The sequence below is a fragment of the Neopoerus faecalis genome (genome assembly GCF_029218125.1).
In the GTDB taxonomy this organism is placed as follows: Bacteria; Bacillota; Clostridia; order Oscillospirales; family Oscillospiraceae; genus Oscillibacter; species Oscillibacter faecalis_A.
In genome coordinates this window covers 223,973-275,665 of record NZ_JARFXX010000002.1, presented here as the reverse complement: position 1 = coordinate 275,665, position 51,693 = coordinate 223,973, and the positions used below count along the sequence as shown (strand labels likewise).

The window sequence follows — 51,693 nt, the reverse complement described above, 5'->3', positions numbered from 1 at the left end:
CCACCAGCCCCAGCGGCACCTGCTTTTTGTAAATGGTCATGCCGTTGGCATGGTGAAATTCCGACAGGATGCGCCCCACATGGTCCGGCAGCGCGGCTGCCGCCCGGATGCCCGCCGCCATGGCGGCAATGCGGCCCTCGTCCAGCCGCAGACGGTCCAGCATCACATCGGAAATATGTCCCCGGGCGTCCGCCATGTCCGCCCGATTCTGCTCTAAGATCGCAGCGCTGTCCGCCTCAAGGCACGCCGCCATTTCGGTGAGGATTCGGTTCCGGGCGTCTGTGTCCGTATCCCGGAGGCTTCCCCACGCCGCCTTTGTTTTTTCAATCAGCTCCAGCGTTGTCATGTATTTGCCCTCCCTGTCAAAAAGCGGGTGCCTACCGGCTTACCCGCCGCAATATCGTACAGCAGCTCCGGGGCCTGCCCGTTGGCGATGACCATTTCACAGCCCGCCGCCGTGGCAATCTGCGCCGCGTGGAGCTTGGTGGCCATGCCGCCGGTCCCCAGCGCGGAGCCGGCCCCGCCGCCAAGGCGCAGAATATCCTCCGTCAGCTCCGGCACCACGGAAATGAGCTTGGCGTCCGGGTTTTTATGGGGGTCGCTGTCATACAGTCCGTCAATGTCCGACAGCAGAATCAGCAGCTCCGCCCGGACAGTGGCCGCCACCGTGGCGGAGAGGGTGTCGTTGTCCCCGATGACGATTTCATCCGTGGAGATGGTATCGTTTTCATTGATGACCGGCAGCGCCCCCAAATCCAGCAGCCGTTCCAGTGTATTATGGAAATTTTCCTTGCGGACACCGCCCTCGGCGATGTCCGGCGCGGTGATGAGCAACTGGGCCACCGTATGATTGTATTCGGTGAACAGCTTGTCATAGAAATACATCAGCTCGCACTGGCCGATGGCAGCCGCCGCCTGCTTCGTAGGCATATCCGCCGGACGCCCCGGCAGGTTCAGCTTGCCGACGCCCATGGCAATAGCGCCGGAGGAAACTAAAATCACCTCATGGCCCGCGTTTTTCAGATCGCTTAAAACCTTGCACAGCCGCTCCATCCGCTGAATGTTCTGCCGCCCCGTGGGGTGGGCCAGCGTGGAGGTGCCGACCTTGACTACGATTCGCATTGCATTTTCCTCTTTTCGTATTTGGCGCGGCTCAGTGTCCGCCGCCGCGCAGCATCTCCAGCGCGTGGCCCAGCGTGTCCAGCACCGCCGCTAAATTTTCCCTTGCCGCCTTTTCCGACCCCGGCAGATTGATGATGAGGCAGCTCCCCCGCGTCCCCGCCGCGGCCCGGGACAGCATGGCCCGGGGCGTGATGGCAAGGCTTGCATACAGCATGGTCTGCGGGATGGCCGGAATTTCCCGGTGCACCACCGCCCGGGTGGCCTCCGGGGTCACATCCCGGGACGAAAGGCCGGTGCCGCCGGTGGTAAGCACCAAATCGCATCCCAGCTCATCGGCGCAGCGGCACAGCTCCCGGCTGATGGTCAGCTTATCGTCCGGCACAACAGCCGTGTGGAGAACCCGATACCCGGCCCCCTCCAGCATGGCCCGCACCGCAGGGCCGCTGGTGTCCGTCCGTGTCCCGGCGCTGCACCCGTCGCTGACGGTGATAACTGCCGCCTGATATTCCATTCCGGCACCTCCCTTTTGATTTGGTTTGATTTTATACCCCGGACATTCATCCGTCAAGGGCGGAAAAATCCCCCGGACGCCAAAAGCGCCGGGGGATTTGATTGCCTTTTCGGGAATTATGCCATGGCCTTGGCAGATTCCTCCAGCTTGGCAATGAGCTCCTTGTACTTAGTGACCTTCTCCCGCTCCGCGTTTACCACGTTTTCGGGGGCGTGGGCCACAAACTTCTCGTTGGAGAGCTTGCCCTCGGTGATACGCAGGCCGTTTTTCGCCTTTTCAAGCTCCTTGGCAATGCGCTCCCGCTCCGCCGCAAGGTCCACCAGCTCGCTGAGGGGCAGGTAGGCGGTGGCGTCATGGGTCACCACGCTGACAAGGCCGGTCACATCCGCCGGCGCGGACTCCGGGAACGCCACCTCGCTGGCATAGGCAAGGCGCTGGATAAAATGGAGGCCCTGCCGGTACGCCTCCGGCTGGCCGGTGACGATTCGCAGCTCCGCCTTCTTGGAGGGGGGCACGTTCATCTCGGCCCGACGGGCGCGAATAGCCCGGATGAGGTCCATGACGGCCTCCATGGCGTTTTCCTCTGCCGGGAAATTCAGGGCCTCAGTATACTCCGGCCACTGGGCCATCATCAGAATGTCAGAGGCACCGTCACACTTGGGAAGCGCCTGATAGATCTCCTCCGTGATGAAGGGCATGAAGGGGTGCAGCAGCTTCAAAAGCGTCACCAGCACATAGCACAGCACATTCTGCGCTGTGAGCTTGGCGGCCTCGTCCGTGCCGTTCAGGCGGGTCTTGGTCAGCTCGATATACCAGTCGCAGTAGGTGTCCCAGATGAAGTCATAGACCTTGGCGGAGGCCACGCCGATCTCATAGCTGTCCAGATTCTCGGTGACCTCCTTCACAAGCCGGTTCAGCTTGCTGAGGACCCACTTGTCCTCCCGCTCCAGCTTGTCGGCATCGGGCAGGGCGTAATGGTCGATGGTCAGGTTCATCATCACGAAGCGGCTGGCGTTCCAGATCTTATTGGCAAAGTTCCGCATGGCCTCGCACTTTTCGGTGTAGAACCGGGTATCGTTGCCGGGGGAGTTGCCGGTGATGAGGTTGAATCGCAGAGCGTCCGCGCCGTATTTCTCCGCCATTTCCAGGGGGTCGATGCCGTTGCCGAGGGACTTGGACATCTTGCGGCCCTTATCATCCCGGACAAGGCCGTGAATCAAAACGGTGTGGAAGGGAATTTTCTTCATCTGCTCGCAGCCGGAGAAGATCATCCGGGCCACCCAGAAGAAGATGATGTCATAGCCCGTCACCATGACGGAGGTGGGGTACCAGTAGTTCAGGTCAGCGGTCTGCTCCGGCCAGCCCAGCGTGGAGAAAGGCCACAGGGCGGAGGAGAACCACGTATCCAGCACATCCTCCTCACGGGTCAGATGGGTGCTGCCGCACTTTTCACAGACCGTGGGGTCCTCCCGCTTCACGTTGATGTGGCCGCAGTCATCGCAGGTCCACGCGGGAATCTGGTGGCCCCACCAGAGCTGGCGGGAAATGCACCAGTCATGGCAGTTTTCCATCCAGTTGGTGTAGGTCTTGGAGAAGCGCTCGGGGACAAACTTTACCTCGCCCTCGTTCACCACCCGCAGGGCCTCCTTGGCCAAAGGCTCCATCTTCACGAACCACTGGGCGGAGATCAGAGGCTCCACATCGTTATGGCAGCGGTAGCAGGTGCCCACGTTATGGTTGTAAGGCTCTACCTTCACCAGATAGCCCTGCTCCTCCAGATCCTTCACGATGGCCTTGCGGCACTCGTAACGGTCCATACCATTGTAGGGGCCGCCGTTTTCGTTGATTCTACCATCGTCGGCAATGACCCGGATGACCTCCAGATTGTGCCGCAGGCCCACCTCAAAGTCATTGGGGTCATGGGCAGGGGTCATCTTCACGGCGCCGGTGCCAAAGCCGATCTCGCAGTATTCATCGCCCACAATGGGAATCTCCCGGTTCATGATGGGCAGAATGCACTTTTTGCCGATGAGGTGCTTGAACTTCTCGTCATTGGGGTTCACAGCCACGCCGGTATCGCCCATCATGGTCTCGGGACGGGTAGTAGCCACCACAATGTCGCCGGAGCCGTCTGCCAAAGGATAGCGGATATACCACAGGTGGCCGGGCTTGTCCACATACTCCACCTCGGCGTCAGAGAGAGCCGTGACGCAATGGGGGCACCAGTTGATGATGCGGCTGCCCTTATAGATGAGACCCTTGTCATAGAGCTCGCAGAACGTCTCCCGCACGGCCTTGGAGCAGCCCTCGTCCATAGTAAAGCGGGCGCGGCTCCAGTCGCAGGATACGCCCATCTTCTTCTGCTGCTGGACGATGCGGTTGCCGTATTCCTCCTTCCACTTCCAGACCCGCTCCAGGAACTTCTCCCGGCCCAGGTCATAGCGGGTCTTGCCCTCCTTGACGCGCAGCTCTTCTTCCACCTTGATCTGGGTGGCGATGCCGGCGTGGTCGGTGCCGGGGAGCCACAGCGCGGCGTAGCCCTGCATCCGCTTGAAGCGGGTCAGGATATCCTGTAAGGTGCAGTCCAGCGCGTGACCCATGTGAAGCTGGCCGGTGACGTTGGGGGGCGGCATGACGATGGAGAAGGGCTTCTTCTCCGGGTCCTCCACGCCCTTGAAGCAGTCATGGTCCTCCCACATCTGATAAATGCGGGACTCCACCTGCTGGGGCTCATACACCTTCGGCAGTTCTTTGTTCATGTTGATTCTCCTTTATTTCACGGTATTTCCGACTTTCAAATAAAAAAGCCCTGAGCCAAAAAGGCTCAGGGCGAACAAACAGTCCGTGGTACCACCTGAATTTCACGCATTTCCGCGTGACACTCGACCTTTTAACGGGATGTCTCCGTCCGGGCTTACTCTCCTGTTCGGTCCGGCCGCTCCGCGGCGACTTCACTGCCGGTTCAGGGGGGCTTGCACCCAACCGCCCTCTCTCTTGACTGTCCCTGGCCGCTACTGCTCCGCATCCTTGCGTTTGATTGTCGGCATTATACCACCGAACCAGGGCAAAGTCAATATCAAGGCTCAGGACAGCCGCAGAATTTCCTTCTTCAGCCGCTGGATAATGCGCTTTTCCAGCCGGGAAATGTAGCTCTGGGAAATTCCCATCTGGTCGGCCACCTCCTTCTGCGTCTGCTCCCGCCGCCCGCCGAGGCCGAAGCGCAGCGTGATGATCTCCCGCTCCCGGGGAGTGAGGGTGTCCAGCGCCGCCGCCAGCAGGCTCAGATCCACATCGTCCTCAATGGGACGCATCACGGTGTCCGCCTCCGTCCCCAGCACATCGGAGAGCAGCAGCTCGTTTCCGTCATAGTCCGTGTTCAGCGGCTCGTCAAAGGAGACCTCCGCCCTGCGGCCCGCGTTCTTCCGAAGATACATCAGAATTTCATTTTCAATGCACCGGGAGGCGTAGGTAGCCAGCTTGATATTCTTATCCGTGCGGTAGGTACCTACCGCCTTGATGAGCCCGATGGTACCGATGGAAATGAGGTCCTCGATATTCACGCCGGTATTTTCAAACCGGCGGGCGATGTACACCACCAGCCGCAGATTATGTTCAATGACCTCCTGCCGGGCGTCCTCGTCGCTCAGCCGCGCCAGCAGCTCCGCCTCCCGCTCCCGGGTCAGGGGCGGGGGCAGCGTATCGCTGCCGCCGATATAGTGGACGTCCTGTTTCGGCAGCAGACCCAGACGGTCCAGCAGTCTCCGAAGCCACATGAGCATGGCGTTTTCTCCCTTCTCCACCCCATAGGGCGGTATATCCGTCCCCCAGCTCCGCGTCCGTCAGGGCGATTCGCACGCCGGGGCGGCGCTGTCCGTCAATGTCCGCCCAGTCGCACTGCACGGTGAGCAGCAGGCCCCCGCCCGCCGCTGTCCGCACCGGCAGAAGCTGCGGGCAAAGCGCCGGTTCCAGCCGCCGCAGCAGCGGCAGCGCCTCTGCTGCCGGGAGCCGCTCCAGCTCTCTTGGAAGCTGGGGAAGGCAGCGCCGCTCCACCGTCAGAATCGGGGTGCCGGTGCTGTCCCGCAGGCCGCTGCCGGTATCCCGCAGCGCCGTGAAGGACGCGGTCTTTCCCAAAAGCATCACCGTGACCGCCAGCCGTTCACCCCGGAGGCCGTGGGACGCCGCCGCCCGGAACAGCACCGTCAGCACAAGGTACACCCCCGCCGCCGACACCAGCAGCGTTCTGCTGTCCACATTCGTATAGAACACACCCCGGGCATTGGGGATGTTCTGTCCTGCCAGCAGTCCCAGCGCCAGAACGCTTCCCGCCAGCGCGCAGGCGATGGCGAAGGTCAACAGTGTCAGCCGCCAGAAATGCCGCTCCCCGCCGAAGGCCGCCAGTGCCAGCAGTACCCCCGCCGCCGCCTTCACCGGCGCGGCGGTCAAAAATGCACCTCCCGGTAAAAACACAGCGGCGGCATACGCACCGCCTAAAAGCCCACAGAGAATGTATCGTCCCCGCCGGAGCGTCAGCCCCGCCAGCCGGGCGGCAGAGAGGACCAGCAGATAGTCAAGCAGCGCGTTGAACAAAAATACGCTGTCCAAATACACCACCGTCATGCCGCTCCCCCCTCTCTCATGGTCATTATAGCCCGCCTCCGCCGGGAAATACGTCGCAAAAGGAAACGGCGGACAGCAAAAGCTGTCCGCCGTGAGACTGTCGATAAAGTGGTAAATCCTCCGCAACGGTAAGGAAGGGTGTGCGCGGGAAACCCAAGAAGGGTGTCCTGCGCCATTGAAATCCTTAGTTTTCAGAACTTTTATGAAGTTCTGAAAACTTGTTCAGCGGGGAGAAAAGACTTTTTCGACACGCTGACGGCGGACAGCAAAAGCTGTCCGCCGTAGTTAGTTCTTTATTCAGTTATTCCGCCCGTGCGGCCTCGGTAATGAGCCGGATGCAGAGGTCATAGCCCAGCGTGCCGCTGTCCAGCACAAGGTCATAGTTCCGGCTGTCACCCCACTTTTTGCCGGTGTAGTGGGCGTAATAGGTGTGGCGGCTCTCGTCCCGCCGTGCGATGATTTTCTGAATTTCCGCCGGGTCGGTGCAGCCGGTGAGCTCCCGCACCCGCGCTGCCCGGTGGGCCGCGTCCGCCCGGATGAACACATTCATGCTTTTGATGTCCGCTTTCCGCAGAATCTCATCGGCGCAACGGCCTAAAATCACGCACGGCCCCTCCTTGGCAAGATGCAAAATTACCGTGCTCTGCACCTCATGGATGGCGTCCTGCGTATCGGAAAACGAGGCGTCAGAAACAGAGCAGAGACTCTTGAGGAAAAAGCCCGTCCGGGTCACATCCTCCTCATCGTGCTCCACCATGTCCAGATCATAGCCGCTGGCCTTCACCGTCTGTTTGACGATATCCCGGTCATAGAAGGGGATTCCCAGTTCCTCCGCTACACGCCGGCCGATGGAGTGTCCGCCCGCGCCGTATTCCCGGCTGATGGTAATGATTCTGTTCATGGTACACGCTCCTTATCTCCGCCGAGGTCCGGCGGCTTTTCTACGGTCATTTTAGCATACTTCAGCAAGAGAAGCAACGGTATTTCGTCGAGCTATTTACTACCCTCTTATAGCAGCAGTGCGCTCAGGCCGGTGGCGGCCAGGCCGAAAATCAGCACGCCCACTAAGATCAGGGCAATGATGCGGGTCTTTTTCGGGGTCATTTCGCAGTTCCTCCTTCGCCGCGCTCCGCGGCCGGTATGATTTTTTTAATGCTTTTCTCCACGCGGGACCGCGGCAGCATCAGCTCGTGGCCGCAGCCGAGGCACCTCAGCTTAATATCCATTCCCACCCGGGTCAGCTCCCATTGCTTCGAGCCGCAAGGGTGAGTCTTTTTCAGCTCCACAATGTCCTTAATATGCAGATCCATACGATTCCTCCTGTCACAGTGCCTGCAAAGCTGCATAGGCTAAAGCATCAAATGGTAAAGGATGATTTACTATGCCGGAAAACAAGCTCTATCCTCCCGAGGGGCTGTCAGCCCCCGTTCCTCTCACGCTGTCCGCCCTTCGGGACGCTCAAAGCAGCGGCGCTGTTTTAGAGGCCGCGGCGCTGCGGTGCGACGCGGCGCTGTGCCTCCACTTCCAATTTGGGAGCGTCACTGCCCGGATGCCCCGGGAGGAAGTCACCGCCCCATGGATCACCGGCGCGGGGAGGGATATTGCCGTGCTCTCCCGTGTGGGAAAGCCGGTGTGTTTCACCGTGACGGACCTCTCCGCCGACGCCAAGGGCGCGCCGGTGGCGCTGCTGTCCCGCAAGCAGGCGCAGGAGGACGCCATCACGGCACTTGAGGCACTGCTGCGCCCCGGCTCCGTTGTCACCGGCCGAATTGTTGGCATGGAGCCCTTCGGCGCCTTTGTGGACATTGGCCGGGGCATTGTGGCGCTGCTGCCTACGGCGTACATCTCCGCCGCCCGCATCCGCCATCCCCGGGAGCGGTTCCAGATAGGGCAGAAAATCCTCGCCGTGGTCAAGAGCCTTGACCGCGCGTCCCACCGAATCACCCTGACCCACCGGGAGCTGCTGGGGACATGGCTGGAAAACGCCAGTCTGTTTGCGCCGGGGGACACCGTGCAGGGCATCGTCCGCGGCATACAGGACTACGGTGCCTTTATTGAGCTGACTCCCAACCTCTCCGGCCTGACGGACCGGCGGGACGATCTTCACGAGGGGGACGCGGTCTCGGTGAACATTCGCTCCCTCCGCCCGGAACGGATGAAGGTAAAGCTGCAGGTCATCGAGCGGCTGCCGCCCCTTCCGGTGCCGGAGCCGCTGCGGTACTGGATCACCGACGGCGTGCTGGAGCGCTGGGTCTATTCCCCGGCAAATTTTGAGGGGGAGGCCGCAGAGACCGTGTTTACCCAGGTCCCTTGATTTTGTCCCAGTATGCTTTGGCGGCCTGTTCGTTCTTGTTGTCGCCGTAGTCATAATAATGGGCGTTTTTGATGGCGTCGGGCAGGTATTGCTGCCGCACCCAATGGTGGCCATAGTTATGGGGGTACCTATACCCCTGCTCCCGCTCCAGACCGGCGGAGTCGGCGTGGACGTTCTGCAATTCCCGGGGCACATCGCCGCTGCGGCCAGCCCTGACGTCCGCCCACGCCGCCATAATACCGGCGGAAACGCTGTTGGATTTCGGCGCGGTGGCAATGAGCACCGCCGCCTGCGCCAAGGGGAGCTGCGCCTCCGGCAGTCCCAACTGCATGGCCGTATCCACACAGGACTTCACAATGGAAATGGCCTGCGGGTAGGCCAGTCCCACATCCTCGCTGGCGGCGCACAGCAGCCGCCGGCAGGGGGTGATGAGGTCCCCGGCCTCTAAAAAACGGGATAGATAGTGCAGCGCCGCGTCCGGGTCGCTGCCCCGGAGGGACTTGTGGAGGGCGGAGGCGGCGTCATACATGGCGTCGCCGCCCCGGTCATAGCGCATGGCGCTGCGCTGGGCCAGCGCTTCCGCGTCCGCCTCTGTCAGCAGCAGCCCTCCGTCTACCGACACCGCCGCCTCGCACAATAGCTCCACGGCATTGATGGATTTCCGCACATCGCCGCCGCAGCCCTGCGCGATGCGCTCCGGCACACCGTCCTCCCACCGCAGCGGCAGCGCCGTGCGGCCTCTCATGATCTCCAGCGCCCGGAGCACGGCGGGGCGAATCTCCTCCGCCGGGACAGGCTTGAACTCAAACACGCTGCTGCGGGAAAGCAGCGCGTTATATACGTAGAAAAATGGGTTTTCCGTGGTGGAGGCAATCAGGGTCAGCGACCCGTTCTCCATAAATTCCAGAAGACTTTGCTGCTGCTTTTTGTTGAAATACTGAATCTCGTCCAGATACAGCAAAATACCGCCGGGAGCCAGCAGCGTCCCCACATCGGCGATGATGTCCTTGACGTCCTGCAAGGAGGCCGTTGTGGCATTGAGCCGGTAGAGGGTCTTGTTGGTCCTTTCCGCGATGATATTGGCCACGGTGGTCTTGCCGGTGCCGGAGGGGCCGTAGAACACCATGTTGGCATCCGTTCCGGCATCAATGAGCCGCCGCAGCACCCCGCCGGGGGCCAGAAGATGACGCTGGCCCACCACCTCGTCCAGCGATTTCGGGCGAATCTCGTCCGCCAAGGGCCGGTGCATGGCATTCCCTCCTCTCCGAATTACTGATAGATGATTATATCACAGCCTGCCGGAAATTGCTATGGCATTTTTTCTGGTATTTTCCCGGAATTTGTGATAAGATGAAAAAAACACGTACAGGAGGCAGGTCATGCGGTATAAGGCGTCTACCCTGCGAATCATAGAAAAGCTGAAGGAGCTGTACCCGGAAGGGCTGTGCTCTTTGCAATATGAAAAGGATTACGAGCTGCTGTTTGCCGTGCGCCTCTCCGCCCAGTGCACGGACGCCCGGGTGAATTTGGTGACTCCGGCGCTGTTCGCCCGCTTCCCAACGCTAAAATCTTTCGCGGAGGCGGACCCTAAGGAGGTGGGAGAATATATCCACTCCTGCGGGTTCTATAACGGCAAGGCCCGGGATCTGGTCTCCTGCGCCCAGCAGCTTATCGAGCGCTTCGACGGCAGGGTGCCGGACAATATGGAGGACCTCACCTCCCTGTCCGGCGTGGGCCGCAAGACCGCCAATCTGATTTTGGGGGACGTTTACGGACAGCCCTCCTACGTCTGCGACACTCACTGCATCCGCATCACCGGGCGGCTGGGAATCACGGACGGCTCCAAGGACCCGGTAAAAGTGGAGCAGCAGCTCCGCCGGGCCATTCCCCCGGCGGAATCCGGGTCATTTTGTCACCGGATGGTGCTCTTCGGCCGGGATGTATGCACCGCCCGGTCCCCCAAATGCGAAGGCTGTCCCCTGAGATCCGACTGCGCCGCCGGGAAAAAGCGGAAATAATCTTATTCCCCATGTGCCTGTGAAGTTCACAGGCACATTTTTTATGCGCCTATCATATATTGGTCTGAGACTGAGATCATGGGAGGACACAGCCATGGATGAAAACACCAAGCGGATGATGGAACGGCTGAAGGCCGATCCCGCCGCCCTCCGGCGGCTTATGCAGTCCCGGGACGGACAGACGCTGATGCAGACCCTGACCCGGCCGGACAACGGCGCCGGTCTCCAGCGGGCGGTGCAGGCTGCCATGCGGGGAGACACCAACGTAATGGCGGAGCTGGTAGGCCGGGTAGCCCAAAGCCCGGAGGGCGCGGCGCTGATGGAACGCATCAGCCGGAGCGTAGAGCTGTAGGAAAGGAGGTCCGGCCCCGTGGCGGAGTTTGACGATAAGCTCAACAGCCTCCTCTCCAACCCGGAGGCCATGGACCAGATCATGAAAATGGCCCAATCCCTCATGGGCGGCGAGGGGCAGACCAGCGGCGGCACACCGCCGCCCAATACACCGCCCCTGCAGCAGCCCTATCAGGCGGCGCCCCAGCAGCCTTCGCCGGAGCAGAATACCCCTGCCGGAGCATGGAGCGCACCCCGGAGCGGCGGCCCTCCCCCACCCGAAAATTTCTTCAGTGCGGCGCCGGGGCAAAATCCGGGGCAGAATAGTGGAAACGGCGGCTGGGGTGCGCCGCCCAACGCGGCCCCGCCCCCCGGTGGGCCGGACCTCAGCTTTCTTTCCGGCCTTGGGAGCATCGACCCGAAAACCATTGCTTCCCTTTTGCCGATTCTCCGAGAGTTAGGCGGCGACCGGGATAGCAACGCCCGCCGCCTGCTGTTCGCCCTGCGGCCTTATCTGAAGCCGGAGCGGCAGGAAAAGGTGGAACGGGCCTTACAGTTGGCCCGCCTGTTCCGGGTGGGAAAAAAGTTTCTGCTGAAGGGGGAGGACCATGTATAACCGCTATATCCGTCAGGATGATGGAAGCTATACACGGGTCACGGAGCCGGAGGCCCCTGCCCGGGGGCCGGGGCCTCCCCCGCCGCAGGGCGGTGCACCGCCCAATACGCCGCCCAATAAAGAACAGGAACGGCCTCGCCCCGATGGACCGCAGCCATCCGCCCCCGGCGGGCAACTCCCCTTCACCTTTCCGCCCTTTTCCGGCGGCACGGAGGGTATCGCCGGGTATCTGCGGCGGGTGCTGGACCAGCTTCATCTGGACCGTGTGGACGCCGGAGACCTGCTCTTGCTGGGCCTGCTGTACTTTCTGTTCCGTGAAAAGGCGGACGAGGAGCTTCTGGTAGCGCTGGGCCTGCTGCTGATTTTGTAAATACAACGAATGTCCGGGAGGGCTGCCGCCCTCCCGGTTATTTATCCGCTTTCCCCTGCTCTAAATAGCGTTCCTCCGCCTCCTGCTGTGCACAAATCAAAAGCGCCTTTGCCTGTCCGAAGTTCATGGCCTCCAGCGCACTTACGGCATCTGACACGCGGTTGAACAAATGCAAGTACATGGTCTTGTAGTCCGTCATAAGAGTGCCTCCTAAAAAAGAACATATTTTAGATATATTTTATATCTATACGAAGCATTATAAGCCAAAGTGAGCCTAATGTAAATATAAAACATATCTACTAAGAGGTGCTTTTATGGCCATCAAAAGTCTTTCCATTCGCATTGATGAGGAACTGCTGCACAAACTGCATATCGTGGCGGATTATGAGGGCCGCTCCGCCAACAGTCAAATCCTGATTTTGATTCGAAATGCCGTGGCAGACTACGAAGCAAAAAACGGAAAAATCGAATGGCAGTGATTCCGGTAAATACACATTCAATAAAGCAGCAAAGCCGCCCAATGGGCGGCTTTGCTGCTTTCGTATTTCAGAAAATCAATCGTTGGTATAGTTATCGAAATAGCCCTGAATGTAGACGATGGGGGTGCCCTTATCGCCGGAGCCGGAGGTCAGATCGCACAAAGAGCCGATGAGGTCCGTCAGGCGGCGGGGGGTTGTGCCCTCGGAGACCATGTTGCCCACCAGAGAACTTCCGTCCTTAGCGGCGATGCGGCCCTTGATGGCCTGGCGCAGCTCCTCGCCGTTGAGGGCGGCGAAGTCATTGTCTGCCAGATACTTCAGCTTCAGTTCGTTGGGCGTGCCCTCCAGCCCCGCGGTATAAGCGGGAGACACCACGGGGTCCGCCAGCTCCCAGATCTTGCCCACAGGGTCCTTGAAGGCTCCGTCGCCGTAAACCATGACCTCCACGTGCTTGCCGGTGGCGTCATAGAGCTTCTTGGCAATGGCCTCCACAAGCCCCTGACAATCCCGAGGGAACAGCTTCACCGTATCCTCGGTAGCCTTATTGGTGCCAAGAAGGCCGTATTTCTCATTATAGCCGCTGCCATTGACAGGCGCGGTGAGAAGCTCGTCCAGAGAATAGACCTTCTCCGCACCGGCGGCCAGCAGGCGGCGCTTGGTGCGCTTGCGGGTATGGATGTCGCAGTTGATGATGTTCTTCGTATAGGGCAGGATGGCCTTGGCGTCATTGGCAAACACCACCTCCACCTCGGCGCCGCAGTCCCGAATCAGGTCCATGTAATAGGCCACATAGTCCACACCAGTGAAGGGGTGCACGGTGTAGCCGAACAGCTCCCTGTACTGCTCCAGCGTCAGCACATCCCGGTAGGGGTCCACGCCCTTCTCGTCCATGAGGTCCGGGTCAATAAGATGGTTGCCTACCTCATCGGAGGGGTAGCTGAGCATAAGGACGATCTTCTTTGCGCCCTTGGCAATGCCCCGCAGGCAGATGGCAAAGCGGTTGCGGCTGAGGATGGGGAAAATGACACCCACGGTCTCACCGCCCAGCTTGGCGCGGACGTCGGCGGCAATATCATCGGTAGAGGCATAGTTGCCCTGTGCGCGGGCCACAATGGCCTCGGTCATGGCTACAACATCCCGGTCGCGGATGGTAAAGCCATCCTCCGGCTGTGCGGCAGCCTCCAGAACGGACTGGGTGACGATCTCCACCAGATCATCGCCGCTGCGGATAATAGGCGCCCGAACACCCCGGGAAACAGTACCGACCATACGGCTCATAGCATTCTCCATTCCGCCGCCTGCGGCGGCAAATTATTTGTTGAATTCTGCCGGGGCCGCAGCCCACAGCTGTTTTATTATACCAGATAGGTGCACCTTTGTAAAATCAGAAAAGCAACTTTTAACTATTAAAATTGCTAATATCGAACTTTATTTTCCCGCCGCCGGGGCGTCCAGAAATACGGTGCGTCCGTCCAGCCGATTGCCCTCCACAGTCAGTATGCCGTAGGTGGGCCGCAGACCGGTGCCGATGCTGCCGGGGTTCAGGAACAGCGTCCGGCCCCGCCGGTCCACCAGCGGCTTATGGGTGTGTCCGAACAAAAAAGCGTCCAGCCGGTCCTGCTCCGCCTTCAGTCCCGCCGCCAGCAGCGACGTTTTCACACCGTAGGTATGGCCGTGGCAGAGCAGCACCCGGCAGTCCCCTAAAATCGCCAATTTTTCCAGCGGCTCCTCCGGGCGGCAGTCGCAGTTGCCGGGAACGTGCTCCATGAGGATGTCCGGATACCGCTCCGCAAGGCGTTCCGCATCCCGCCAGCAGTCCCCCAAATGTAAAATTCCGTCGGGCCGTTCCCGCTCCACCGCCGTTTCCATGTTGGCAATGTTTCCGTGGGAATCCGACAATACCAGATAACGCACAGCGCTCTCCCTCCCTTTTGCCTCAGTATACCGCGTTTCCCTCTGCTCCGCAAGGCGGCGTTGCGAAAATGCCGCCACTGTGATATACTGGTTCTATCAAGCACAAGGAGCGCAAGGCATGGGACATTTTGACTTTCTGAACATGGCTTTTTTCACAAAGGCCGCCATTTATCCCGGCAGTGTCGGCACGTTCCGCTACCGCTTCAAGCGGGACGGATGGACGGACGGGGACGGTATGCTCACAGTCTGGGTATACGAAAACACCAGCTTTGAGCTGGCCAAGGATGTGGAATCCCAGACGTTTCCGTGGACGGAGGAGGGGGTGGAGGCCGTGAAGGCATGGCTGGAGCAAAAGCTAACGGAGCGGGGTACCCAGCCCTATTTCATCCCCTATCCCGCCCAAAAAGCGGGGCAGAATTGAGCGCGCAAAGGAAAAAGCAGCCGTGTCCCACATGAGACACGGCTCAGCGTGTCGAAAAAGTCTTTTCGCCCCGCTGAACAAGTTTTCAGAACTTTAAAAAAGTTCTGAAAACTGTTGATCTCAATGGCGCAGGACACCCTTCTTGGGTTTCCCGCGCACACTCTTCCTTACCGTTGCTGAAAATTTACCACTTTAACAACAGTCTCAGCCGTGTCCCCTACGGGACACGGCTGCTTTAATCATCCCGCAAGCGCGGCATTATGCCGCTTCCAGTCCGCAGACCTTGACGCCTGCCAGCGCCATGGCGAAGGTGAACCAGAAAATGCACAGCACCCGGGGGTAGTTCCAGAGGAAGTCCGCAAGGCCGCAGACCATGGCGCCGCACATGGCGGAGGCGGCGGCCACCGCCACCGTCCGACCCACGGAGGGACCGCTGTGCCGCGCAGCGCGAGCGGCATTTTTGATATTCCAGAGCATAGAGCCCACAAAGCTGCACACGCCCAAAAGACCCGTTTGAATCCAGACCTCCAGATAGAAGTTGTGGGCGTGGACAAAGGGGGCCTTGTCATGATAGAGGTTGAACTCCCGGATGTACTCCTGCGTGGCGGCGGTGCCGAGGCCCGCGCCGGTCAGGGGCGAGCGCTTAATGACCTCAATGGCCGCCCGGTAAAGGGACACCCGGCTGGAGGTGGAGGAATCCGCCGTATTGGTAATGGTGAGGATGCGGTTCAGCACCGTGGTGGGCAGGAAGGGCACTGCCAGCACACACAGGGCGATAAAGGCGGGAATCAGCTTCGGCTTCCACAAAAATACGAACACCGCCATGGAGCAGGCAAGACCCACCCACGCCGCACGGGAATACGTCATAGCCATGGCCATGCCTCCCACGCAAAAAATACCGGCGGCGATGACCTTCCACTGCCAGTGCTTCGCCGTAATGACCAGCGCCAGCACCAGCGGCAGCAGCAGCAGCAATACCTGCGCGAAGGTATTAGGGTTATCGAAAATGGAGTAGACCCGCCCCGGCATTCCGGCGTTGACCTTCAGATCCACATAGGAGGGGTTCACCTTCACGCCCTGAAGCCGCTGGACGATGCCGTAGGCTCCGGTACCGCCTACGCAGACCGCCGCCCCGGCGCACAGGCGCTTCAGGTCCTCCCCATTCCGCACAGCGCTGACGGTGATGAGCGTCAGCAGCGCGGCGGACACATGGTAGATCAAAAACCGGGCGGACAGCCCCGGCGCATAGGAGAAGGTCACGGCCAGCGTCACCGCAGCCAGCATCAGCGCCGGATAGAAGCCGATCCGGGCCACATCCAGACGGCGGCCCGTCCGCATAGCCCCGGCGTAAAACAGCAGCAGCAGCAAAACGCCTGTCAAAAAGCTATAGGCGTTGTTCCAGCGCTCGTAGGGAATACACCACAGCGCTGCGATGCACCAGAACTGAGCGATAGAGGCGTTGTCCCCCATGTCAAAGGCAAGGCGGGCAAAAAAGCTGTCCTCAAATGTCAAATTCCACGCCTTGTACCATGCGTGGAGCAGCGTTCCCGGGAGATTGACAAGAACGCTCAGAAGCCTGCACAGCAGGCTCTCCCGCCACGCCCGGGCCACCGCGCCCTCCCGGCACAAGGGCCGCAGCACGCGGCTATCCTCAATCTGCTCGCTGCACCAGCGGCCAACTGCCGCTAAAATGCGGTGCAGGGCGCTGTCCTCATAAACATTACAGAGCCAGACCCACACCCGGTAGGTCAGGCTGGTTTGCCAAAGTGTCATACGTTCTCCTTACATACGGTTTTTCAAGCGGTACAGGACTGTCAGCGTACCGAAGCGGCCGCTGCCGATGAGATCGGCCACGATCTGCTTGTTGCGGCCCAAGCCCTTGGGACAAAGCTCCCGGATGGCTCTTGCAAATTCCGGCTGAGCACAAAGGGCCTCCACCGTTTTCTGTTTCTCCCTTGCGGATTTGGGGTTGCTTTTCGCGTACTCGTTCCCCACGGCGATGAGCAACCCTGCCCATACCGTGTCGGCCCGCCACTGAGGCCGGGCGGCGGAGAGTCCGTACCGCTCCACGACCTCCGCCTTCCGCTCCAAAAACCGGGCAAAAACCTGCGGATAATCCGGCATATAGCGGTGAGTGGCGGAGGCGGGGTTTTCAAGATACCGGTACAGCGGCGTTTCCGTTACGGCCAGACGCCGGGCATTGGCAAAATACTCCATCAAAAACAGCTCGTCCTCCAGATACGCCCCCTCAAAGGTGATGGCGTTTTCCCGGAGGATAGCGGCGTCAAATAGGAAGCGCCAGATGAAGCCGTTGAACACCGGCGGCCTGAGCCGTTCGCCGGTCAGGGGCCAGAGGATATGCTCCCGGAGGCCGGTCTGCTCGTAAATGCCGGCGGGCAGCAGCTGCTCTGTCCGCTCCTCCCCCGTCGGGGACACATTCAGGTGAGCGCAGCCTGCGCTGTCCGCCCCGGCCTTTTCCCGGAGATACCACAGTGTTTCCAGCGCGGCGGGCACAAGGGCGTCATCCGCGTCCAAAAATGCGATGCACTGCCCCCGTGCCTGCTCCAGCCCCAGATTGCGGGCGCTGGACACGCCACCGTTGGGCTTGTGAAAGACCCGGACGCGGGCATCCCCCGCCGCATAGGCGTCACACAGGGCCGGAGAACCGTCCCGGCTCCCATCGTCCACCAGCAGCAGCTCCCAATCGGAAAATGTCTGTCCCAGAACGCTCTCCACGCACTGCGGCAGCAGCCGCTCCGCCTGATACACCGGCACGATCACAGAAATGGCAGGCATAGGCCGCCTCCTTTCATGAATACGGAGTGATTATAGCATATCCCGCCGAAGCGGTCAATGGACCCGCGTCACTTAGCCCCGCCACGGACCGCAAAAGAAGCGGGAGGCATGTCACCTCCCGCTCAAGATTGCTCTTTTCAGTTCAGGGCTGCCTTCAGGGCGTCCACTCGGTCGGTCTTCTCCCAAGCCACGCTTAAGTCCTCGCGGCCCATGTGGCCGTAGGCCGCCAGTTGGCGGTAAATGGGCTTGCGGAGATTCAGATCGCGGATGATAGCAGTGGGGCGCAGGTCAAAGACCTTCTTCACAGCCTCCTCCAGCTTATCGTCGCCCACGGTGCCGGTGCCGAAGGTATCTACCAGCACGCTGACGGGCTGGGCTACACCGATGGCATAGGCCAGCTGCACCTGGCACTTCCGGGCAAGACCGGCAGCCACGATGTTCTTGGCTACCCAGCGAGCGGCGTAGGCCGCGGAGCGGTCCACCTTGGTGGGGTCCTTGCCGGAGAAGCAGCCGCCGCCGTGGGGAGCGCTGCCGCCGTAGGTATCCACAATGATCTTCCGGCCGGTGAGGCCACTGTCGCCCTGTGGGCCGCCGATGACGAACCGTCCGGTGGGGTTCACGTAGAATTTCGTCTTCTCATCCATCAGCTCGGCGGGGACGGTGGGCTTAATGACCATTTCGATCATGTCCTTGCGAATCTGCTCCAGCGTCACCTCGGGGCTGTGCTGGGTGGAGAGCACCACGGTGTCCACGCGGACGGGCTTGTCGCCATCGTACTCCACCGTGATCTGCGTCTTTCCATCGGGCCGCAGATAGTTCACAAGTCCGGTCTTGCGGACCTCGGTGAGCTTGCGGGCCATTTTGTGTGCAAGGGAAATGGGCAGGGGCATCAGCTCCGGGGTCTCGTCGCAGGCGTAGCCGAACATCATGCCCTGATCGCCGGCGCCGTTGTCCAGACCGTCATCTGCCTCGCCCTCCTTGACCTCCAGGCACTTGTCCACGCCCAGCGCGATATCGCCGGACTGCTCATCAATGTTGGTGATGATGCCGCAGGTGTCGCAGTCAAAGCCGTACTTGGCCCGGTCATAGCCGATGTCCCGAATGACCTCACGGGCGATCTTGGCGATGTCCACATAGCAGCTGGTGGTGATCTCGCCCATGATGTGCACAAGGCCGGTAGAGGCCGTGGTCTCGCAGGCCACGCGGCCGTTGGGGTCCTGCGCCAGAATGGCGTCCAGCACGGCATCGGAAATCTGGTCGCAGATCTTGTCGGGATGGCCCTCCGTCACGGATTCGGAGGTGAAAAGATAGTGTCTTGCCATAGTTGTCCTTCTCCTTTTTTTGCTGTCCCCTCCCGGACGAAAAACAAAACGCACTCCCGCCATGGGAGCGCGCGAAACGTTTCGTTTTCCGCTCCTCATCTGTCGTTTCCGCCGGAATTGGCACCTTGATTCATCAGGTTGCCGTGGTTTCATCGGGCCGTTCCCTCCGCCACTCTTGATAAGGGACTTTGAAATTGTGATTTTATTGTAATCGTATCTCCTACTATTGTCAAGGGTTTTCGGCAATTTCCCTGAAATTTTTCTGTTATTTTTGGTAAAAACCTCTTGACAATGCTGCCTGCCCCGTGTATAATTCCCAACATCAAAGGCAATGGCGTCTTGGAGAGTGATTCTTCAAGACGCTATTTTCGTTTACATGGGGCAACGGTGTCCCGGAGCGAGTCCTCCGGGGACCGCTGTCCCCTTTTTTTGTATGGGAAGGAGAAAGAATATGCGTACAGTTCCTGAGTATTTCGGCAGTCTGGTGTTTGATGATCGCGCGATGCGCTCCATGCTGCCCTCCGAGGTCTATGCCTCCCTGAAGAAAACCATTGACGAGGGTTCCACGCTGGATACCCACGTAGCGGACGCCGTGGCCGCCGCCATGCGGGACTGGGCCGTAGCCCATGGCGCCACCCATTTCACCCACTGGTTCCAGCCCCTCAATGGAATCACGGCGGAAAAGCACGATAGCTTCATCTCCCCCTCCCCGGATGGCGGCGTTATCATGGAGTTTTCCGGCAAGGAGCTGATTCAAGGCGAGCCGGACGCCTCCTCCTTCCCCTCCGGCGGACTGCGGGCCACATTTGAAGCCCGGGGCTACACCGCGTGGGACCCCACCTCCTATGCCTTCATCAAGGGCCACACCCTCTGCATCCCTACGGCCTTCTGCTCCTACGGCGGCGAGGCGCTGGATAAGAAAACGCCGCTGCTGCGCTCCATGCAGGCCCTGAACAGGCAGGCCATGCGGGTGCTGCGGCTGTTCGGCAACGAGGACGTCAAGTGTGTCCGTCCCTGCGTCGGCCCGGAGCAGGAGTACTTTCTCATTGATAAGGCCATGTACGAACAGCGGAAAGACCTTGTTTTCTGCGGCCGGACGCTGTTCGGTGCTAAGCCCCCCAAGGGGCAGGAGATGGATGACCACTACTTCGGCGCCATCAAGCCCCGGGTAGAAGCCTACATGGAGGAGTTGAACCAGGAGCTGTGGAAGCTTGGGATTCTGGCTAAAACAGAGCACAACGAGGTGGCCCCTTCCCAGCATGAGCTGGCGTGCATTTACCGGGTAGCCAATATCGCCACGGACAACAACCAGCTCACCATGGAGGTCATGCAGAAGGTAGCCTCTCGGCACGGGCTGGTGCGCCTGCTGGCAGAAAAGCCCTTTGCCGGCCTCAACGGCAGCGGCAAGCATAACAACTGGTCCTTGGCTACGGATACCGGCGTAAATCTGTTCAAGCCCGGCGACACGCCCTACGAAAACGCCCAGTTCCTCCTGTTCCTCTGCGCCACCATTCAGGCGGTGGACAACTATCAGGATCTGCTGCGGCTTTCCGTGGCCACTGCCGGAAACGATCACCGTCTCGGCGCCAACGAAGCGCCTCCCGCCGTGATCTCTATCTTCCTCGGCGATGAGCTTACCGCCGTTTTGAAGGCCGTGGAGACCGACACACCCTACAGCGGCGCGGAAAAAACCGTTTTGAAGCTGGGCGTCCATGTACTTCCCAAGTTCACCCGAGACACCACGGACCGCAATCGCACCTCTCCCTTTGCCTTCACCGGCAACAAGTTTGAGTTCCGCATGGTGGGCTCCTCCGATTCCATTGCCTGCGCCAATATCATGCTCAACGCCGCCATGGCGGAAACACTGAAGGAATTTGCCGATAAGCTGGAGGGCGTTTCCGATTTTGAGACTGCCCTGCACGAGCTGATTCGCTTCTCTATTCAGGCTCATAAGCGCATTATTTTCAACGGCAACGGCTACGATGACGCATGGATTCGGGAGGCCACAGAGGAGCGTGGTCTGCTGAATCTCCGCACCACGCCAGATGCGCTGGCTACCATTCTGGACAAGAAGAACGTGGATATGCTGACCTCGCTGAAAATCTTCTCCGAGGCGGAAATTCGCTCTCGATACGAAATCAGCCTTGAAAACTACTGCAAGACCGTTACCATTGAGGGGCTGACCATGGTGGACATGGCCCGAAAGGAAATTCTTCCCGCCGTGGAGAGCTATTTGGGCGAGCTGTCTGGCTTCGCTGCCGCCAAGGCGGCGGCTGTCCCCGGTCTTTCCGGCAAGTACGAGACCGCGCAGATCACACGGCTTTCCGGGCTGGTGGACGAAATTTATGAGGCAGCACAGGCGCTGGACACCACGCTGGTCCGTTTGAAGGACATATTGGACTTCACGGACGCTGCCTACGTTATCCGGGACGTTGTTCTTCAGAAGATGGCGGAGCTGCGAGTTGTCTGCGATGAAGCGGAGACCCTTACCGCCGCAAAATACTGGCCCTTCCCCACCTACGGCGATCTCCTGTTCGGCGTTCGATGAAACAAACTGATTCCTTTCCTAATTTTTCTCCTGCCAGTGCCCCGCCTTTCGGCGGGGCACTGGCGTTTTTATGGGCTTGCGAAAATGAAATTGCTTTCTGTCGGCTAACATTTACATTTCCCTGTCTCTTTGCGGTTCTTTCCCCCACTGTAATTCTTTGTCGGGTGCTCTTTGAGTTAGTGCGTACCTAAGTCAAAGCCGCTCCGAGACGCGCCTGTGGACTGTCCTGCATACGCCCACCCCGCAGGAGGGCACAGACCCCGTTGGCGGCGGAGCTGCTGGCAACTGCCCTTCCTTTCCGGCAGCAAAAAAGCCCCATTGTCATGGTCTCGAGTTTCCATGACAATGGGGCTTTTTATCAGTGCTTACATCAAAGGGCTGTCTAATTAGACGAGCTCAATGATAGCGGTCTCAGCGGCATCGCCGCGGCGGATGCCAGTGCGGATGATGCGGGTATAGCCGCCGTTGCGCTCCGCATAGTTGGGAGCGATCTCCTTGAAGATCTTCTTGCAGACATCCTCGCGGGTGATGAAGGACATCGCCTGACGGTAAGCAGCCAGATCGGCCTTCTTACCCAGCGTGATCATCTTTTCAGCCAGAGGCTTGATCTCCTTGGCACGGGTGATGGTGGTCTCCATCTTGCCGTTATCAAGGAAGTCAGTGACCTGCTGACGCAGCATCGCCATGCGCTGGTCGGTAGTCTTGCCAAGTTTCCGAGTTCCGGGCATTTCGGTTCTCCTCCTTATCAGGATTATAGTGCGCCGGGTATTCCGGCGGTGCAGTTAGGTGTTTTCCTCGTCAGCCAGATGCAGACCCATCATCGCCAGCTTGTTGATGACTTCCTCCAGAGACTTGCGTCCCAGATTGCGGACCTTCATCATCTCGTCCTCGGTCTTGGAAATCAAGTCCTCGACGGTATTGATGTTGGCGCGCTTGAGGCAGTTAAAGCTGCGAACGGACAGGTCCAGCTCCTCAATGGTCATCTCCAGCACCTTATCGCGCTGGGCCTCCGCCTTCTCCACAACGGTAGGCTTACTGCCTACGCTCTCGGAGAGGTCAGTGAACAAAGTGAAGTGGTCGCACAGGATCTTGGCACCCAGAGAAACAGCGTCCCGGGCGGATATGGTCCCATCGGTCCAAACCTCCAGCGTCAGCTTGTCAAAGTCGCTGGAAGTACCTACGCGGGTAGGCTCCACAGTATAGTTGACCTTTTTGACAGGGGTATAGATGGAGTCAACGGCGATGGTGCCGATGACATTCTGCGTGGGCTTATTGCGGTCGGCAGGCACATAGCCCCGGCCGTGGGAGAGGGTGATCTCCATGTTCAGCGTCGCGCCGCTGTCCAGAGTCGCAATGTGCAGCTCCGGATTGAGCACCTCGACCTCGCCGTCGGCCTTGATGTCGCCGGCTGTTACGGTGCAGGGACCCACCGCCTCAATATAGACGGTCTTGCCGGAATCACCGTGGAGCTTGGTCAGCAGCCCCTTGATGTTCAGAACGATCTCCGTCACATCCTCCTTGACGCCGGGGATGGTGGAAAACTCGTGCTGCACGCCATCGATCTTGATGGTGGTGGGGGCAGTGCCGGGCAGGGACGAGAGCATAATGCGGCGCAGGGCATTACCAAGGGTTGTGCCATAGCCACGCTCCAGCGGCTCCACCACGTACTTGCCGTAGGTTTCGTCTGCCGGATTTTCAATGCATTCGATCTGGGGCTTTTCGATTTCGATCATGCGGTTACCCTCCTTCATCTTGTCATTGCGGTCAGGCGGTCAAGCCGCCTGCCGCTTGCAGTTCGTACCATTGTTCGAGGGTATCCTCCCAATTACTTGGAGTACAACTCGACGATGAGGTGCTCCTCCACGGGAGTATCGATCTCCTCGCGGGTGGGAAGGTGGGCAACCGTGCCCTTCAGGGAGCCCTTTTCGCGCTCCAGCCATGCGGGCAGCAGGGTCATGGGAGCGTTCTCGCCGGTCAGGCGCTTGAACAGCTCGGAAGAACGGCTGCTCTCGGCGACCTCGATGACATCGCCGGCCTTCACCATGGAGGAAGGAATGTTGACCTTCTTGCCGTTGACAGTGAAGTGGGCGTGGCTCACCAGCTGGCGGGCCTGACGACGGGTAGCGGCGAGGCCCAGACGGTAAACAACGTTGTCCAGACGGCGCTCTACCATGATCAGCAGGTTGTCGCCGGTCTTGCCGGGAGCAGCAGCTGCCTTTTCATAGTAAGCATGGAACTGTTTTTCCAGAATGCCATAGATGAACTTGACCTTCTGCTTTTCAGCCAGCTGAACGCCATATTCGCTCTTCTTCTTACGCATCTGGCCGCCAGGATTACGGTTGGTGGTCTTCTTCGCGTAACCCATCTCAGCAGGAGAGATGCCCAGAGCCTTGCAGCGCTTAGCGATGGGCTGCATATTCTTAGCCATATTGCTTGTTACCTCCTCTTTCGATTACACGCGGCGGCGCTTCGGGGGGCGGCAGCCGTTGTGGGGGATGGGGGTGACGTCCTTGATCATCGTCACTTCCAGACCCACGGCCTGCAGCGCCCGGATAGCGGCCTCACGGCCCTGACCGGGGCCCTTGACGAAGACCTCAACGGTCTTCAGGCCATGCTCCATAGCAGCACGAGCGGCGGTTTCAGCGGCCGTCTGAGCTGCGAAGGGAGTAGACTTCTTGCTGCCGCGGAAACCCAGACCGCCGGAGGACGCCCAGGAAATGGCGTTGCCCTGCGTATCGGTCACGGTAACCATGGTGTTGTTGAAAGAAGAACGGATATGGACTTGGCCGCGCTCAATGTTCTTCTTCTCCCGCCGACGGCGGATGACTTTCTTTGCCTGTGCCATTGCTGTTCTCCTTTCTTACTTCTTCTTATTCGCGATGGTCTTCTTGGGACCCTTGCGGGTACGGGCATTGGTCTTGCTGCGCTGGCCGCGGACAGGCAGGCCCTTGCGGTGACGCAGGCCGCGGTAGCAGCCGATCTCGCCAAGGCGCTTGATGTCCAGTGCGGTCTGGCGGCGCAGGTCGCCCTCCACAACATACTCGTCAATGACGTCACGGAGCTTCTGCTCCTCGTCATCAGTCAGATCTTTCACGCGGGTGTCAGGGTTGACCCCGGCCTTTTCCAGGATGTCCTTGGCGCTCTTGCGGCCGATACCGTAAATATAGGTCAGGCCAATTTCAACGCGCTTATCCTTGGGCAGGTCAATACCGGCAATACGTGCCATACTTTTTAACCTCCAATCAATCTTAGCCCTGGCGCTGCTTGTGCTTGGGGTTCTCGCAAATCACCATAACACGGCCTTTGCGGCGAATAACCTTGCACTTTTCGCACATGGGCTTCACGGACGGTCTTACCTTCATAAGTTTGTAACCTTCCTTTCAGCGTTTTGTGTCTTAGATTTCGCCGGACGCGGCTTATTTGCTGCGCCAGGTGATCCGGCCACGGGTCAGGTCATAGGGAGACATCTCCACAGTGACCTTATCGCCGGGCAAGATCCTGATGAAATTCATTCTGAGTTTTCCGGAGATGTGTGCCAGAATCATGTGGCCATTTCCAATGTCCACCTGAAAGGTCGTATTGGGGAGTGACTCCACCACAACGCCTTCCACTTCGATCATGTCGGATTTTGCCAAACGTTATCCCTCCTGGTCCGGTTGGACCTCGCCGCGGTAGGCGGCAAGTGTCCTGCGAAGCTCACTGTTCGTGATCTTCTCGCTGCGTTTGATCTTATCGGCAAGGCGGCTTTCGTCCGCTGCAACAAAAAGCACGTGTCTGCGCTTTTTGCGCTTGGGCGCCTCCACCCTGCGTCCCTTTCCGTCCGCCAGCAGGAGGTACTCCCCCTCCACCGCAAGCACGATGAAGAGTTTTCCCCGGTCCCTGCCGGCATCGGAACGTACAATGTCAGATTTTGCGATCTCCATACGCCGTTCCTCAGATGGCGGGAGCCGTTAAAATCTCAGGCTCCCCGTCAGTGATCAGAAGCGTATTTTCATAGTGGGCGGCCCACTTGCCATCCGCTGTCCGGACAGTCCACCCGTCCGGCATCTGGCGGATCGCAGCGGTACCCGCGTTCACCATAGGTTCGACCGCGATGGTCATGCCCCGAAGGAGCCGGGGACCACGACCGGGATTGCCGTAGTTGGGAATCTCCGGCGGCTCATGCATCTCCGTGCCGATGCCGTGACCGACATACTCACGGACGATGGAGTAGCCGTGACTCTCCACATAGGCTTGGATCGCTGCGGAGATATCATACAGCCGATGGCCTTCCTTAGCAAACTTGATGCCCTCGAAGAAGCTCTGTCTGGTCACATCGATCAGATCTTGCGCTTCCGGAGAGACCTTGCCGCAGGGGAAGGTGGCTGCGCAGTCCCCATGGTAGCCTCCGATATAGGCGCCCACATCAATGCTGACGATATCGCCCTCCTCCAGCACCCGGGGACCCGGGATACCGTGGATGATCTCATCGTTGACACTGGCACAGACGCTTCCGGGGAAATCCCGGACACCCGGCGGGCCGGGGAAATGGAGGAACGAGGGAACGGCACCCTGCTTGCGGATGAAATGCTCCACTGCCCTGTCGATCTCACGGGTTGTTACGCCGGGCTTTACCATTTCCCCTGCCAAGGCACGGGCAGCCGCGGTAATTTTTCCCGCTCGGCGCATCAGTTCGATCTCATGTGGGGATTTGAGCGTAATCATAAGCTCATCTCCTCAGGGCGTTGAGGATGGCCTCAGTTGTGGCCTCCACAGAGGGTTGATTCTCCACCGATCTCAGGAGACCTCTCTCGGCGTAGAAATCTTTCAGAGGTTCGGTCTCCTTATGATAGACCTCAAGGCGGTGCTTCACCGTCTCGGGTTCATCGTCATGCCGCTGAACCAGCTTGCCGCCGCAGCTGTCGCACACGCCGGGCACCTTGGGGGGCACAGCCACCAGATGGTAGCTGGCTCCGCAGTGCTCGCAGACGCGGCGGCCGCTCATGCGCTCCATGATAGCCTCATCGGCAATCTCAATGGAAACAACATCGTCAAACTTAATTCCGGCCTTTTCCAGCGACTCAGCCTGAGCGATGGTGCGGGGCACACCGTCCAGAATGTAGCCGTTCTTGCAGTCCTCCTCGTCCAGCCGGTCATGGATGATGCCGATGATGACATCATCGGGGACCAGCTTGCCGGCCTTCATGTAGGCTTCCGCCTGCTTGCCGGTGGGGGTGCCGTTCTTCACGGCAGCCCGGAGGATGTTGCCGGTGGAAATGGTGGGAATGTTCAGCACCTTGCACAGGCGCTCAGCCTGGGTGCCCTTACCGGCACCCGGCGCGCCCAACAGAATCATTTTCATGATCTTCTGCCTTCCTTCTTACTCCAAAAAGCCCTTGTACTGACGCATCAGCATCTGGTTCTCCAGCGCCTTCACGGTCTCCAGCGCCACGCCTACCACGATGATGACAGAGGTGCCGCCGATGGCCAGAGAGGAATTGTTGATGACCTTACCCACGATCAGGGGGCAGATGGCCACGATACCCAGATAGATGGCGCCAAACAGGGTGATCCGGCTGAGGACCTTCTGAATGAACTGCACGGTGGGCTGACCGGGACGGAAGCCCGGAATGAAGCCGCCCTGCTTCTTCAGGTTGTTGGCGATCTCCACGGGGTTGAACTGGATGCTGGAGTAGAAATAGCTGAAGCCGATGATCATGATGAAGTACACCACCATGTAGATGACGGACTTCGTATCAATGGCATTGTAAATGCTGTAGGAAATGGTGCCCTCCTTGGGCATACCGATGAAGGTCCACACAGTGATGGGCAGAGAGGCGATGCTCTGAGCGAAGATGATCGGCAGAACGCCGGACATATTCACCTTCATAGGCAAGGTGCTGCTCTGACCGCCGTACATCTTGCGGCCCACCTGACGCTTGGCGTACTGCACAGGAATGCGGCGCTCGGCATCATTGATGAACACGATGAAGGCGATGAGGGCCAGTATACCCACCACCAGCAGCACGATGGCCCAGGGAGCCAGAGCGCCGTTGAGGTAAGCCTGTGCCTGCGCCTCGGTATAACCGGCAGAGGTCAAAGATTCCAGCGTCATGGTGCCGGCCTTGATGGCGGACCACTTCTGAACACCGTCCACCATACCGGAGACCATGTTGGGAATGCGGGAAAGGATACCCGCAAACAGGATGATGGAGATACCGTTGCCCACACCGAACTCGGTGACCTGCTCGCCCATCCACATCACAAAGGAGGAACCGGCGATCAATGTCACGATGATGACCAGAGCGGGCCAAATGCCCTCCTGACCCAGCAGGTTATAATTCTTCATCATGAAGTAATAACCCACGGCCTGCAGGATGGCGATGGCCACGGTGGCATAACGGGTAATGGACTGAATCTTCTTCTTGCCCTCCTCGCCGCCGTCACGGGCCAGCCGCTCAAGAGAGGGGATGGCAACCGTAAGCAGCTGCACGATAATGGAGCTGTTGATATAGGGCTGAACGCCCAGAGCAAACACGGTAGCCGTTGCAAATGCGCCGCCGCTCATCACGTTGTACAGGCCCAGCAGGCCGGTGCCCCAGAGCTGCATCTGCAGCGCCAGCGCGTCCCGGTTGATATAGGGCACCATGATGGCGTTGCCGGCACGGAAAATCAGCAGGATCAGGAGAGTAAAGATGATCTTTTTCCGCAGCTCAGGGATGCCCCATGCCTTGCGAACAGTTTGGATCATTTTACTTCACCTCTGCCTTTCCGCCAGCTGCCTCGATAGCCTCCTTGGCAGAAGCGGAGAAAGCAGAAGCCTGAACCGTGACCTTCTTGGTGACCTTGCCGTTGCCAAGAACCTTGAAGCCATACTCGCACTTGGACAGGATGCCCTTGGCCAGCAGAGCCTCGGCGGTGACGGTCTCACCGTCCTCAAATGCGTTCAGGGCGTTCAGGTTGATGATCTCCATGGGAGTTGCGAAAATGTTGTTGAAGCCGCGCTTGGGCAGACGACGGGCCAGAGGCATCTGGCCGCCCTCAAAGCCGATACGGACTTTACCGCCGGAACGGGCCTTCTGGCCCTTGTGGCCGCGGCCGCCGGTCTTGCCGTTGCCGCTGCCGGCGCCACGGCCCTTGCGATAGGCCTGACGGACGGAGCCCTCAGCGGGAGACAGTTCACTCAGTTTCATGATTCCGTCCTCCTTAGTTTTCTTCCGTGACCTGCAGCAGATAGCCGATCTTGGCGATCTTGCCGCGGGTCTGGTCATTATCGGGCTGCACGGTGATATCACCGATCTTACGCAGGCCCAGGGAATGAGCGGTAGCCACCTGCTTTTCCAGACGGCCGCTCAGGCTCTTAGCGAGCTTAATCGTAATATTCTTAGCCATAATTCAGCGCCTCCTTAGCCCACGATCTCATCGACGCTCTTGCCGCGGATACGGGCAACGTCCTCAGGGCCGCGCATATTCTTCAGGCCCGCAAAGGTAGCGGCGACAACGTTGTTGGGGTTGTTGGAGCGCAGGCACTTGGAACGGATATCCTTAATGCCGGCAGCCTCAACAACGGCACGCACGGCGCCGCCGGCGATGATACCGGTACCGGGGGCAGCGGGCTTCATCAGCACGCGGCCTGCGCCGGCCTCACCGATGGTCTCATGGGGAATGGTGCTGCCGGACATGGTCACGGTGATCATGTTCTTCTTGGCAGACTCAAGGCCCTTGCGGATGGCCTCGGGGACCTCAGCGGCCTTACCCAAACCATAGCCGACCTTGCCCTTGCCATCGCCCACAACCATCAGTGCGGAGAACTTCATGACACGGCCGCCCTTGACGGTCTTGGAAACACGGTTGAGGTAAACGAGCTTTTCGATATACTCGCTCTGTTCTCTTTCAAATCTTGCCATTTCTCGTTTTCCTCCTCCCTTAGAAATTCAGGCCGCCTTCGCGGGCGCCCTCAGCCAGAGCCTGCACACGACCGTGGTACAGATAGCCGCCGCGGTCAAACACGACGTTCTCGATACCCTTGGCCTTGGCACGCTCAGCAATCAGCTTGCCAACGGCGGTGGCAGCGGCCACATTGCCGCCGTAGCCTTCGATGGCCTTATCCAGAGAGGAAGCGGAAGCCAGAGTCACGCCGTTGACATCGTCGATGATCTGGGCGTAGATATTGGCCTCGCTGCGGAACACGTTCAGACGGGGGCACACGGGAGTGCCGGAGATCTTGGCGCGAACACGCTTATGGCGCTTCATGCGCTGCTTGTTGGTATTAGGTCTGGTAATCATATCGGCACACCTCCTTACTTCTTGCCGCCGGTCTTACCGACCTTGCGGCGGATGACCTCGTCAGTATACTTGATGCCCTTACCCTTATAAGGCTCGGGAGGACGCTTCTCGCGGACCTCGGCAGCAAACTGGCCGACAGCCTGCTTGTCGCATCCATGAATGATGATTTTATTGGGACCCGGAACCTCAATGGTGATACCCGGAATCTCAGGAACGATCACCTGATGGGAATAGCCAAGGTTCATGACCAGATTGGTGCCCTCCTTGGCGACACGGTAGCCGACGCCGTTGACGTCCAGCTCCTTCTTGAAGCCCTCGGTAACACCGATGACCATGTTGTGGAGCAGAGTACGGGTCAGGCCGTGAACGCTGCGATGCAGCTTATCGTCGGAAGGACGCTCCACGGTGATCGTCGTACCTTCCTGCTTAATGATCATCTCAGGCCGCAGGCTCTGAGTCAGCTCGCCCTTGGGTCCCTTGACGGTGATGACATTGCCCTCGGCAATGTTCACGGTAACACCGGCGGGAACGGTAATGGGCATTCTACCAATTCTTGACATTGTTCGATACCCTCCTTACCAGACGAATGCAAGGACCTCGCCGCCGACATGAGCCTCGCGGGCCTTCTTGTCGGTCATGACGCCCTTAGACGTAGAGATGATTGCGATACCCAGACCACGGAGCACGCGGGGCAGCTCATCGGCACCCACATAGACGCGCAGGCCGGGCTTGGAAACGCGGCGGAGACCGGTGATGACCTTCTCCTTACCGGCGTTGTACTTCAGCGCGATGTGAATCATGCCCTGCAGGCCGTCATCCTCCACGGTGAAGCTCTTGATGTAGCCCTCATCCAGCAGAATCTGAGCAATGCTCTTTTTCATGTTGGAAGCAGGGACATCCACGGTTTCGTGCTTTGCGTTGTTGGCGTTGCGGATGCGGGTGAGCATATCCGCAACAGGATCAGTGATATGCATGGATTGTTCCTCCTATTTATAGAGTCGCGGCGTGAGCCGCTTCGGCAGCGAGGTATCATGGCGAATGGAGCAGTCCGCTCGCGCGTGGTGCCCAATTCGTCATGACCTTTCGCCATCCGTATTAACAAGGCCCCATATCAAAAGCCTGTGTTAAAGAAATTTTTGCAGCTTTTTAGGTATTTGTTGCACGTTTCTGTGCAACAAACGGCGCATAAGCCGCTGTGAGTATGAGAGACTCACAATTTCAGCCGGGACAACGCAGGGTTGTCCGAACATGGCGCAATGGGCGCATTTCCGGAGAAATGCCCCATTTTGTAAGCGTACCAAGAAAAACGCGGTTTGTCAAGGTTTTTCGCTGCGCCATTATAATTTTTTTAGAAGGATGCCTTCCGCACGCCGGGGATCTCACCCTTATAGGCCAGCTCACGGAAGCAGATACGGCAGACGCCGTAGTTCCGGAGGTAAGCATGAGGGCGGCCGCACAGCTTGCAGCGGTTATACTTGCGGGTGGAGAACTTGGCAGGACGGGCCTGCTTGATCTTCATAGAAGTCTTTGCCATTGCTGTCTTCCTCCTTAGCGGGCGAAGGGAGCGCCAACCTGCTGCAGCAGAGCGCGGCCCTCTTCATCGGTTTTCGCGGTGGTGACAATGATGATGTCCATGCCGCGGATCTTGTCGATCTTGTCATACTCAATCTCGGGGAAGATCAGCTGCTCCTTGATGCCCAGAGCATAGTTGCCGCGGCCATCAAAGGCGTTGGGGTTGATGCCCTGGAAGTCTCGGACACGGGGCAGAGCCACGTTGAACAGACGGTCCAGGAACTCCCACATCTTATCGCCGCGCAGAGTGACCTTCGCGCCGATGGGCATCTCCTCACGGAGCTTGAAGTTTGCGATGGACTTGCGGGCGCGGGTGATCACAGCCTTCTGGCCGGTGATCTTGCCCAGATCGCCAACAACGTTGTCCAGCACCTTTGCGTTTTCACGAGCCTCGCCGCAGCCCACGTTGATGACAACCTTGTCGATCTTGGGAATCTGCATGACGGACTTGTAGCCGAACTGCTTCATCAGAGCGGGAGCAACTTCGGCCTTGTACTGCTCTTTCAATCTTGCCATTTGTTATCTCGCTCCTTTCTTACAGCTCGGCACCGCAGTGCTTGCACACGCGGGTCTTCTTGCCGCCCTCAATCTTGTGGGCGACACGGGTGCCCTTCTTGCACTTGGGGCACACAACCTGCACCTTGCAGGCGGCGATGGCAGCCTCGCGCTTAACGATGCCGCCCTCCTCGCCCTGACGGCGGGGCTTGACATGGCAGGTCACCATATTGATGCCCTCGGCCACGATCTTCGTGCTCTTGGGAACAGTGCCCAGCACCTTGCCCTGCTTGCCCTTGTCCTTGCCGGACAGGACGACGATGGTATCGCCCTTCTTAATGTTCATAGCCATTGTTCGAGCCCTCCATCAAATCACTTCGGGAGCCAGAGACAGGATCTTCATGTAATCCTTGTCGCGCAGCTCACGAGCCACAGGCCCAAAGATACGGGTACCTCTGGGGTTCTTATCGTCCTTAATGAGAACGGCGGCGTTGTCATCGAAGCGGACATAGGTACCGTCATTACGGCGGATGCCCTTGGCGCTGCGGACGATGACGGCCTTGACAACCTCGCCCTTCTTCACGGTGCCGCCGGGCTGGGCCTTACGGACAGAAGCCACGATGACATCACCGATATTGCCGAACTTCCGGGTGGAACCGCCCAGAACACGGATGCACTTGATCTCCTTGGCGCCGGTATTGTCGGCAACCTTCAGATAGCTTTCCTGCTGAATCATACTGGCACCTCCTTACTTCGCCTTCTCGATGATCTCGACCACGCGCCAACGCTTGTCCTTGGACAGGGGGCGGGTCTCCATCACCTTCACGGTATCGCCGATACCGCAGGCATTGGTTTCATCGTGGGCCTTCAGCTTATAGGTGCGGCCGACGATCTTCTTGTACAGAGGATGGGCGACACGGTCGGACACAGCCACAACCACGGTCTTATCCATCTTGTCGGAAACGACTTTGCCTACCCGGGTCTTGCGGGAGGAAGTTCTAACTTCGTTCATTCTCGTTTCCCTCCTTCTTACTGCTTATCGGAAGCGGCGAGCTCCGCCAGCACGGTCTTGACTCGGGCAATATCGTGCTTCACTTCACGGATCTTAACAGGATTGTCCAGCTGATTGGTTGCGTGCTGCATCCGGAGCATGAACAGGTCCTTCTTCAGGCCGGTCAGCTTCTCGTTGAGCTGCTCGGCATTCATCTTACGGATTTCATTTGCCTTCATCTTACTCACCTGCTTCCTCGGTGCGGGCAACGATCTTCGTCTTGATGGGCAGCTTGTGGCTGGCCAGACGCAGAGCCTCGCGGGCGGTCTCCTCGGGGACACCGGCAATCTCAAACATGATACGCTGGGGCTTCACCACGGCAACCCAGTACTCAGGCGTACCTTTACCGGAACCCATTCGGGAGTCGGCGGCACGCATGGTCACGGACTTGTCGGGGAAGATCTTGATCCAAACCTGACCGCCACGCTTGGTGTAACGGGTCATGGCGATACGGGCGGCCTCGATCTGGTTGCTCTTGACCCAGCCGGGCTCAAGGGCCATCAGGCCATACTCACCGTAGGCAACGGTGTTGCCGCGGGTGGCTTTACCAGTCATACGGCCCCGCTGCATACGGCGGAACTTGACTCTCTTCGGCATTAACATTAGTTGGCTCCTCCTTCCTTAGCGGGGGCTGCGGGAGCAGCGGGACGATTGGTGTTGGGCCGGAAGCCGCCCTGAGGGCGACGATCGGCACCGCCCTGACGGTTGAAGCCGCCATTCTGACGGTCGCGGTTGAAGCCGCCGTTGCGGCGGTCACCGCCGAAACCGCCCCGACGGTCGCCGTCACGGCGAGGACGACGCTCACGACGCTCCTGATAGGGCTTGGAGGTGTCCATGGTGCGGGGGGTGGTACGCAGGGTCTGAGAGAGGACCTCGCCCTTGTAGATCCACACCTTCACGCCGATACGGCCAAAGGTGGTGGCAGCCTCCGCAAAGCCGTACTCAATGTCGGCACGGATGGTCTGCAGGGGGATGGTGCCCTCGTGATAATGCTCAACGCCGGCGATCTCGCGGCCGCCCAGACGTCCGGAGCAGCAGCACTTGATGCCCTTGGCGCCAGCGCGCATGGCGCGGGCCATGGCATTCTTCATGGCGCGGCGGTGAGAAATACGCTTCTCCAGCTGCTGGGCGATGTTCTCAGCCACAAGCTGAGCGTTCATATCGGGATTGCGGACCTCAACGATGTTCAGCTTGACCTTCTTGCCGATCATCTTCTCCACAGCCAGACGATACTGCTCGATCTGCTCACCGCCCTTGCCGATGACAACACCGGGACGGGCGCAGTGCAGGTAGATGGTAACGGTGTCATTGCTGCGCTCGATCTCAATCTTGGGAACGCCGGCACCGTACAGGGTCTTCTTGAGATACTTGCGGATCTTCTGATCCTCGACGATCAGGTCGCCGACCTTCTCTTCACTGGCATACCAACGGGAATCCCAGTCTTTGATGACGCCGACCCGAAGGCCATGGGGATTTACTTTCTGTCCCATAAACTGTCTCCTCCCTTTCTTATGCCTTTTCCGTCACGGCGATGGTGACGTGAGAAGTGCGCTTGTTGATGCGATAAGCGCGGCCCTGAGCCCGGGGCATCATACGCTTGAGGATGGGGCCGGGGGTGGCGAACACCTCAGACACCACCAGCTTGGCGGGGTCCATGCCGAAGTTGTTCTCGGCATTAGCAACGGCAGACTTCAGCAGCTTCGTCAGGGGCTCGGAAGCAGACTTGGGAGTCTGGGCCAGAATGGCCATAGCGGTTCCGACATTCTTGCCGCGGATCAGGTCGCATACGATCTGAACCTTGCGGGGAGAGATGCGGACATAGCGCAGATACGCTTTAGCAGTCTTGTTTTCCATGTTCAGCATCCTCCTTCAATTATTTATCCTTGGCATGGCCGCGGAAGGTACGGGTGGGAGCAAACTCACCCAGCTTGTGGCCGACCATGTCCTCCTGGACATACACGGGCACGTGCTTCCGGCCATCATGGACAGCGATGGTGTGGCCGACGAAGGCGGGGAAGATGGTGGAGCTGCGGCTCCAGGTCTTGAGGACCTTCTTCTCGTTCTTCTCATTCATTGCCTCGATGCGCTTGAGAAGCTCAGGGGCAACATAAGGGCCTTTCTTAATAGATCTGCTCATATTCCTGCCTCCTTACTTCTCGTTACGCCGCTTGACGATGAACTTGTTGGTGGGGTTCTTGCCCTTGCGGGTCTTGTAACCCAGAGCGGGCTTGCCCCAAGGAGTCACAGGGCCGGGACGGCCGACAGGGGCGCGGCCCTCGCCGCCGCCATGGGGGTGGTCATTGGGGTTCATGACAGAACCGCGGACGGTGGGACGCCAACCCATGTGACGCTTACGGCCGGCCTTGCCGATGTTGATGTTCTCATGCTCGATGTTGCCGACCTGGCCGATGGTGGCGTAGCAGTTGGTACGCACGATGCGGACCTCGCCGGAGGGCATACGAATCTGAGCGTCGGAGCCTTCCTTAGCCATGAGCTGAGCGGAGGTGCCGGCGGCACGGACCAACTGAGCACCGTTGCCGGGATGCAGCTCGATGTTGTGGATAACAGTACCAACAGGGATGTTGGCAATGGGCAGCGCGTTGCCGGGCAGGATATCGGCATCGGGACCGGTCATGATCTTGTGACCGGCCTTCAGGCCGACAGGCGCCAGAATGTAACGCTTCTCGCCATCCTCATACTCGATGAGGGCGATGTTGGCGCTGCGGTTGGGGTCATACTCCAGACGCAGCACGGTGGCAGAGCCCATCTTGTCGCGCTTGAAGTCGATGATACGATACTTGCGCTTGTTGCCGCCGCCGCGATGACGGACGGTGATACGGCCGTAGCTGTTGCGGCCGGCGTGCTTCTTCAGGGGCTCGACCAGAGAGGCCTCGGGACGGGCCTTCTTGTCAATGCCGTCGAAACCGGAGACCGTCATCTGACGGCGGGAAGGAGTCGTCGGCTTAAAAGTTTTAATAGACATTCTGCTTTACTCCTTCCTTAGACCATGCCTTCGAAGAACTCGATGGTCTTAGAATCAGCGGTCAGGGTCACATAGGCCTTTTTCCACGCACGGGTGGTGCCGGGACGGCCGGCGCCCATACGCTTGGCCTTGGCCATGACGTTCAGGGTGTTGACGGAAGCGACCTTCACGCCGAAGATCTCCTCAACAGCCTTCTTGATCTCGATCTTGCCAGCGGACTTTGCCACCTCGAAGACGTACTTCTTGTCGGCGGTACCGGCCATGGCGCGCTCGGTGATGATGGGACGAATGACAATATCGTAAGCGGTCATTATGCGTACACCTCCTCGATCTTGGCCAGAGCGTTCTGATCCACCACAAGGTACTGTGCGTTGATGATGTCATAAACGTTCAGCAGGTCGGCAGCGGTGGTCACAACGCCGGGGATATTGCGGGCGCTCTTGACCACAACAGTGTCCACCGCGGGGGTGATGACAACGGCCTTACCGTCCACATTGACAGCGGTCAGGAACTTGCGGAAGTCAGCAGTCTTGATGGCGTCCATCTTAATGGAGTCGATGACCACCAGCTTGCCCTCGGCAACCTTGGCGGACAGGACGGACTTCAGCGCAAGGCGCTTGACCTTCTTGTTGAGCACATAGCTGTAATCCCGGGGCTTGGGAGCGAACACGATGCCGCCGTGGGTCCACTGGGGAGCACGGGTGCTGCCCTGACGGGCGTGGCCGGTGCCCTTCTGGCGCCAAGGCTTTCTGCCGCCGCCGGAAACCTCGGCGCGGGTGAGGGCGCTCTGGGTGCCCTGTCTGCAATTTGCGAGGTGGTTCTTCACAACCTCATGCACAACAACGGGATTGGGCTCGATGCCAAAAATCGCGTCGCTGAGTTCCACGGTACCGACTTCTGCGCCGGCCATGTTCAAAACTTTCATGGAAGACATTATTTAAGCACCCCTTTCTTACTTGTTTCTTGCGGAAGCCTTCTGCGGGTTGCGGCCGGAAGCCTTCTGCGGGTTCTTGCTGATGTCAGCGCCGGCCTGCTTGACCTTGTGGACCTTAACGGTGGACTTGATGGTCACGAGACCGCCCTTGGGGCCGGGAACGGCACCGCAGACAACCAGCATATTCAGCTCGGGATCAACCTTCACAACGGAGAGGTTCTGGACAGTCACCTGATCCACGCCCATGTGGCCGGCGCCGATCTTGCCCTTGAAGATGCGGGAAGGATCGGTAGAGGAGCCCATGGAGCCGGCGTGACGGTGAACAGGGCCGCCGCCGTGGCTGGTGGGGGTGCGCTGTGCGCCCCAGCGCTTGATAACACCCTGATAGCCGTGGCCCTTGCTGATACCGGTGATATCAACGAAGTCGCCGGCAGCAAAGGTATCGGCCTTCACGATGTCGCCGATGTTCAGCTCAGCAGCGTTGTCAAGGTCAAATTCGCGCAGGTGCTTCTTGGGAGACACGCCAGCCTTGTTCAGGTGGCCCATCTCTCCCTTGGTCAGCTTCTTCTCGGCAACATCCTCGAAGCCAAGCTGAACCGCATTGTAGCCTTCCTTTTCGGAAGTCTTCTTTTGAACGACCGTGCAGGGTCCCGCCTCAATGACGGTGACGGGGATCACGTGGCCGTTCTCGTCAAAAATCTGGGACATGCCCACTTTTTTGCCGATGATTGCCTTCATGTGTATTTCCTCCTGTTAGGTTATTGGTCGGCTTAGATACGGAAGCCCGCATTGCTCTGCCGACATGACCCTGTCCGCCTCACGCATGGACGCGGACGATTGGGTGAGCAAACATTGGAATAATGTGCGAGGGATTTGGATTTGTGACCGCAGGGATCACAGCTTGATCTCGATCTCCACACCGGCAGGCAGCTCCAGAGCCATCAGGGCCTCCACAGTCTTGGGAGAGGAGTTGCTGATGTCGATGAGGCGCTTGTGCGTGCGGCGTTCGAACTGCTCACGGCTGTCCTTGTACTTATGAACAGCGCGAAGGATGGTGACAACCTCCTTCTTGGTGGGCAGGGGGATGGGACCGGAAACCTGAGCGCCGGTGCGCTTGGCGGTCTCCACGATCTTCTCAGCGCTCTGGTCGATGACCTGATGATCATAGGCCTTGAGGCGGATGCGGATCATTTCTTTCTGTGCCATTGTTGTTTCCTCCAAATTTCGTAGGTTGTTGTGCGGGTCTCGACGACCTACGGCGAGAATTTTCTGTACGCTTAACCGTGCGTATCATTCCTGCTCATGAAAAATACCGGCACAGGGCCGGTACTCGTCCATGGCACGGCGATCTACGCTGCGTGCAGGACCTTCTCAGCCGCCCGATTATCGGACATACTCCCCGGAAGTTACCTCCTTGCGGAGCAATCTCCCGGTTCATCGCATTGACGCGCAAAGAGGCAAGCCCATCACGCGGACCTGATTATCATACTGGATAAGGGGCGGAATGTCAAGAGCTTTTTTGGATTTTTTTATATTTTTTCGAGGAAATGCTATCCTTCCCCGCGCAAACGCACAAAAAGCGGTCAAAGCCGCCTCAAATGAGTATCGGCATCTAACAGAACGGCCGGACGTTCTGTATGTTCCGGCCGTTCGATATACCATATAATATACAGTGTTCCTGATTTACACGGACAGGGAGTCCGCCAGCACCATGCCGGGATTGTGCTTGGTGAGGAAGCCGATGGACCACTCACCGTCAAAGGCCAGCAGATAGCGGTCCCGGAAATCCTGAAGCACGGCGGCGCCAGTGCACAGCACGATCTCATCGGGGTGGCAGTCCATGGATTCAATGAGCCGCAGATGGTCATAGGGCAGGCTGCTCATCCGCAGGTCCACGCCATACTCGTTTTTCATGCGATACTCAAACACATCGAATTGCAGTGTACCCACCACGCCGACAATGACCTCCTCCAGACCCGCGCCGGGAATTTTGAAGATCTGGATGGCACCCTCCTGCGCGATCTGCTCCGTGCCCTTGATGAACTGCTTGCGCTTCATGGTGTCCTTGGGGCTGACACGCATAAAATGCTCCGGCTCAAAGGTGGGGATACCGGAATAGCGGAACTTCTTGCCCGGAACGGTGATGGTATCGCCGATAGAGAACAGGCCCGGATCGAATACGCCGATGATGTCGCCGGCATAGGCCTCCTCCACGATCTCGCGCTCCGCGGCCATCATGGTCTGGGGCTGACTGAGCCGCAGTTTTTTGCCGGACTGGACGTGGTAATACTCCGTGTCCCGCTCGAACTTGCCGGAGCAGATTCGCATAAACGCCAGCCGGTCCCGGTGGGCCTTGTTCATGTTGGCCTGAATTTTGAATACGAACGCGGAGAAATCCGGGGAGAACACATCTACCTCGCCCTCATCGCTGACGCGGGGCAGCGGCGGTGTGGTCATACGGAGAAATTCCTCCAAAAACGGCTCCACGCCGAAGGTGGTCAGGGCGGAGCCGAAGAACACCGGGGACAGCGTTCCGTTCCGCACAGCCTTCATGTCAAAGTCCCTGCCGGCACCCAGCAGCTCCACCTCGTCCCGGAGGGTAGCAGCCTTTTCCGCGCCCAGCATTTCGTCCAGCGACGGGTCCTCCAGCGCCACCTCCACGGAGTTGACCTTCTTGCCCCGGGTCTCGCCGGAGAAGAACAAAATCCGCTGCTTTTCCCTGTCATAGACGCCCTGAAACTCCTTGCCGCAGCCGATGGGCCAGTTCATAGCGTAGGTGTCGATGCCCAGTTCCCGCTCCACCTCCTCGCACAGCTCCAGAGGGTCACGGGTCTCGCGGTCCATTTTATTGATGAAGGTGAAAATAGGAATATGCCGCAGGGCGCAGACCTTGAACAGCTTCCGGGTCTGGGGCTCCACGCCCTTGGCACCGTCAATGACCATCACGGCGCTGTCGGCAGCCATCAGGGTCCGGTAGGTGTCCTCGGAGAAGTCCTGATGGCCAGGGGTATCCAGAATGTTGATGCAGAAGCCGTTATGCTGGAACTGCATGACGGAGCTGGTGACGGAAATGCCGCGCTGCTTTTCAATCTCCATCCAGTCGGAGGTGGCGGCCTTGGCCCGCTTGCCCTTAACCTCGCCGGCCTGTGCGATAGCACCGCCGTAGAGCAGGAATTTTTCCGTCAGTGTGGTCTTACCGGCGTCCGGGTGAGAAATGATGGCGAAAGTCCGCCGCCGGGAAATTTCTTCTTCTAAATTTGCCATGTTCGGCCTCCTGTGTATCAGAGGATAGATAGACTTTATAACTTTACCATAGAGCCGGCTGGTTTGCAAGAGCTCCGTTTGATTCTCCCTTGAAAGGCGGCGGGGTTTATGGTACGTTTATAAGAGTTAATATATCCCGCAAAGGGGGCGCACTATGAAACCAAATCGCTCCGGCACGCTGGATACCCTGCGGGGGCTGACGCTGCTGAGCATGATGGCCTATCACGGCTGCTGGGACCTTGTTTATCTCCGGGGACTGCCGTGGAGTTGGTATCACGGCTTCTGGGCCTATGTCTGGCAGCAGAGCATCTGCTGCACGTTTATCCTGCTGTCCGGCTACTGCTGGCAGATGGGGCGCCATCCGCTGCGCCGGGGGCTGATGAGCTTCGGCGGCGGGCTGGCCGTGTCCCTTGTTACGGCGCTGGCGATGCCGGAGGACCCGGTGCGCTTCGGCGTGCTGACATTTCTGGGAACAGCAATGCTGCTGACCGTGCCGCTGCGGCGGTGGCTGGACCGCGTTCCGCCCCGGCTGGGGCTGGCCGGTGCGTTCGGCCTGTTTCTGCTGGTGCGGAACATCAATGACGGGTTTCTCGGCTTTGCCGGGGTTCCGATACTTATGCTGCCTCGGAGCTGGTACGCAAATCTTTTCACGGCGGGGCTGGGCTTTCCCGGCCCGGGCTTCGTGTCCTCGGACTATTTTTCCCTGCTGCCGTGGCTGCTGTTCTGGACCGGGTATTTTCTCTACCGGCTGCGGCCCGCAGAGCCGCTGCTGCCGGATATCCGCCTCCCCGGCTTTTCCGCCATGGGGCGGCATTCCCTGCTCATCTATCTTCTACACCAGCCGGTGCTCTATGCCCTGCTGGTGCTACTGCCCACATTTTTATAAGGAGGAATTTCCATGTCCCAGCAGTTGATTCTTGCCATTGGCCGGGAATCCGGCAGCGGCGGGCTGGATATTGCCCGTCTTCTTGCGGAGCGGTTCGGCCTGCCCCTGTACGATAAAAATATTTTGCAGACCGCCGCACAGGAGCGGGGCGTCAGCCCGGAAAAGCTGACGCGCTACGATGAGCAGCCCCGCTCTCCCCTGTTCTACCGCTCTGTCCGGGGCTACAGCAATGCGCCGGAGGACGCTGTGGCGCAGTTACAGTTCCGGCTGCTGCGGGAGCACGCCGAGGCTGGGGAGTCCTTTGTGGTACTGGGGCGGTGCGCCGAGGAGGTCCTTGCCGACCGGCCCGGCCTCGTGTCCGTTTTCATCCGGGCGGACCTGCCGTTCCGGATAAGCCGCACGCCCTTGCCGGAGGCGGAGGCTATAGAGTTCATCAAAAAGCAGGACCGGCAGCGGCGGGTCTATCATGACCAGCACTGCAAGGGGGATTGGGGCAGCGCGGAGTGCTATGATCTGGTCATTAACAGCGCGCGGCTGGGAATCCCCGCCACGGCGGAGGTGCTGGCCCAATACGTTCTGGCCCGGGCCGGAAGATGCGAGGCCGCCGCAGTCTGAGCTTTATTCTTAATAAAAAAGCGCCGCCCTACCGGGCGGTGCTTTCCACGTTTATGCGATGCCGTACTGGCCCGTCACCGGGTCGAGGAACAAGCCGATATGCGGCGGGCGGAACGTCCACCACACGAATAAAAACGCCAGCAGCCACAGCCACAGCGCCCCCGCTGTCTGGAGCCACGGCGCCCGGAAATGCCCGCTGCGGCGCAGGCGGCTGTCCAGCCCAAAGAGCGCGGCGTCCGCCACATAGAAAATGAGGATATTCACCCAGTCCACGGTTCGCCCCAGCATGCCGGAATACGTATAGAACAGCGCCGGAATCGCCACAAGGCCCGCCGTGGTGCTCACTGCCCGGGCGGCCAGCAAGCCGCTCTCCCACCGCAGACAAAGCTGAACGGCCGTGAACAGCAGCACCGGGAAGAACAGCAGCTTCATGTGCTCCCATGTGGATTCGTTCACCGCGCAGAAGGCCCCCACCAGCAGGCTTTTCCCGCTCCAATCGTAGGCAAAATGGCCCAGTGTTCCCAACACCGCCGCCGTGAAAAAGCCCGCCCATGTCCAGATGTCAAACCGTTTCCGCATAGCCGCCTCCCGGAAGAAAAATAGAAGCGCAGGCCGGGCCTGCGCTTCTATTCTATGCGGCTTTGTCCGCCTTATGCGAAAACAAGCTGCACCAGCAGCATATAGACCGCCGTGCCGCCGGCAATGGACGCCAGCACGTTCCGTTTCCAGCTATGGAGCAGCACCACCACTGCCGCGGCGATGAGTTCCGGGAGACCGTGGGTGCCGGAAAGCCAGTGAACGCCCTTAAAGCAGTAGACCACCAGCAGGCCCATCATGGCGGGCGGCAGCACCTTTCCAAGATACGCCACCACGGCGGGCGGCTCCTTTTGCTCCGGGAACAGCACAAAGGGCAGCCAGCGGGTCACCTGCGTCCCAAGAGAAACCACCAGAATGATGATGAGCGCCTGTACATTTGTCAATCGCACAGCTTGTTCCTCCCTCCCAGCAAAACAGCCAAAATCAGCACCATAGCGGGAATGACCAGCCGGTCCGCCCCTACCGCGGCAAGGCTCACTGCCGTGCAGCCAAGGCCGATGAGCGCCGCCGGACGGTTTTCCCTTTTCCGCCATTGCTCCAAAAACAGCACGATAAACAGTGCGGTCAGGGCAAAGTCCAACCCAGTGGTGTCAAAGGGCAGCAGACCGCCGATCAATGCTCCCAAAACGGAGCCCACCTGCCAATAAAGGTAATCCAGCAGGGATATCCAGAAATAGAAATCCCGGCGGGTCACACCGTCAGGCGGCTCCAGCGTGGATACAAGGGAAAACGTCTCGTCCGTCAGGGAAAAAATCAAAAATGGCCGCGCCCAGCCGGTGCCCCGGTACTTTTCCAGCATGGAAAGGCCATAAAAAGCGTGGCGGGCGTTGATCATCAGCGCCATCAGCAGCGCCTGCACCGGGTCAAAGCCCGCGGTCAGCAATGAGACCGCGACAAATTCCATGCTCCCGGCGTAGCACAGCAGACTCAGCAGCAGCGCCCAGAAAACGCCGTAGCCCGCGTTGGCCATCAGCAGTCCGTAGGCCATGCCGATGCAGAGATATCCGGTGAGCACCGGGATCGTGGCGGGAAACGCCGCCCGCAGCGCCGCGGCATGGTGCGGCTGCTTGATAGGCTTCACTTCAACTTCCATTTTGTTCCGTCCTGTTTTGTTTTTACTGAGATTTTACGCGATGCAAAGTGCCGCGTCAAGTCGCCGAAAGCCATAAAAGGGGAGGCCTTGCGGCCTCCCCTTTGTATCGCTTCGACAACCGTGCTTACATCTTCTCCGGCGCGTCCACGCCGATGAGCTTCAGACCGTTTTTCAGCACAGCCCGGGCATCGTCCGCCAGCTTCAGCCGCGCGGCAGCCACCTGCGGCTCCTCACCCCGGATGCGGCAGGCGGTATAGAAGCGGTGGAAGCAGCCGGCAAGCTCCTGCAGGCAGCGGTTGATGTGGCTGGGGTCATAGTCCCGGGCAGCCAGCTTGATCTCCTCGCAGAACTGGGCCATCTGCTTGATGAGGGCCTTTTCCGCCTCGCCGGAGAGCAGGCTCAAATCAGCAGTCTCCGGTACGGTGATACCGTCCGCCGCCAGCGCCCGCACAAGGGAGCAGATGCGGGCATGGGCGTATTCCACGTAGTAAATGGGATTTTCGGAGTCCTCCCGGACAGCCAGACCCAAATCGAACTCCATCTGGGTATCGGGCTTGGAGTTAAAGTACCAGCGGGCGGCGTCCACACTGACCTCGTCCAGCAAATCGTGGAGAGAGATAGCCTTGCCGGTACGCTTGCTCATCCGGACCACCTCACCGTCCCGCAGGAGCTTGACAAGCTGCATCAGCACGATGTCCAGCCGCTCAGAGCCGTTGAGACCCAGGGCGTCCAGCGCGCCCTTCAAGCGGGCCACATGGCCGTGGTGATCCGCGCCCCAGATATTGATGACCTTATCGAAGCCGCGAACGGCAAACTTATTGCGGTGATAGGCGATGTCGGCGGCAAAGTAGGTATAAAAGCCGTTGGCCCGGCGGAGCACATCGTCCTTCAGATCCAGCTTTTCGATGTCGGCCTCTTTTTTACCGGCCTTACGGAAATGCTCCCGCAGAATGTCGGCGGTCTTCAGCCAGAGAGCGCCATCCTTTTCATACGTCCAGCCGCGCTCCGTCAGCAGCGCCACGGTCTCGGCCACATAGCCGCTTTCATGGAGGGAGGACTCATAGAACCAGTTGTCATAGTGAATCTTATAGCGCTCAAGGTCCGCCTTCATCCGGGGCAGGTTCACGGAAAGGCCGTACTGTGCCAGCACCGTCTGCCGCTCCTGCTCGGATACATTCAGCAGCTTGTCGCCGTTTTCATCGTAATACGCCTTGGCCAGTTCCTTGATGTCCTCGCCCTGATAGCCGTCCTCCGGGAAAGCGATGGAGTCCTCACCGTTGATAAGCTGGAGGTAGCGGACCTCAATAGAGCGGGCAAACTTGTCGATCTGGTGTCCGGCGTCATTGACATAAAACTCCCGGGTCACGTCCGCGCCGCAGGCGGTGAGAACGGAGGCCAGCGTATCGCCCAGCACGCCGCCCCGGGCGTTGCCCATGTGCATGGGGCCGGTGGGGTTGGCGGAGACGAACTCCACCATGATCTTCTGCCCCTTGAGGCTTTCGTTGGTGCCGTAGGCGTCCCCCTCCGTTTCCACGGCGTTCATGACCCCGGCGTACCACTCATTCCCCAGCCGGAAGTTCAAAAAGCCGGGGCCGGCGATCTCCGCGGAGGTGAAATAGGTGCCGGTGAGGTCCATGTGGTCCAGAAGCGCCTGTGCGATGACACGGGGGGGCTTTCCCAGCGCCTTGGCCGCCGCCAACGCGAACGTGGTAGTATAATCGCCGTTGGCCGTGTCCTTGGGAATCTCCACCGGAGCCGTTTTGACCTCCGCTTCCGGCAGTGTTCCGTCCGCCGCCGCGGCCCGGTAGGCCGCCATAGCCAGCGCCGCCGCCTGTTCCTTTGCATTTTGGATCATGTTCGTCATATCGTTAAACCCTTTCTTTGGTTAAAATAATCTGCTTTATTTTGCCCGTACTCGAATTTTGAAGCAATTTCGGCCGGTGACCACGTGCTCCACCGCGATGGAATACTTGATCTCCATAAGGCCGCCCCGCTCCGTCAGGTTATGGAGCAGGCGGCTGGTCTGGATATCCACCGTCAGCTCGCCGTAAGGGGTCTCATAAAGGGAGGTGTGCTGCTGCCCCTCCTCAAACACCATCTGGGAGCTGACGCTGCCGCTGCGGCGCAGAATCACCCGCCGGGGGCCGATCTCAAATGTGGTCTCCGTCCCCTCCATGCCGGTGAGCTCCGATTCCCTGTAGCGTAAAAGCAGGCCGGTGTCCGTGGTCTCCAGCGTCCCCTCTGTCATCAGCTCCGTGGCATCCGGGTCCACCCCGTCAAAATACTGCTCGCCCCGGACGGAGATCATCACGGGAATCTCATTTTTTTCAATACTGTTCAATGTTGATCCTCTCCGCACCGTGGCTCAGCTCCTCGCCAAGAAACACGGACGCGATTTTTTCAAAATCCTCCGGCCGGTCGCTGACATAGAAATCCGCGCCGCCCTCCCGGGTCCCATCCGCCCGCAGGCTTCCCGCCTTCAGCAGCCGCTTCAGTTCAAAGGCGGACTCCTCACCGGCGGAGACCAGCGCCACCTCCGGCCCCATAATGTCCCGGATGATGTCTGTCAGCAGCGGGTAGTGGGTGCAACCTAAAATCAGGGTGTCCACCCCGGCGGCCTTCACCGGCTCCAGATATTCCCGGGCCACCGTTTCGATCACCACGTCGCCCCGGCTGATTCGGCCGTTTTCCACCAACGGGACAAACAGGGGGCAGGGCTTTCCGACGATCTCCACCGCCGGGTCCAGCCGCCGCAGCGCCGCCTCATAAGCGCCGGAGCGGATGGAAGCCAGTGTGGCGATAATGCCCACTTTCTTGTTTTTTGTCATCAGCAAAGCCCGCCGGCAGGTGGGCTCCACCACGCCTACGATGGGCAAATCGTTTTCCGCCTGCAAGGTGTCCAGCGAGGTGGTGGACACAGTGCCGCAGGCGATGACAATGGCCTTCAAATCAAAGGAGCGGAGAAACCGGACATCCTGCCGGGCGTATTTCAGCAGCGTCTCCTTGGACCGGCCGCCATAGGGCACCCGGGCCGTATCGCCGAAGTAAATCAACTTTTCCTCCGGCAGAATCTGCCGGAGAGCCTTCACCGCAGTCAGTCCGCCGAGGCCGGAATCGAATACACCGATGGGACGGGCGTCCATATACTCACTCCTTTTATCTTACATAGCTTACATAGAACATATATTATATAATATCACGCCCCGTATCGCAAGACAGATTTTAGGCTTTTTACCCTCTTTTTTATATAGCATTTCCCGGTTTCTTCTGTTATAATAATGCAAAATCAAGCGCAGGCTTCGGAACGCGGCGCGCAGGTCGCCGATCTGCCGGAGCCATGCCGGAGGAGGTGTCTCCTGATGAAGCTGGAATTGACGGACCGGCAGTTCCGTTATCTGCTGGACCTTGTATACATAGGAAACTGGGTACTCAACGCCACCCGGGGCGATGACCGCATTGAGGAATACGATCAGGTGGAGAGCGCCGTGTTTTCCCACTGTCTTACGCAGAGCATGGGAAAGCTGGTGGAGCACTATCAGGGCAGCCTGATTCCCTCCCGCGCCTTTGCCGACGGCGGCATCCATGAGGCCATCGAGCAGTATGAGGACACGGTCTTTTACGAAATACTGGCCGAGGAGCTGGCGCTGAAGGACCTGAACGGCCAGCCGCTGACCCGCGAAAATTACGCCGCTCTCATGGAGCGAATCGACGCCTATCTCTCCGAATTTGACGAAAACGGCACGGAGCACGTTTCCGTTGATCTGGACGAGGGGCAATAAAAACCGCAAAAGCTTTACCAAGAGTCCGAAAGGGGAGGGAAAATTCCTCTCCTTTCGGACTTTTATATGAAAATCTGCATTTTCTCTTGACATGAAGTGTACTTTAAGTTTTATAATAACGGTGCTTTAGGAAAATAGGAACAATCACTGCATAAGGAGAGGAAAGCACATGGCATCCAAGGTTTATTTCGCGGACTTCCGCTGCCCCAGTTGGCGGGAGAATCTTCAGCAGAAGCTGGCCCGTCTCATGATGAGCGCCGGCTTCGGCGACATTGACATGGAGGGCAAGTACGTTGCCATCAAACTGCACTTCGGCGAGCCGGGCAACATGGCCTATCTGCGTCCCAACTGGGCCAAGGCCGTTGCCGATCTGGTGAAAAGCAAGGGCGGCAAGCCGTTTCTGACGGACTGCAACACGCTATATATCGGCGGGCGGAAAAACGCGCTGGACCACATCGAGTCTGCGTATGTCAACGGCTTCACCCCCTACTCCACCGGCTGCCACATCATCATTGCCGACGGTCTCAAGGGCAATGACGAGGTATCGGTCCCCGTGGAGGGCGGCGAGTATGTGAAGGAGGCCAAGATCGGCCGGGCCGTGATGGACGCCGACGTCTTCATTTCCCTCACCCACTTCAAGGGCCATGAGCAGGCCGGCTTCGGCGGCTGTATGAAGAACATCGGCATGGGCTGCGGCTCCCGGGCCGGCAAGATGGAGCAGCACAACTCCGGCAAGCCCTTTGTCAAACAGAAAAAGTGCGTGGGCTGCCATTCCTGCGCCAAGATCTGCGCCCACGGCGCGCCGACCTTCGGCCCCGATAAGAAGGCCACTATTGACACGGACAAGTGCGTAGGCTGCGCCCGTTGCCTTGCCATCTGCCCCACGGACGCCATCCAGTGTATGTATGACGAGGCGCCCTCCATTCTCAACAAGAAAATTGCCGAGTATACAAAGGCCGTGGTGCAGGGCCGCCCCTGCTTCCATGTGTCCCTCGTCATGGACGTATCCCCCAACTGCGACTGCCACAGCGAGAATGACGTTCCCATCGTCCCCAACGTGGGTATGTTCGCCTCCTTCGACCCCGTGGCCTTGGATCAGGCGTGCATTGACGCCGTGCTGGCGCAGCCGAAAATGCCGAACTCCGTCATCGGCGGCGCAGACTGCGACTGTGCCGACCATTTCAAGGCCGCGCACCCCGATGTGGATTGGGAGGCCTGCCTGTCCCACGGCGAAAAGATCGGCCTTGGCAGCCGGGAATATGAACTGGTGAAAATTTAAAACACATAACACAAAAGGAGAGCCGTCGGCTCTCCTTTTGCTCTGTTTATTTTAACAGCCCTTGGAAACGATGCTCAGCGCCCGTTCCACGTTCTTCACGCAGTAGAACACCATGCCGGCAGCGTTGTCCTTTTCGCTGAACGTGGTACCGAGAGGGTGTCCCGCCAGCCAGCGCAGCTTGTTTTTAGCCTCCGCCTCCGTCTTGCTGCCCAGCAGCAGACAGTTCTCCTTGTCGGAGGGGCGGTAGATCTGAACGTCATCCACCTTGCCAAGCTCCATGGTGTACATGGTCTTGTCCTTCTGGACAACGATGGCCCGCTGATTGGTCACAGCATACTGCTGCGCCTTTGCGGTCCGCCAATCCTGCACCGGCGCCATCATGATGCACAGCCACACCACAGCCACCACAGCCAGCAGCTTGAACTGGATGCTGCCGATCACCGCCGTGCAGGCAATGACCAGCGCCAGCGTGATCACCGTTATAATGATCCAGCTTTTGATGATCTGCTTGCCGCAGCTCCCCTCCAGCAGCCCGATGGGCTCCGTGGCGCTCTGCCAGAGAATCTCCTCACCCGGCCGCAGGTCTTTTGCCTCAATGACAGTGTTCCCTCTCTGTACCTCGCTCATAGTATGTTCCTCCTCATTTCTCCGGACTTACACGGTCCGCTCTCTGATATCATTATATGCCACACCGCCGTTTAGCCGCTGGAAAGTTTTCCCATTTTGCCGTTAAGTGCTGTTATGTCTCCGCCGCTTTTCGTTCACGATTTATAAATTCTAAACAGAAGGCAGGCAGTCCCGTAAGGGACTGCCTGCTTTTCATTTTCATATATGCTGCCAGAGCCGGTACAGACTTTGAAGCAGTTCCTGTCTTGTCACGGTTTTTCCTGGATCCGTTAGTTGTGCTTCCGTCAAAATTTCCTTTTCCGCCGCCCATTTCATGACCGGATTCTCCGGTGCGGCAGCCTCCGCTTCCTGCCAGAACAGCAGCAGCGTGGCCACCTTACGGCTGGACGTTACAGCTCCGTCCGGGAAGCGTCCCTGTGTGGAGCCGCCTCCGTCCAGCATCAGCGCATCGGAGATACCAAGGCCCAGCAGCTTGTTTTGAAGCTGGTCCCGGGTCAGGCTGGTCTTGTCACACCAGAGGACCACCCGCCCGTCCGGCATCCAGCCCACCGCTGTCCGGGCGGCACTGCGGGCCACATCTGCCGTCAACTCCCGCTTGAGCTTCTGCCCGTTTTTCAGCAGCGGAACACCCGAAAGAAAGCTGCCGCCCCGGTCCGTGTCCATCACGGGTCTTCTGTCCGCGCCGATGCTGACGCCCCAATCCCGGTAGGCGTCCCGGCTGATGATTTTTCCGTCAATGACCGTCCAGCCCAGCGGGCGGAAACTGCTGTTGAACAGGTAGCCATTGATGATATGGGTACAGCCGGTCTCTTTTTTGACCTGTGTCAGCGTCTTTTTTCCGCTGTTGTGATAGACCTCTGCCCGGGCGCAGCGAAAAATCTCTACCATTTACAGCCGGATACGCTTATAGCAGTAGCCGAGGCTGTCATAGCTCAAAGCATAGCCATAAGCGGTGATGGTGGTGCCGGCCCTTGCCTCGTCCCGGTCCATGACCGGCATCGGAACACCATAGCGCAACGGCTGCCGCTCGTCAAGACCGTAGGGGATGTCCGTCACGGTGATGGGTCTTCCGTCAGATGCCAAAACTGTCCTTTTCATAAAATTGCTCCTCCCTCATTTGCAAAAAAGCTGCTTGCCTGCCTGATCCACGCCGGTGGCCGCAAGGCCGCTGACAATACCCACTGCCGCCGCGGTCAGCACATCCCCGGCAGGGAAATCCGCCATGAGAAACATCCCCGCCACGCCCAGCACGCCGCCGCAGGCGCCCACGATCACGGGAATCCATTTATTGTCCAGCCCGGACGCCTTCACGCCCTGACCGATGAGGTAGCAGATCACCGTAATGGCCGCTACCCCGGCAATACCGAAAATCGAAATATCCAACGCAATGCTCCTCTCTCCCTAAGAAGGGACCCTATGCTCCGAAAGACTGCTCCTCTCCAGCTTTTCAAGCCTGCGGTCCACGCCCCGCAGATGCTCCTCCAGCACCGGCGTCCGCCGCGCGAAGTCATTCAGCTCCCGGACCTCCCGGGTCAGCTCCGCCAGCTTCTCATCCGTTACCGCCTGCGCCGCCCGATTGCTCAGCAGCACACCCAACAGCGTAATACAGCCGGTCATGACCGCCGTTATGATTTCACCCATCTCTCACTCCTCCGGCGGCACCGCCAGTTGAAAGCTCTCCCATGTGTGTCCCGCCGCTTCCACACTGCTCCATGTATATTCCGCCGCCTCGCATTCAGCCCATGTCAGGTAGCGGAAGTAGAACTCCACCGCCAAATGGCACGGCAGAATATCCAGAATGATGCTTTGAATCTGTTCAAAGTCCGCCGGGATTCCCGCCGTTTTGGGAAAGATCACCCGCAGCCCCTCCGCCGTTTCCTCGGCTTTGGCCCGGATGCCGCAGCCGATGAGCGTATCGTTGATGGCCTCCGGCGTCAGACTGTCCTCGCTGATTCGCAGCAGCGCCGCAATGGCCTCCCGCCGTTCCTCCGGTGTCACAGCGGCGGGCTTTCGCTGGAACAGTGCCTCCCGGCGCTCCAGTCCCGTTCCCTCCGCCGTGGCTAAAAGGCCCTCCCGCTCCGCCAGCGCCAAGCGGTCATCCACGCCGTCCAGCGCCGCCCCCAGCGCGGCCAGCTCGCCGCCCTGCTGCCGGCCGCCGGTCAGGTCATAAAGCCCCAGAGGTGCCAGCAGCGCTTGTAAATACCCCTCGTATTTTCCGCTCATGCTTCCTCCGTGATACTCACTGTTCCCAGCACTGGCAGTTCTGTGGCGCTGATCTCCGTGTCCGCCGCCGGAAGCGTAATGCGGCAGTTCTCCACCGCGTCCAGCGCATAGATTCGGCTGTACAGCTCCGCCAGCTTCACGCTCTGCCCCAGCAGTCTCCCGCCGAAAAAGCCCGCCAGCTCACTCTCTACCGCCGCCTTGGCCGCTTCAAATGCCGTTCCCTCCGCCGGCTTGACTGTCAGCGTCATATTGACCTCCACAGCCTCCGGCGCCTTTACCTTCACATCCACCGCGATCTCCCGGCTCTTTTGAAACACCGTCTGCAATTCCGTCAGCAATGCCTGTCCCGGCACGCCCTCCGGCGTGGAAACATACACATCCACCGTGCCGATGCCTCTTGCCCGGCCCACGGCCTTCGCGGAGGTCACGCCAGCGTGGCGGCAGGCGGTCAGCTCATACCACGCCGCGTTGGCGCCGTTAGGCAGCCGCAGGAACGTATCCAGCACTCGTACCCGCAGTGCCTCATCCGTCTCCTCCGCAAGCCCGCCGGTAAACAGTGCCTCATTGGTGACTGCCGTGACCGCCACCGGGCACGCTGTCAGCACATGGACAGCCCCCGCGCCCACATTTCCGCCGGCGCCGGTCTCCACGG

72 protein-coding genes, 1 pseudogene, 1 riboswitch and 1 other annotated feature (2 of these 75 only partly in view) are annotated in these 51,693 nt (G+C 59.3%); of the genes and pseudogenes, 12 read left to right on the top strand and 61 right to left on the bottom strand.

Annotated features, from left to right (window positions below; all coding sequences use genetic code 11):
* The 8 genes and pseudogenes from PY311_RS03820 to PY311_RS03785 form a co-directional block, all read right to left on the bottom strand.
* Positions 1-346, bottom strand: partial view of a glutamate-5-semialdehyde dehydrogenase gene (locus PY311_RS03820; protein ID WP_286147351.1) — the start only. 923 nt of this gene lie to the left of the window's left edge; the window shows 346 of its 1,269 coding nt (coding positions 1-346); it begins with the start codon at positions 344-346; the stop codon falls past the left edge of the window.
* The gene (gene proB / locus PY311_RS03815) at positions 343-1,122 is read right to left on the bottom strand and encodes a glutamate 5-kinase (protein WP_286147350.1); all 780 of its coding nucleotides are present in this window, start codon (positions 1,120-1,122) and stop codon (positions 343-345) included. Before proB ends, PY311_RS03820 begins: the two co-directional genes overlap by 4 nt.
* Before the next feature lie 31 nt (positions 1,123-1,153).
* Complete coding sequence (locus PY311_RS03810; RefSeq protein WP_286147349.1) at positions 1,154-1,633, bottom strand: MogA/MoaB family molybdenum cofactor biosynthesis protein; 480 nt, start codon at positions 1,631-1,633, stop codon at positions 1,154-1,156.
* A 116-nt stretch (positions 1,634-1,749) separates the two neighbouring features.
* The gene (locus tag PY311_RS03805; protein WP_286147348.1) at positions 1,750-4,392 is read right to left on the bottom strand and encodes a valine--tRNA ligase; all 2,643 of its coding nucleotides are present in this window, start codon (positions 4,390-4,392) and stop codon (positions 1,750-1,752) included.
* A 63-nt stretch (positions 4,393-4,455) separates the two neighbouring features.
* Positions 4,456-4,670, bottom strand: a binding site (T-box leader).
* Between the two features lie 46 nt (positions 4,671-4,716).
* Complete coding sequence (gene sigE / locus PY311_RS03800) at positions 4,717-5,412, bottom strand: RNA polymerase sporulation sigma factor SigE (RefSeq protein WP_286147347.1); 696 nt, start codon at positions 5,410-5,412, stop codon at positions 4,717-4,719.
* A 121-nt stretch (positions 5,413-5,533) separates the two neighbouring features.
* Positions 5,534-6,250, bottom strand: a pseudogene (locus PY311_RS03795) (sigma-E processing peptidase SpoIIGA); the annotation flags it as partial.
* A 301-nt stretch (positions 6,251-6,551) separates the two neighbouring features.
* On the bottom strand, positions 6,552-7,151 hold the full coding sequence (locus PY311_RS03790) for a cytidylate kinase-like family protein (RefSeq protein ID WP_286147346.1): 600 nt from the start codon (positions 7,149-7,151) through the stop codon (positions 6,552-6,554).
* A 199-nt stretch (positions 7,152-7,350) separates the two neighbouring features.
* Positions 7,351-7,560 (bottom strand): DUF951 domain-containing protein, encoded by a 210-nt coding sequence (locus PY311_RS03785; RefSeq protein WP_286147345.1) that lies wholly within the window; start codon positions 7,558-7,560, stop codon positions 7,351-7,353.
* 71 nt (positions 7,561-7,631) lie between these two features.
* Between PY311_RS03785 and PY311_RS03780 the strand changes: the two genes are divergently transcribed.
* The gene (locus PY311_RS03780; protein ID WP_286147344.1) at positions 7,632-8,564 is read left to right on the top strand and encodes a S1 RNA-binding domain-containing protein; all 933 of its coding nucleotides are present in this window, start codon (positions 7,632-7,634) and stop codon (positions 8,562-8,564) included.
* Here PY311_RS03780 and PY311_RS03775 read toward each other — a convergent pair.
* Positions 8,548-9,813, bottom strand: a complete 1,266-nt coding sequence (locus tag PY311_RS03775) for a replication-associated recombination protein A (protein ID WP_286147343.1) — start codon at positions 9,811-9,813, stop codon at positions 8,548-8,550. The genes PY311_RS03780 and PY311_RS03775 overlap by 17 nt on opposite strands.
* 130 nt (positions 9,814-9,943) lie before the next feature.
* On the opposite strand from PY311_RS03775, the gene nth reads away from it, so the two are divergent.
* The 4 genes from nth (at position 9,944) to PY311_RS03755 (ending at position 11,898) form a co-directional block, all read left to right on the top strand.
* Positions 9,944-10,582, top strand: a complete 639-nt coding sequence (nth, locus tag PY311_RS03770) for an endonuclease III (RefSeq protein WP_286147342.1) — start codon at positions 9,944-9,946, stop codon at positions 10,580-10,582.
* Between the two features lie 94 nt (positions 10,583-10,676).
* A complete protein-coding gene (locus tag PY311_RS03765; RefSeq protein WP_286147341.1) occupies positions 10,677-10,934 on the top strand; it encodes a hypothetical protein in 258 nt (85 codons plus the stop codon).
* 18 nt (positions 10,935-10,952) lie between these two features.
* A complete protein-coding gene (locus tag PY311_RS03760; RefSeq protein WP_286147340.1) occupies positions 10,953-11,528 on the top strand; it encodes a hypothetical protein in 576 nt (191 codons plus the stop codon).
* Complete coding sequence (locus PY311_RS03755) at positions 11,521-11,898, top strand: hypothetical protein (protein WP_286147339.1); 378 nt, start codon at positions 11,521-11,523, stop codon at positions 11,896-11,898. The genes PY311_RS03760 and PY311_RS03755 overlap by 8 nt, the downstream gene beginning before the upstream one ends.
* A 37-nt stretch (positions 11,899-11,935) precedes the next feature.
* Here the strand turns inward: PY311_RS03755 and PY311_RS03750 are convergent, their stop codons facing one another.
* Complete coding sequence (locus PY311_RS03750; RefSeq protein ID WP_286147338.1) at positions 11,936-12,097, bottom strand: hypothetical protein; 162 nt, start codon at positions 12,095-12,097, stop codon at positions 11,936-11,938.
* A 115-nt stretch (positions 12,098-12,212) separates the two neighbouring features.
* Between PY311_RS03750 and PY311_RS03745 the strand changes: the two genes are divergently transcribed.
* A complete protein-coding gene (locus PY311_RS03745; RefSeq protein WP_286147337.1) occupies positions 12,213-12,377 on the top strand; it encodes an Arc family DNA-binding protein in 165 nt (54 codons plus the stop codon).
* A 75-nt stretch (positions 12,378-12,452) separates the two neighbouring features.
* On the opposite strand, the gene PY311_RS03740 is transcribed toward PY311_RS03745, so the two are convergent.
* Complete coding sequence (locus PY311_RS03740; protein WP_286147336.1) at positions 12,453-13,655, bottom strand: coenzyme F420-0:L-glutamate ligase; 1,203 nt, start codon at positions 13,653-13,655, stop codon at positions 12,453-12,455.
* A gap of 150 nt (positions 13,656-13,805) precedes the next feature.
* The gene (locus PY311_RS03735) at positions 13,806-14,291 is read right to left on the bottom strand and encodes a metallophosphoesterase family protein (RefSeq protein ID WP_286147335.1); all 486 of its coding nucleotides are present in this window, start codon (positions 14,289-14,291) and stop codon (positions 13,806-13,808) included.
* 118 nt (positions 14,292-14,409) lie between these two features.
* On the opposite strand from PY311_RS03735, the gene PY311_RS03730 reads away from it, so the two are divergent.
* Positions 14,410-14,712: a hypothetical protein gene (locus tag PY311_RS03730; RefSeq protein ID WP_286147334.1), complete on the top strand. Its 303-nt coding sequence runs from the start codon at positions 14,410-14,412 to the stop codon at positions 14,710-14,712.
* A gap of 258 nt (positions 14,713-14,970) precedes the next feature.
* On the opposite strand, the gene PY311_RS03725 is transcribed toward PY311_RS03730, so the two are convergent.
* The 3 genes from PY311_RS03725 to metK all read right to left on the bottom strand — a co-directional run bounded on the left by PY311_RS03725 (position 14,971) and on the right by metK (position 18,830).
* Positions 14,971-16,485, bottom strand: a complete 1,515-nt coding sequence (locus PY311_RS03725) for an O-antigen ligase family protein (RefSeq protein WP_286147333.1) — start codon at positions 16,483-16,485, stop codon at positions 14,971-14,973.
* Positions 16,486-16,494: 9 nt separating this feature from the next.
* Positions 16,495-17,508: a glycosyltransferase family 2 protein gene (locus tag PY311_RS03720; RefSeq protein ID WP_286147332.1), complete on the bottom strand. Its 1,014-nt coding sequence runs from the start codon at positions 17,506-17,508 to the stop codon at positions 16,495-16,497.
* 137 nt (positions 17,509-17,645) lie between these two features.
* Positions 17,646-18,830 (bottom strand): methionine adenosyltransferase, encoded by a 1,185-nt coding sequence (metK, locus tag PY311_RS03715; RefSeq protein WP_286147331.1) that lies wholly within the window; start codon positions 18,828-18,830, stop codon positions 17,646-17,648.
* Positions 18,831-18,922: 92 nt separating this feature from the next.
* Positions 18,923-19,015: riboswitch (SAM riboswitch) on the bottom strand.
* A 266-nt stretch (positions 19,016-19,281) separates the two neighbouring features.
* On the opposite strand from metK, the gene PY311_RS03710 reads away from it, so the two are divergent.
* Positions 19,282-21,378, top strand: coding sequence for a glutamine synthetase III family protein (locus tag PY311_RS03710; RefSeq protein ID WP_286147330.1), 2,097 nt, complete (start codon positions 19,282-19,284; stop codon positions 21,376-21,378).
* Between the two features lie 386 nt (positions 21,379-21,764).
* Here PY311_RS03710 and rplQ read toward each other — a convergent pair whose 3' ends face one another.
* From rplQ to PY311_RS03545, 33 genes are all read right to left on the bottom strand, one after another.
* The gene (gene rplQ / locus PY311_RS03705) at positions 21,765-22,106 is read right to left on the bottom strand and encodes a 50S ribosomal protein L17 (protein WP_286147329.1); all 342 of its coding nucleotides are present in this window, start codon (positions 22,104-22,106) and stop codon (positions 21,765-21,767) included.
* 54 nt (positions 22,107-22,160) lie between these two features.
* Complete coding sequence (locus tag PY311_RS03700) at positions 22,161-23,111, bottom strand: DNA-directed RNA polymerase subunit alpha (RefSeq protein WP_286147328.1); 951 nt, start codon at positions 23,109-23,111, stop codon at positions 22,161-22,163.
* A 92-nt stretch (positions 23,112-23,203) separates the two neighbouring features.
* On the bottom strand, positions 23,204-23,806 hold the full coding sequence (gene rpsD, locus PY311_RS03695) for a 30S ribosomal protein S4 (RefSeq protein ID WP_286147327.1): 603 nt from the start codon (positions 23,804-23,806) through the stop codon (positions 23,204-23,206).
* A gap of 24 nt (positions 23,807-23,830) precedes the next feature.
* Entirely contained in the window at positions 23,831-24,223 is a 393-nt protein-coding gene (rpsK, locus tag PY311_RS03690; RefSeq protein WP_187014696.1) for a 30S ribosomal protein S11, read from the bottom strand.
* A 15-nt stretch (positions 24,224-24,238) separates the two neighbouring features.
* Positions 24,239-24,604, bottom strand: a complete 366-nt coding sequence (gene rpsM, locus PY311_RS03685) for a 30S ribosomal protein S13 (RefSeq protein ID WP_286147326.1) — start codon at positions 24,602-24,604, stop codon at positions 24,239-24,241.
* A 22-nt stretch (positions 24,605-24,626) separates the two neighbouring features.
* Complete coding sequence (gene rpmJ / locus PY311_RS03680; RefSeq protein ID WP_014116882.1) at positions 24,627-24,740, bottom strand: 50S ribosomal protein L36; 114 nt, start codon at positions 24,738-24,740, stop codon at positions 24,627-24,629.
* Positions 24,741-24,794: 54 nt separating this feature from the next.
* Complete coding sequence (gene infA, locus PY311_RS03675) at positions 24,795-25,013, bottom strand: translation initiation factor IF-1 (protein ID WP_187014698.1); 219 nt, start codon at positions 25,011-25,013, stop codon at positions 24,795-24,797.
* 3 nt (positions 25,014-25,016) lie between these two features.
* Positions 25,017-25,301, bottom strand: coding sequence for a KOW domain-containing RNA-binding protein (locus tag PY311_RS03670; RefSeq protein ID WP_286147325.1), 285 nt, complete (start codon positions 25,299-25,301; stop codon positions 25,017-25,019).
* A 10-nt stretch (positions 25,302-25,311) separates the two neighbouring features.
* Entirely contained in the window at positions 25,312-26,082 is a 771-nt protein-coding gene (map, locus tag PY311_RS03665; protein ID WP_286147324.1) for a type I methionyl aminopeptidase, read from the bottom strand.
* 4 nt (positions 26,083-26,086) lie between these two features.
* The gene (locus PY311_RS03660) at positions 26,087-26,719 is read right to left on the bottom strand and encodes an adenylate kinase (RefSeq protein WP_286147323.1); all 633 of its coding nucleotides are present in this window, start codon (positions 26,717-26,719) and stop codon (positions 26,087-26,089) included.
* A gap of 18 nt (positions 26,720-26,737) precedes the next feature.
* Positions 26,738-28,108, bottom strand: coding sequence for a preprotein translocase subunit SecY (secY, locus tag PY311_RS03655; protein ID WP_286147322.1), 1,371 nt, complete (start codon positions 28,106-28,108; stop codon positions 26,738-26,740).
* Between the two features lies 1 nt (position 28,109).
* Positions 28,110-28,550 carry a 50S ribosomal protein L15 gene (gene rplO / locus PY311_RS03650; protein WP_286147321.1) on the bottom strand — a complete coding sequence of 147 codons (441 nt, stop codon included), beginning with the start codon at positions 28,548-28,550 and terminating at the stop codon, positions 28,110-28,112.
* A gap of 13 nt (positions 28,551-28,563) precedes the next feature.
* Complete coding sequence (gene rpmD, locus PY311_RS03645; protein ID WP_286147320.1) at positions 28,564-28,749, bottom strand: 50S ribosomal protein L30; 186 nt, start codon at positions 28,747-28,749, stop codon at positions 28,564-28,566.
* A 14-nt stretch (positions 28,750-28,763) separates the two neighbouring features.
* On the bottom strand, positions 28,764-29,264 hold the full coding sequence (gene rpsE / locus PY311_RS03640) for a 30S ribosomal protein S5 (protein WP_286147319.1): 501 nt from the start codon (positions 29,262-29,264) through the stop codon (positions 28,764-28,766).
* A 19-nt stretch (positions 29,265-29,283) separates the two neighbouring features.
* Positions 29,284-29,643, bottom strand: a complete 360-nt coding sequence (gene rplR / locus PY311_RS03635; RefSeq protein WP_286147318.1) for a 50S ribosomal protein L18 — start codon at positions 29,641-29,643, stop codon at positions 29,284-29,286.
* 14 nt (positions 29,644-29,657) lie between these two features.
* Complete coding sequence (gene rplF / locus PY311_RS03630) at positions 29,658-30,203, bottom strand: 50S ribosomal protein L6 (protein ID WP_286147317.1); 546 nt, start codon at positions 30,201-30,203, stop codon at positions 29,658-29,660.
* Positions 30,204-30,218: 15 nt separating this feature from the next.
* Entirely contained in the window at positions 30,219-30,617 is a 399-nt protein-coding gene (gene rpsH / locus PY311_RS03625; RefSeq protein ID WP_286147316.1) for a 30S ribosomal protein S8, read from the bottom strand.
* Between the two features lie 374 nt (positions 30,618-30,991).
* A complete protein-coding gene (locus PY311_RS03620) occupies positions 30,992-31,177 on the bottom strand; it encodes a type Z 30S ribosomal protein S14 (protein WP_187014709.1) in 186 nt (61 codons plus the stop codon).
* A 14-nt stretch (positions 31,178-31,191) separates the two neighbouring features.
* A complete protein-coding gene (gene rplE / locus PY311_RS03615; protein WP_286147315.1) occupies positions 31,192-31,731 on the bottom strand; it encodes a 50S ribosomal protein L5 in 540 nt (179 codons plus the stop codon).
* A gap of 19 nt (positions 31,732-31,750) precedes the next feature.
* Complete coding sequence (gene rplX / locus PY311_RS03610; RefSeq protein ID WP_286147314.1) at positions 31,751-32,062, bottom strand: 50S ribosomal protein L24; 312 nt, start codon at positions 32,060-32,062, stop codon at positions 31,751-31,753.
* A gap of 15 nt (positions 32,063-32,077) precedes the next feature.
* A complete protein-coding gene (rplN, locus tag PY311_RS03605) occupies positions 32,078-32,446 on the bottom strand; it encodes a 50S ribosomal protein L14 (protein ID WP_286147313.1) in 369 nt (122 codons plus the stop codon).
* A gap of 12 nt (positions 32,447-32,458) precedes the next feature.
* The gene (gene rpsQ, locus PY311_RS03600; protein WP_286147312.1) at positions 32,459-32,722 is read right to left on the bottom strand and encodes a 30S ribosomal protein S17; all 264 of its coding nucleotides are present in this window, start codon (positions 32,720-32,722) and stop codon (positions 32,459-32,461) included.
* Positions 32,723-32,739: 17 nt separating this feature from the next.
* Positions 32,740-32,940 carry a 50S ribosomal protein L29 gene (rpmC, locus tag PY311_RS03595; RefSeq protein ID WP_187014714.1) on the bottom strand — a complete coding sequence of 67 codons (201 nt, stop codon included), beginning with the start codon at positions 32,938-32,940 and terminating at the stop codon, positions 32,740-32,742.
* Between the two features lies 1 nt (position 32,941).
* A complete protein-coding gene (gene rplP / locus PY311_RS03590; RefSeq protein ID WP_286147311.1) occupies positions 32,942-33,364 on the bottom strand; it encodes a 50S ribosomal protein L16 in 423 nt (140 codons plus the stop codon).
* Positions 33,364-34,251 (bottom strand): 30S ribosomal protein S3, encoded by an 888-nt coding sequence (gene rpsC, locus PY311_RS03585; RefSeq protein ID WP_286147310.1) that lies wholly within the window; start codon positions 34,249-34,251, stop codon positions 33,364-33,366. Before rpsC ends, rplP begins: the two co-directional genes overlap by 1 nt.
* A 19-nt stretch (positions 34,252-34,270) precedes the next feature.
* Positions 34,271-34,615 (bottom strand): 50S ribosomal protein L22, encoded by a 345-nt coding sequence (rplV, locus tag PY311_RS03580; RefSeq protein ID WP_286147309.1) that lies wholly within the window; start codon positions 34,613-34,615, stop codon positions 34,271-34,273.
* Positions 34,616-34,634: 19 nt separating this feature from the next.
* Positions 34,635-34,898, bottom strand: a complete 264-nt coding sequence (gene rpsS, locus PY311_RS03575; protein WP_286147308.1) for a 30S ribosomal protein S19 — start codon at positions 34,896-34,898, stop codon at positions 34,635-34,637.
* 12 nt (positions 34,899-34,910) lie between these two features.
* Positions 34,911-35,744, bottom strand: a complete 834-nt coding sequence (rplB, locus tag PY311_RS03570; RefSeq protein ID WP_286147307.1) for a 50S ribosomal protein L2 — start codon at positions 35,742-35,744, stop codon at positions 34,911-34,913.
* 17 nt (positions 35,745-35,761) lie between these two features.
* Positions 35,762-36,055 (bottom strand): 50S ribosomal protein L23, encoded by a 294-nt coding sequence (rplW, locus tag PY311_RS03565; RefSeq protein ID WP_286147306.1) that lies wholly within the window; start codon positions 36,053-36,055, stop codon positions 35,762-35,764.
* Positions 36,055-36,678: a 50S ribosomal protein L4 gene (gene rplD / locus PY311_RS03560; RefSeq protein ID WP_286147305.1), complete on the bottom strand. Its 624-nt coding sequence runs from the start codon at positions 36,676-36,678 to the stop codon at positions 36,055-36,057. Before rplD ends, rplW begins: the two co-directional genes overlap by 1 nt.
* An 18-nt stretch (positions 36,679-36,696) precedes the next feature.
* Positions 36,697-37,416, bottom strand: a complete 720-nt coding sequence (gene rplC, locus PY311_RS03555; protein WP_286147304.1) for a 50S ribosomal protein L3 — start codon at positions 37,414-37,416, stop codon at positions 36,697-36,699.
* 156 nt (positions 37,417-37,572) lie between these two features.
* Entirely contained in the window at positions 37,573-37,884 is a 312-nt protein-coding gene (gene rpsJ, locus PY311_RS03550) for a 30S ribosomal protein S10 (protein WP_286147303.1), read from the bottom strand.
* A gap of 477 nt (positions 37,885-38,361) precedes the next feature.
* Positions 38,362-39,942 (bottom strand): peptide chain release factor 3, encoded by a 1,581-nt coding sequence (locus PY311_RS03545; RefSeq protein WP_286147302.1) that lies wholly within the window; start codon positions 39,940-39,942, stop codon positions 38,362-38,364.
* A 154-nt stretch (positions 39,943-40,096) separates the two neighbouring features.
* Between PY311_RS03545 and PY311_RS03540 the strand changes: the two genes are divergently transcribed.
* Together PY311_RS03540 and PY311_RS03535 are read left to right on the top strand one after the other, a co-directional pair.
* On the top strand, positions 40,097-40,828 hold the full coding sequence (locus PY311_RS03540) for a heparan-alpha-glucosaminide N-acetyltransferase (RefSeq protein WP_286147301.1): 732 nt from the start codon (positions 40,097-40,099) through the stop codon (positions 40,826-40,828).
* Between the two features lie 12 nt (positions 40,829-40,840).
* Entirely contained in the window at positions 40,841-41,443 is a 603-nt protein-coding gene (locus tag PY311_RS03535) for a cytidylate kinase-like family protein (protein ID WP_286147300.1), read from the top strand.
* 51 nt (positions 41,444-41,494) lie between these two features.
* Here PY311_RS03535 and PY311_RS03530 read toward each other — a convergent pair whose 3' ends face one another.
* From PY311_RS03530 to murI, 6 genes are all read right to left on the bottom strand, one after another.
* Complete coding sequence (locus PY311_RS03530; protein ID WP_286147299.1) at positions 41,495-42,022, bottom strand: DUF6512 family protein; 528 nt, start codon at positions 42,020-42,022, stop codon at positions 41,495-41,497.
* Positions 42,023-42,093: 71 nt separating this feature from the next.
* Positions 42,094-42,429: a branched-chain amino acid transporter permease gene (locus PY311_RS03525; RefSeq protein ID WP_286147298.1), complete on the bottom strand. Its 336-nt coding sequence runs from the start codon at positions 42,427-42,429 to the stop codon at positions 42,094-42,096.
* Positions 42,420-43,133: an AzlC family ABC transporter permease gene (locus PY311_RS03520; RefSeq protein ID WP_286147297.1), complete on the bottom strand. Its 714-nt coding sequence runs from the start codon at positions 43,131-43,133 to the stop codon at positions 42,420-42,422. The genes PY311_RS03525 and PY311_RS03520 overlap by 10 nt, the downstream gene beginning before the upstream one ends.
* Positions 43,134-43,257: 124 nt before the next feature.
* Entirely contained in the window at positions 43,258-44,997 is a 1,740-nt protein-coding gene (gene argS, locus PY311_RS03515) for an arginine--tRNA ligase (RefSeq protein ID WP_286147296.1), read from the bottom strand.
* Between the two features lie 36 nt (positions 44,998-45,033).
* Positions 45,034-45,474: a YwiB family protein gene (locus PY311_RS03510; protein WP_286147295.1), complete on the bottom strand. Its 441-nt coding sequence runs from the start codon at positions 45,472-45,474 to the stop codon at positions 45,034-45,036.
* The gene (murI, locus tag PY311_RS03505; RefSeq protein ID WP_286147294.1) at positions 45,461-46,276 is read right to left on the bottom strand and encodes a glutamate racemase; all 816 of its coding nucleotides are present in this window, start codon (positions 46,274-46,276) and stop codon (positions 45,461-45,463) included. Before murI ends, PY311_RS03510 begins: the two co-directional genes overlap by 14 nt.
* A gap of 216 nt (positions 46,277-46,492) precedes the next feature.
* Between murI and PY311_RS03500 the strand changes: the two genes are divergently transcribed.
* Together PY311_RS03500 and PY311_RS03495 are read left to right on the top strand one after the other, a co-directional pair.
* Complete coding sequence (locus PY311_RS03500) at positions 46,493-46,912, top strand: hypothetical protein (RefSeq protein ID WP_286147293.1); 420 nt, start codon at positions 46,493-46,495, stop codon at positions 46,910-46,912.
* Between the two features lie 169 nt (positions 46,913-47,081).
* A complete protein-coding gene (locus PY311_RS03495; RefSeq protein WP_286147292.1) occupies positions 47,082-48,191 on the top strand; it encodes a DUF362 domain-containing protein in 1,110 nt (369 codons plus the stop codon).
* Between the two features lie 51 nt (positions 48,192-48,242).
* Here PY311_RS03495 and PY311_RS03490 read toward each other — a convergent pair whose 3' ends face one another.
* From PY311_RS03490 to PY311_RS03460, 7 genes are all read right to left on the bottom strand, one after another.
* Entirely contained in the window at positions 48,243-48,818 is a 576-nt protein-coding gene (locus PY311_RS03490; RefSeq protein ID WP_286147291.1) for a hypothetical protein, read from the bottom strand.
* A 198-nt stretch (positions 48,819-49,016) separates the two neighbouring features.
* On the bottom strand, positions 49,017-49,706 hold the full coding sequence (locus tag PY311_RS03485) for a phosphodiester glycosidase family protein (RefSeq protein WP_286147290.1): 690 nt from the start codon (positions 49,704-49,706) through the stop codon (positions 49,017-49,019).
* Positions 49,707-49,916, bottom strand: a complete 210-nt coding sequence (locus PY311_RS03480; protein ID WP_286147289.1) for a hypothetical protein — start codon at positions 49,914-49,916, stop codon at positions 49,707-49,709.
* A 15-nt stretch (positions 49,917-49,931) separates the two neighbouring features.
* Positions 49,932-50,201 (bottom strand): phage holin family protein, encoded by a 270-nt coding sequence (locus tag PY311_RS03475; RefSeq protein ID WP_286147288.1) that lies wholly within the window; start codon positions 50,199-50,201, stop codon positions 49,932-49,934.
* An 18-nt stretch (positions 50,202-50,219) separates the two neighbouring features.
* The gene (locus tag PY311_RS03470) at positions 50,220-50,459 is read right to left on the bottom strand and encodes a hypothetical protein (protein ID WP_286147287.1); all 240 of its coding nucleotides are present in this window, start codon (positions 50,457-50,459) and stop codon (positions 50,220-50,222) included.
* Positions 50,460-50,462: 3 nt separating this feature from the next.
* Positions 50,463-51,041 carry a hypothetical protein gene (locus PY311_RS03465; protein WP_286147286.1) on the bottom strand — a complete coding sequence of 193 codons (579 nt, stop codon included), beginning with the start codon at positions 51,039-51,041 and terminating at the stop codon, positions 50,463-50,465.
* Positions 51,038-51,693 carry the 3' portion of a baseplate J/gp47 family protein gene (locus PY311_RS03460; protein WP_286147285.1) on the bottom strand. Its footprint extends 400 nt past the window's final position, so only the last 656 of its 1,056 coding nucleotides appear in the window; its start codon lies beyond the right edge, outside the window — the gene reads right to left on this strand; its stop codon occupies positions 51,038-51,040. Before PY311_RS03460 ends, PY311_RS03465 begins: the two co-directional genes overlap by 4 nt.

Bases quoted from the DNA above. Each gene is read 5' to 3' on its own strand.
- rpsE (WP_286147319.1), bottom strand. From the start codon at position 29,264: ATGGCAAGATTTGAAAGAGAACAGAGCGAGTATATCGAAAAGCTCGTT.
- rpmD (WP_286147320.1), bottom strand. From the start codon at position 28,749: ATGGCTAAGAATATTACGATTAAGCTCGCTAAGAGCCTGAGCGGCCGT.
- rpmC (WP_187014714.1), bottom strand. From the start codon at position 32,940: ATGAAGGCAAATGAAATCCGTAAGATGAATGCCGAGCAGCTCAACGAG.
- PY311_RS03480 (WP_286147289.1), bottom strand. From the start codon at position 49,916: ATGAAAAGGACAGTTTTGGCATCTGACGGAAGACCCATCACCGTGACG.
- map (WP_286147324.1), bottom strand. From the start codon at position 26,082: ATGATTACGCTCAAATCCCCACATGAGATCGAACTGATGCGCCGAGCG.
- rplV (WP_286147309.1), bottom strand. From the start codon at position 34,615: ATGGAAAACAAGACTGCTAAAGCGTATCTGCGCTATGTCCGCATCTCT.
- PY311_RS03755 (WP_286147339.1), top strand. From the start codon at position 11,521: ATGTATAACCGCTATATCCGTCAGGATGATGGAAGCTATACACGGGTC.
- rplR (WP_286147318.1), bottom strand. From the start codon at position 29,643: ATGATTACCAGACCTAATACCAACAAGCAGCGCATGAAGCGCCATAAG.
- metK (WP_286147331.1), bottom strand. From the start codon at position 18,830: ATGGCAAGACACTATCTTTTCACCTCCGAATCCGTGACGGAGGGCCAT.
- rplD (WP_286147305.1), bottom strand. From the start codon at position 36,678: ATGTCTTCCATGAAAGTTTTGAACATGGCCGGCGCAGAAGTCGGTACC.
- rpsC (WP_286147310.1), bottom strand. From the start codon at position 34,251: ATGGGACAGAAAGTAAATCCCCATGGCCTTCGGGTCGGCGTCATCAAA.
- rpsM (WP_286147326.1), bottom strand. From the start codon at position 24,604: ATGGCACGTATTGCCGGTATTGACCTGCCCAAGGATAAGCGCGTTGAA.
- rplN (WP_286147313.1), bottom strand. From the start codon at position 32,446: ATGATTCAGCAGGAAAGCTATCTGAAGGTTGCCGACAATACCGGCGCC.
- nth (WP_286147342.1), top strand. From the start codon at position 9,944: ATGCGGTATAAGGCGTCTACCCTGCGAATCATAGAAAAGCTGAAGGAG.
- rplP (WP_286147311.1), bottom strand. From the start codon at position 33,364: ATGTTAATGCCGAAGAGAGTCAAGTTCCGCCGTATGCAGCGGGGCCGT.
- PY311_RS03725 (WP_286147333.1), bottom strand. From the start codon at position 16,485: ATGACACTTTGGCAAACCAGCCTGACCTACCGGGTGTGGGTCTGGCTC.
- rplO (WP_286147321.1), bottom strand. From the start codon at position 28,550: ATGAAACTGAGTGAACTGTCTCCCGCTGAGGGCTCCGTCCGTCAGGCC.
- rplF (WP_286147317.1), bottom strand. From the start codon at position 30,203: ATGTCAAGAATTGGTAGAATGCCCATTACCGTTCCCGCCGGTGTTACC.
- PY311_RS03710 (WP_286147330.1), top strand. From the start codon at position 19,282: ATGCGTACAGTTCCTGAGTATTTCGGCAGTCTGGTGTTTGATGATCGC.
- rpsD (WP_286147327.1), bottom strand. From the start codon at position 23,806: ATGGCTAAGAATATGCAGCCCATCGCTAAGCGCTGCAAGGCTCTGGGC.
- PY311_RS03660 (WP_286147323.1), bottom strand. From the start codon at position 26,719: ATGAAAATGATTCTGTTGGGCGCGCCGGGTGCCGGTAAGGGCACCCAG.
- PY311_RS03780 (WP_286147344.1), top strand. From the start codon at position 7,632: ATGCCGGAAAACAAGCTCTATCCTCCCGAGGGGCTGTCAGCCCCCGTT.
- PY311_RS03740 (WP_286147336.1), bottom strand. From the start codon at position 13,655: ATGAGCCGTATGGTCGGTACTGTTTCCCGGGGTGTTCGGGCGCCTATT.
- PY311_RS03700 (WP_286147328.1), bottom strand. From the start codon at position 23,111: ATGATCGAAATCGAAAAGCCCCAGATCGAATGCATTGAAAATCCGGCA.
- PY311_RS03495 (WP_286147292.1), top strand. From the start codon at position 47,082: ATGGCATCCAAGGTTTATTTCGCGGACTTCCGCTGCCCCAGTTGGCGG.
- PY311_RS03790 (WP_286147346.1), bottom strand. From the start codon at position 7,151: ATGAACAGAATCATTACCATCAGCCGGGAATACGGCGCGGGCGGACAC.
- argS (WP_286147296.1), bottom strand. From the start codon at position 44,997: ATGACGAACATGATCCAAAATGCAAAGGAACAGGCGGCGGCGCTGGCT.
- PY311_RS03805 (WP_286147348.1), bottom strand. From the start codon at position 4,392: ATGAACAAAGAACTGCCGAAGGTGTATGAGCCCCAGCAGGTGGAGTCC.
- PY311_RS03485 (WP_286147290.1), bottom strand. From the start codon at position 49,706: ATGGTAGAGATTTTTCGCTGCGCCCGGGCAGAGGTCTATCACAACAGC.
- PY311_RS03520 (WP_286147297.1), bottom strand. From the start codon at position 43,133: ATGGAAGTTGAAGTGAAGCCTATCAAGCAGCCGCACCATGCCGCGGCG.
- PY311_RS03490 (WP_286147291.1), bottom strand. From the start codon at position 48,818: ATGAGCGAGGTACAGAGAGGGAACACTGTCATTGAGGCAAAAGACCTG.
- PY311_RS03670 (WP_286147325.1), bottom strand. From the start codon at position 25,301: ATGGAGATCGCAAAATCTGACATTGTACGTTCCGATGCCGGCAGGGAC.
- rpsS (WP_286147308.1), bottom strand. From the start codon at position 34,898: ATGAGCAGATCTATTAAGAAAGGCCCTTATGTTGCCCCTGAGCTTCTC.
- PY311_RS03720 (WP_286147332.1), bottom strand. From the start codon at position 17,508: ATGCCTGCCATTTCTGTGATCGTGCCGGTGTATCAGGCGGAGCGGCTG.
- rplW (WP_286147306.1), bottom strand. From the start codon at position 36,055: ATGACCGCTTACGATATTGTCATTCGTCCCATCATCACCGAGCGCGCC.
- PY311_RS03765 (WP_286147341.1), top strand. From the start codon at position 10,677: ATGGATGAAAACACCAAGCGGATGATGGAACGGCTGAAGGCCGATCCC.
- rplC (WP_286147304.1), bottom strand. From the start codon at position 37,416: ATGAAGGCAATCATCGGCAAAAAAGTGGGCATGTCCCAGATTTTTGAC.
- PY311_RS03530 (WP_286147299.1), bottom strand. From the start codon at position 42,022: ATGCGGAAACGGTTTGACATCTGGACATGGGCGGGCTTTTTCACGGCG.
- rplB (WP_286147307.1), bottom strand. From the start codon at position 35,744: ATGTCTATTAAAACTTTTAAGCCGACGACTCCTTCCCGCCGTCAGATG.
- rplE (WP_286147315.1), bottom strand. From the start codon at position 31,731: ATGGCAAGATTGAAAGAGCAGTACAAGGCCGAAGTTGCTCCCGCTCTG.
- rpsH (WP_286147316.1), bottom strand. From the start codon at position 30,617: ATGCATATCACTGATCCTGTTGCGGATATGCTCACCCGCATCCGCAAC.
- PY311_RS03465 (WP_286147286.1), bottom strand. From the start codon at position 51,041: ATGAGCGGAAAATACGAGGGGTATTTACAAGCGCTGCTGGCACCTCTG.
- rpmJ (WP_014116882.1), bottom strand. From the start codon at position 24,740: ATGAAGGTAAGACCGTCCGTGAAGCCCATGTGCGAAAAGTGCAAGGTT.
- PY311_RS03545 (WP_286147302.1), bottom strand. From the start codon at position 39,942: ATGGCAAATTTAGAAGAAGAAATTTCCCGGCGGCGGACTTTCGCCATC.
- rplQ (WP_286147329.1), bottom strand. From the start codon at position 22,106: ATGCCCGGAACTCGGAAACTTGGCAAGACTACCGACCAGCGCATGGCG.
- rpsQ (WP_286147312.1), bottom strand. From the start codon at position 32,722: ATGAACGAAGTTAGAACTTCCTCCCGCAAGACCCGGGTAGGCAAAGTC.
- PY311_RS03540 (WP_286147301.1), top strand. From the start codon at position 40,097: ATGAAACCAAATCGCTCCGGCACGCTGGATACCCTGCGGGGGCTGACG.
- sigE (WP_286147347.1), bottom strand. From the start codon at position 5,412: ATGCTCATGTGGCTTCGGAGACTGCTGGACCGTCTGGGTCTGCTGCCG.
- secY (WP_286147322.1), bottom strand. From the start codon at position 28,108: ATGATCCAAACTGTTCGCAAGGCATGGGGCATCCCTGAGCTGCGGAAA.
- rplX (WP_286147314.1), bottom strand. From the start codon at position 32,062: ATGGCTATGAACATTAAGAAGGGCGATACCATCGTCGTCCTGTCCGGC.
- PY311_RS03750 (WP_286147338.1), bottom strand. From the start codon at position 12,097: ATGACGGACTACAAGACCATGTACTTGCATTTGTTCAACCGCGTGTCA.
- PY311_RS03535 (WP_286147300.1), top strand. From the start codon at position 40,841: ATGTCCCAGCAGTTGATTCTTGCCATTGGCCGGGAATCCGGCAGCGGC.
- PY311_RS03500 (WP_286147293.1), top strand. From the start codon at position 46,493: ATGAAGCTGGAATTGACGGACCGGCAGTTCCGTTATCTGCTGGACCTT.
- murI (WP_286147294.1), bottom strand. From the start codon at position 46,276: ATGGACGCCCGTCCCATCGGTGTATTCGATTCCGGCCTCGGCGGACTG.
- PY311_RS03620 (WP_187014709.1), bottom strand. From the start codon at position 31,177: ATGGCAAAGACTTCTATGAAGATCAAGCAGGCCCGTCCTGCCAAGTTC.
- rpsK (WP_187014696.1), bottom strand. From the start codon at position 24,223: ATGGCACAGGCAAAGAAAGTCATCCGCCGTCGGCGGGAGAAGAAGAAC.
- PY311_RS03785 (WP_286147345.1), bottom strand. From the start codon at position 7,560: ATGGATCTGCATATTAAGGACATTGTGGAGCTGAAAAAGACTCACCCT.
- PY311_RS03775 (WP_286147343.1), bottom strand. From the start codon at position 9,813: ATGCACCGGCCCTTGGCGGACGAGATTCGCCCGAAATCGCTGGACGAG.
- PY311_RS03470 (WP_286147287.1), bottom strand. From the start codon at position 50,459: ATGGGTGAAATCATAACGGCGGTCATGACCGGCTGTATTACGCTGTTG.
- PY311_RS03745 (WP_286147337.1), top strand. From the start codon at position 12,213: ATGGCCATCAAAAGTCTTTCCATTCGCATTGATGAGGAACTGCTGCAC.
- PY311_RS03730 (WP_286147334.1), top strand. From the start codon at position 14,410: ATGGGACATTTTGACTTTCTGAACATGGCTTTTTTCACAAAGGCCGCC.
- PY311_RS03810 (WP_286147349.1), bottom strand. From the start codon at position 1,633: ATGGAATATCAGGCGGCAGTTATCACCGTCAGCGACGGGTGCAGCGCC.
- rpsJ (WP_286147303.1), bottom strand. From the start codon at position 37,884: ATGGCACAGAAAGAAATGATCCGCATCCGCCTCAAGGCCTATGATCAT.
- proB (WP_286147350.1), bottom strand. From the start codon at position 1,122: ATGCGAATCGTAGTCAAGGTCGGCACCTCCACGCTGGCCCACCCCACG.